The organism is Enterococcus sp. PF1-24, from assembly GCF_029893325.1.
Classification (GTDB): Bacteria; Bacillota; Bacilli; order Lactobacillales; family Enterococcaceae; genus HY326.
The window spans coordinates 1-57,671 of the sequence record NZ_JARXWL010000003.1 but is presented as its reverse complement, the minus strand read 5'-3'; the positions used below and the strand labels follow the sequence as shown (position 1 = coordinate 57,671).

General features: G+C 37.6%; 50 protein-coding genes, 1 pseudogene and 2 other annotated features (1 of these 53 running past the window's edge). Of the genes and pseudogenes, 14 read left to right on the top strand and 37 right to left on the bottom strand.

The features are described from left to right. From M2139_RS02090 to M2139_RS02070, 5 genes and pseudogenes are all read right to left on the bottom strand, one after another. Positions 1–188 (bottom strand): annotated as a pseudogene (locus tag M2139_RS02090) (cation-translocating P-type ATPase); it reaches 2,438 nt to the left of the window's first position. 770 nt (positions 189–958) lie between these two features. Next, complete coding sequence (locus M2139_RS02085) at positions 959–1,987, bottom strand: Gfo/Idh/MocA family oxidoreductase (RefSeq protein ID WP_280737139.1); 1,029 nt, start codon at positions 1,985–1,987, stop codon at positions 959–961. A 39-nt stretch (positions 1,988–2,026) separates the two neighbouring features. Continuing rightward, positions 2,027–2,995, bottom strand: coding sequence for a sugar phosphate isomerase/epimerase (locus M2139_RS02080; protein WP_280737138.1), 969 nt, complete (start codon positions 2,993–2,995; stop codon positions 2,027–2,029). 2 nt (positions 2,996–2,997) lie between these two features. After that, positions 2,998–3,720, bottom strand: coding sequence for a ThuA domain-containing protein (locus M2139_RS02075; protein WP_280737137.1), 723 nt, complete (start codon positions 3,718–3,720; stop codon positions 2,998–3,000). A 16-nt stretch (positions 3,721–3,736) separates the two neighbouring features. After that, positions 3,737–4,816, bottom strand: a complete 1,080-nt coding sequence (locus M2139_RS02070; protein ID WP_280737136.1) for a Gfo/Idh/MocA family oxidoreductase — start codon at positions 4,814–4,816, stop codon at positions 3,737–3,739. Between the two features lie 180 nt (positions 4,817–4,996). On the opposite strand from M2139_RS02070, the gene M2139_RS02065 reads away from it, so the two are divergent. Further along, entirely contained in the window at positions 4,997–5,869 is an 873-nt protein-coding gene (locus tag M2139_RS02065; RefSeq protein ID WP_280737135.1) for an AraC family transcriptional regulator, read from the top strand. Between the two features lie 52 nt (positions 5,870–5,921). Here the strand turns inward: M2139_RS02065 and queA are convergent, their stop codons facing one another. Together queA and M2139_RS02055 are read right to left on the bottom strand one after the other, a co-directional pair. Continuing rightward, entirely contained in the window at positions 5,922–6,953 is a 1,032-nt protein-coding gene (queA, locus tag M2139_RS02060) for a tRNA preQ1(34) S-adenosylmethionine ribosyltransferase-isomerase QueA (protein ID WP_280737134.1), read from the bottom strand. A 332-nt stretch (positions 6,954–7,285) separates the two neighbouring features. Next, on the bottom strand, positions 7,286–8,938 hold the full coding sequence (locus tag M2139_RS02055; protein ID WP_280737133.1) for a DNA mismatch repair protein MutS: 1,653 nt from the start codon (positions 8,936–8,938) through the stop codon (positions 7,286–7,288). 309 nt (positions 8,939–9,247) lie between these two features. Between M2139_RS02055 and M2139_RS02050 the strand changes: the two genes are divergently transcribed. The 5 genes from M2139_RS02050 (at position 9,248) to M2139_RS02030 (ending at position 12,918) form a co-directional block, all read left to right on the top strand. After that, positions 9,248–10,261: an inorganic phosphate transporter gene (locus M2139_RS02050; RefSeq protein WP_280737132.1), complete on the top strand. Its 1,014-nt coding sequence runs from the start codon at positions 9,248–9,250 to the stop codon at positions 10,259–10,261. A gap of 83 nt (positions 10,262–10,344) precedes the next feature. After that, complete coding sequence (locus M2139_RS02045) at positions 10,345–10,968, top strand: DUF47 family protein (protein WP_280737131.1); 624 nt, start codon at positions 10,345–10,347, stop codon at positions 10,966–10,968. 124 nt (positions 10,969–11,092) lie between these two features. Beyond that, positions 11,093–11,614 carry a hypothetical protein gene (locus M2139_RS02040; protein ID WP_280737130.1) on the top strand — a complete coding sequence of 174 codons (522 nt, stop codon included), beginning with the start codon at positions 11,093–11,095 and terminating at the stop codon, positions 11,612–11,614. Positions 11,615–11,648: 34 nt separating this feature from the next. Then, entirely contained in the window at positions 11,649–12,134 is a 486-nt protein-coding gene (locus M2139_RS02035) for a sigma-70 family RNA polymerase sigma factor (protein WP_280737129.1), read from the top strand. Beyond that, the gene (locus M2139_RS02030; protein WP_280737128.1) at positions 12,124–12,918 is read left to right on the top strand and encodes a hypothetical protein; all 795 of its coding nucleotides are present in this window, start codon (positions 12,124–12,126) and stop codon (positions 12,916–12,918) included. Before M2139_RS02035 ends, M2139_RS02030 begins: the two co-directional genes overlap by 11 nt. Positions 12,919–12,977: 59 nt before the next feature. On the opposite strand, the gene M2139_RS02025 is transcribed toward M2139_RS02030, so the two are convergent. The 4 genes from M2139_RS02025 to M2139_RS02010 all read right to left on the bottom strand — a co-directional run bounded on the left by M2139_RS02025 (position 12,978) and on the right by M2139_RS02010 (position 17,307). Then, positions 12,978–13,805, bottom strand: a complete 828-nt coding sequence (locus tag M2139_RS02025; RefSeq protein ID WP_280737127.1) for a carbohydrate ABC transporter permease — start codon at positions 13,803–13,805, stop codon at positions 12,978–12,980. Beyond that, positions 13,798–14,661 carry a sugar ABC transporter permease gene (locus tag M2139_RS02020; RefSeq protein WP_280737126.1) on the bottom strand — a complete coding sequence of 288 codons (864 nt, stop codon included), beginning with the start codon at positions 14,659–14,661 and terminating at the stop codon, positions 13,798–13,800. Before M2139_RS02020 ends, M2139_RS02025 begins: the two co-directional genes overlap by 8 nt. A gap of 104 nt (positions 14,662–14,765) precedes the next feature. Then, positions 14,766–16,094: an extracellular solute-binding protein gene (locus tag M2139_RS02015; RefSeq protein WP_280737125.1), complete on the bottom strand. Its 1,329-nt coding sequence runs from the start codon at positions 16,092–16,094 to the stop codon at positions 14,766–14,768. 73 nt (positions 16,095–16,167) lie between these two features. Beyond that, entirely contained in the window at positions 16,168–17,307 is a 1,140-nt protein-coding gene (locus M2139_RS02010; RefSeq protein WP_280737124.1) for a glycoside hydrolase family 88 protein, read from the bottom strand. Between the two features lie 221 nt (positions 17,308–17,528). Between M2139_RS02010 and M2139_RS02005 the strand changes: the two genes are divergently transcribed. Further along, entirely contained in the window at positions 17,529–18,506 is a 978-nt protein-coding gene (locus tag M2139_RS02005; RefSeq protein ID WP_280737123.1) for a LacI family DNA-binding transcriptional regulator, read from the top strand. A gap of 77 nt (positions 18,507–18,583) precedes the next feature. Here M2139_RS02005 and M2139_RS02000 read toward each other — a convergent pair whose 3' ends face one another. Next, positions 18,584–22,102, bottom strand: coding sequence for a 5'-nucleotidase C-terminal domain-containing protein (locus tag M2139_RS02000; RefSeq protein ID WP_280737122.1), 3,519 nt, complete (start codon positions 22,100–22,102; stop codon positions 18,584–18,586). 345 nt (positions 22,103–22,447) lie between these two features. Here M2139_RS02000 and M2139_RS01995 point away from each other — a divergent pair, with 345 nt between their 5' ends. After that, positions 22,448–23,962: a glucosyltransferase domain-containing protein gene (locus M2139_RS01995; RefSeq protein WP_280737121.1), complete on the top strand. Its 1,515-nt coding sequence runs from the start codon at positions 22,448–22,450 to the stop codon at positions 23,960–23,962. Positions 23,963–24,008: 46 nt separating this feature from the next. Here M2139_RS01995 and M2139_RS01990 read toward each other — a convergent pair whose 3' ends face one another. The 17 genes from M2139_RS01990 to infC all read right to left on the bottom strand — a co-directional run bounded on the left by M2139_RS01990 (position 24,009) and on the right by infC (position 39,541). Next, positions 24,009–24,923, bottom strand: a complete 915-nt coding sequence (locus M2139_RS01990) for a MucBP domain-containing protein (protein ID WP_280737220.1) — start codon at positions 24,921–24,923, stop codon at positions 24,009–24,011. Positions 24,924–25,125: 202 nt separating this feature from the next. After that, entirely contained in the window at positions 25,126–25,620 is a 495-nt protein-coding gene (locus M2139_RS01985; protein ID WP_280737120.1) for a hypothetical protein, read from the bottom strand. Positions 25,621–25,869: 249 nt separating this feature from the next. Next, positions 25,870–27,549 carry an adhesive domain-containing protein gene (locus M2139_RS01980; RefSeq protein WP_280737119.1) on the bottom strand — a complete coding sequence of 560 codons (1,680 nt, stop codon included), beginning with the start codon at positions 27,547–27,549 and terminating at the stop codon, positions 25,870–25,872. A gap of 810 nt (positions 27,550–28,359) precedes the next feature. After that, on the bottom strand, positions 28,360–29,367 hold the full coding sequence (locus tag M2139_RS01975; RefSeq protein ID WP_280737118.1) for a sugar kinase: 1,008 nt from the start codon (positions 29,365–29,367) through the stop codon (positions 28,360–28,362). A 39-nt stretch (positions 29,368–29,406) separates the two neighbouring features. After that, positions 29,407–30,150, bottom strand: a complete 744-nt coding sequence (locus tag M2139_RS01970) for a KDGP aldolase family protein (RefSeq protein ID WP_280737117.1) — start codon at positions 30,148–30,150, stop codon at positions 29,407–29,409. Positions 30,151–30,215: 65 nt separating this feature from the next. After that, positions 30,216–31,316: a DgaE family pyridoxal phosphate-dependent ammonia lyase gene (locus tag M2139_RS01965; protein ID WP_280737116.1), complete on the bottom strand. Its 1,101-nt coding sequence runs from the start codon at positions 31,314–31,316 to the stop codon at positions 30,216–30,218. After that, entirely contained in the window at positions 31,306–32,412 is a 1,107-nt protein-coding gene (locus tag M2139_RS01960) for an amidohydrolase/deacetylase family metallohydrolase (protein WP_280737115.1), read from the bottom strand. Before M2139_RS01960 ends, M2139_RS01965 begins: the two co-directional genes overlap by 11 nt. 42 nt (positions 32,413–32,454) lie before the next feature. Beyond that, positions 32,455–33,540 (bottom strand): MupG family TIM beta-alpha barrel fold protein, encoded by a 1,086-nt coding sequence (locus M2139_RS01955; RefSeq protein WP_280737114.1) that lies wholly within the window; start codon positions 33,538–33,540, stop codon positions 32,455–32,457. Next, positions 33,537–33,845 carry a hypothetical protein gene (locus M2139_RS01950; RefSeq protein WP_280737113.1) on the bottom strand — a complete coding sequence of 103 codons (309 nt, stop codon included), beginning with the start codon at positions 33,843–33,845 and terminating at the stop codon, positions 33,537–33,539. The genes M2139_RS01955 and M2139_RS01950 overlap by 4 nt, the downstream gene beginning before the upstream one ends. 65 nt (positions 33,846–33,910) lie before the next feature. Continuing rightward, positions 33,911–35,203 carry a PTS sugar transporter subunit IIC gene (locus M2139_RS01945; protein ID WP_280737218.1) on the bottom strand — a complete coding sequence of 431 codons (1,293 nt, stop codon included), beginning with the start codon at positions 35,201–35,203 and terminating at the stop codon, positions 33,911–33,913. Positions 35,204–35,451: 248 nt separating this feature from the next. After that, positions 35,452–36,153, bottom strand: a complete 702-nt coding sequence (locus tag M2139_RS01940; protein ID WP_280737112.1) for a GntR family transcriptional regulator — start codon at positions 36,151–36,153, stop codon at positions 35,452–35,454. 199 nt (positions 36,154–36,352) lie between these two features. Then, a complete protein-coding gene (locus tag M2139_RS01935; protein ID WP_280737111.1) occupies positions 36,353–36,952 on the bottom strand; it encodes a Type 1 glutamine amidotransferase-like domain-containing protein in 600 nt (199 codons plus the stop codon). After that, positions 36,940–37,794: a hypothetical protein gene (locus tag M2139_RS01930; protein WP_280737110.1), complete on the bottom strand. Its 855-nt coding sequence runs from the start codon at positions 37,792–37,794 to the stop codon at positions 36,940–36,942. Before M2139_RS01930 ends, M2139_RS01935 begins: the two co-directional genes overlap by 13 nt. Positions 37,795–37,797: 3 nt before the next feature. Then, positions 37,798–38,127, bottom strand: coding sequence for a helix-turn-helix transcriptional regulator (locus tag M2139_RS01925; RefSeq protein WP_280737109.1), 330 nt, complete (start codon positions 38,125–38,127; stop codon positions 37,798–37,800). 223 nt (positions 38,128–38,350) lie between these two features. Beyond that, positions 38,351–38,710: a 50S ribosomal protein L20 gene (rplT, locus tag M2139_RS01920; RefSeq protein WP_280737108.1), complete on the bottom strand. Its 360-nt coding sequence runs from the start codon at positions 38,708–38,710 to the stop codon at positions 38,351–38,353. Positions 38,711–38,771: 61 nt separating this feature from the next. Continuing rightward, complete coding sequence (gene rpmI / locus M2139_RS01915; protein WP_280737107.1) at positions 38,772–38,972, bottom strand: 50S ribosomal protein L35; 201 nt, start codon at positions 38,970–38,972, stop codon at positions 38,772–38,774. 47 nt (positions 38,973–39,019) lie between these two features. Beyond that, on the bottom strand, positions 39,020–39,541 hold the full coding sequence (gene infC, locus M2139_RS01910; RefSeq protein ID WP_280737106.1) for a translation initiation factor IF-3: 522 nt from the start codon (positions 39,539–39,541) through the stop codon (positions 39,020–39,022). A 35-nt stretch (positions 39,542–39,576) separates the two neighbouring features. Further along, positions 39,577–39,712, bottom strand: a sequence feature (ribosomal protein L20 leader region). A 168-nt stretch (positions 39,713–39,880) separates the two neighbouring features. Between infC and M2139_RS01905 the strand changes: the two genes are divergently transcribed. Beyond that, positions 39,881–40,513, top strand: a complete 633-nt coding sequence (locus M2139_RS01905) for a pentapeptide repeat-containing protein (protein ID WP_280737105.1) — start codon at positions 39,881–39,883, stop codon at positions 40,511–40,513. Positions 40,514–40,563: 50 nt separating this feature from the next. On the opposite strand, the gene M2139_RS01900 is transcribed toward M2139_RS01905, so the two are convergent. From M2139_RS01900 to M2139_RS01890, 3 genes are all read right to left on the bottom strand, one after another. Beyond that, complete coding sequence (locus M2139_RS01900) at positions 40,564–41,331, bottom strand: M23 family peptidase (protein ID WP_280737104.1); 768 nt, start codon at positions 41,329–41,331, stop codon at positions 40,564–40,566. Positions 41,332–41,472: 141 nt separating this feature from the next. Then, on the bottom strand, positions 41,473–42,495 hold the full coding sequence (locus tag M2139_RS01895) for a sensor histidine kinase (RefSeq protein WP_280737103.1): 1,023 nt from the start codon (positions 42,493–42,495) through the stop codon (positions 41,473–41,475). Further along, positions 42,488–43,180: a response regulator transcription factor gene (locus M2139_RS01890; RefSeq protein ID WP_280737102.1), complete on the bottom strand. Its 693-nt coding sequence runs from the start codon at positions 43,178–43,180 to the stop codon at positions 42,488–42,490. The genes M2139_RS01895 and M2139_RS01890 overlap by 8 nt, the downstream gene beginning before the upstream one ends. Before the next feature lie 250 nt (positions 43,181–43,430). On the opposite strand from M2139_RS01890, the gene M2139_RS01885 reads away from it, so the two are divergent. Further along, a complete protein-coding gene (locus M2139_RS01885) occupies positions 43,431–44,786 on the top strand; it encodes an MATE family efflux transporter (RefSeq protein WP_280737101.1) in 1,356 nt (451 codons plus the stop codon). Positions 44,787–44,826: 40 nt separating this feature from the next. Here the strand turns inward: M2139_RS01885 and M2139_RS01880 are convergent, their stop codons facing one another. The 3 genes from M2139_RS01880 to M2139_RS01870 all read right to left on the bottom strand — a co-directional run bounded on the left by M2139_RS01880 (position 44,827) and on the right by M2139_RS01870 (position 49,595). Next, positions 44,827–46,821 carry a KUP/HAK/KT family potassium transporter gene (locus M2139_RS01880; RefSeq protein ID WP_280737100.1) on the bottom strand — a complete coding sequence of 665 codons (1,995 nt, stop codon included), beginning with the start codon at positions 46,819–46,821 and terminating at the stop codon, positions 44,827–44,829. A 352-nt stretch (positions 46,822–47,173) separates the two neighbouring features. After that, positions 47,174–47,896 carry a pseudouridine synthase gene (locus tag M2139_RS01875; RefSeq protein WP_280737099.1) on the bottom strand — a complete coding sequence of 241 codons (723 nt, stop codon included), beginning with the start codon at positions 47,894–47,896 and terminating at the stop codon, positions 47,174–47,176. A gap of 61 nt (positions 47,897–47,957) precedes the next feature. After that, positions 47,958–49,595 (bottom strand): polysaccharide biosynthesis protein, encoded by a 1,638-nt coding sequence (locus M2139_RS01870; protein ID WP_280737098.1) that lies wholly within the window; start codon positions 49,593–49,595, stop codon positions 47,958–47,960. A 298-nt stretch (positions 49,596–49,893) separates the two neighbouring features. On the opposite strand from M2139_RS01870, the gene M2139_RS01865 reads away from it, so the two are divergent. Beyond that, the gene (locus M2139_RS01865) at positions 49,894–50,274 is read left to right on the top strand and encodes a hypothetical protein (protein ID WP_280739525.1); all 381 of its coding nucleotides are present in this window, start codon (positions 49,894–49,896) and stop codon (positions 50,272–50,274) included. Between the two features lie 74 nt (positions 50,275–50,348). Here M2139_RS01865 and leuS read toward each other — a convergent pair whose 3' ends face one another. After that, positions 50,349–52,862 (bottom strand): leucine--tRNA ligase, encoded by a 2,514-nt coding sequence (gene leuS / locus M2139_RS01860; RefSeq protein WP_280737096.1) that lies wholly within the window; start codon positions 52,860–52,862, stop codon positions 50,349–50,351. 71 nt (positions 52,863–52,933) lie between these two features. Then, positions 52,934–53,135 (bottom strand) — a binding site (T-box leader). Positions 53,136–53,263: 128 nt separating this feature from the next. Then, positions 53,264–55,048 (bottom strand): LysM peptidoglycan-binding domain-containing protein, encoded by a 1,785-nt coding sequence (locus tag M2139_RS01855; RefSeq protein ID WP_280737095.1) that lies wholly within the window; start codon positions 55,046–55,048, stop codon positions 53,264–53,266. Between the two features lie 317 nt (positions 55,049–55,365). Between M2139_RS01855 and M2139_RS01850 the strand changes: the two genes are divergently transcribed. The 3 genes from M2139_RS01850 to M2139_RS01840 are packed head-to-tail and all read left to right on the top strand — an operon-like array spanning position 55,366 to position 57,557. Then, positions 55,366–56,016, top strand: coding sequence for a phosphatase PAP2 family protein (locus M2139_RS01850; RefSeq protein ID WP_280737094.1), 651 nt, complete (start codon positions 55,366–55,368; stop codon positions 56,014–56,016). Between the two features lie 26 nt (positions 56,017–56,042). After that, entirely contained in the window at positions 56,043–56,969 is a 927-nt protein-coding gene (locus M2139_RS01845; protein WP_280737093.1) for a TIGR01212 family radical SAM protein, read from the top strand. A gap of 21 nt (positions 56,970–56,990) precedes the next feature. Beyond that, positions 56,991–57,557: a class I SAM-dependent methyltransferase gene (locus M2139_RS01840; RefSeq protein WP_280737092.1), complete on the top strand. Its 567-nt coding sequence runs from the start codon at positions 56,991–56,993 to the stop codon at positions 57,555–57,557. Positions 57,558–57,671: the final 114 nt, after the last annotated feature.

Below are 57,671 nucleotides of genomic sequence, written 5' to 3'. Positions count from 1 at the left end.
ATAATCGTCGTAAAATCCCCTAGGCTATGAAGAAACTTTTTGACAAAAGAACTTTTCCGCTCTTCTTCGAAACGATTCAAGCCAAATTCTTCATGACGCCTTTTAACTTCTGCTGGCGAAAGCCCCACGTCAAAATCCACCTGGCTTTCCTGTTGCAATAATTCAACTTTTTTCTGATATGCTTCCATAAATAGCCTCCATTTCTAGCGAAAACTCCTTAAATATTACTTATTTTAAAAGCAATTTTTGCAAGAAGCTCCCTCTACTTTTTTACTGTTTATAAAATAACCATAATGCCTATCTTAAAATTCGTTAAACTTCTTCAAAAAAATATTTTTTCTTCCTATTAAAAATGTACCATGCTTGAATTAATTTTGACAAACCATTCGCCTTATAACTTTTTTAAAACAAATCATAAAAAATCAAACCGCCGACTTGCAAACGCTTTCTTTCTGTGCTATAATAAAAACATAAGGAAGGAGGATTAATCAGTAGCGTTGAAGAATTTCTCGATTAAGTAGAACCTGTAAACAATAAAGTTGTTCAAGCAAATTAAGATTCACCAAAGCATTGTACTTGTGAAGTAGCCAAGCACGACAACCTAATTAAAATTGATATGTGAACAAGTGAATAGTTACAATATTCAACAAAGTGATTTGTCAAATAAGACTTAGGAAAGTTTAAAGTAAAACAATTAATATAAATAGTTTGATCTTAAACGTAAAATGTGTGTTAATCTTTTAAAGTAAAACAAGATTTTTTGTTAACAATTACCGAAGAAATTCAACAATACTTTACATGTATAATGAGAGTAATCAACCATTCAGCGATACTGATTCCTTCCGAAAGCTTAACGAAGCCGGGTTTATCGAGAGCCCGGCTTTTTTGTGTGGAATTATAGATAAAAACAGCCAGCTTCTCAGCTGACTGTTTTCATTTTCATTCCTGTTATTCATTATTACCCTTGATTTAAAATATCTTCCATCACTTGTAGCACTTTGCGAACTTCACTATTTTTAATCAGTGGTTCGGCATTTTCTCGCACCACTTGGTAAAAATTACCGTAAAAAGACGGATATTCCGCTTTAGCTTCAGGAAAAGCAATTCGTTCCATCGCTTCTTCAGATGGCGGTGCCATCGTTTTCGTTAAACCAACGCCGGCTTGAATTGGCACTGGTGCTTGAGCAGCGGTATTACCAGTTGCCCGAATAATTTCTCCAGATAAATCCCAATCATCAATTTTGGCGGTACCTTCATAACCTTTCACATACCAGCGGGGCAGTTGCGTATAATTGGTGGTTCCTACTTCAATCAAAGCCCGTAAGCCATTTTCAAAGAGAATTGAAGTAAAGAAACCGTCGTCCACTTCATCCCCTAAAACATAGCTTAAATCCGTGTGAATTTCTTTAATCGGGCTATCGACTAGCCAAAGTATCTGGTCAAATAAATGAACGCCCCAATCCAGCAACATACCGCCACCCTGGGCTTTTAAATGACGCCAGTCGCCAGGAATGCCGTTAGCGCCGTGAACGCGAGACTCGATTTGAAACAATTCACCGATTTGGCGTTTTTGATATAAATCACGAATAATCAGAAAATCTGGGTCCCAACGACGATTTTGATGAACCATAAAGACTCTTTCGTGAGCTTGGGCTACCGCTAAAATCTCATCTAATTCCGCCACATTCATCGCTACCGGTTTTTCACTAATCACATGTTTCCCGGCTTTTAAGGCGGCTACCGCTAAATCTTTATGGGCATCATTAGGGGTTGCGATTAAAATAGCTTCAACTTGTGGATCCTGCAAAACCGCTTCAAAGCTTGCATAAGCTTTCAATCCTTGCGCCGCCGCAGCTTGCTGCCGCTCAGTTTTAATATCAAAAGTACCGATTACTTGAATTTTATCTTGCTCTGCAGGCATTAACTCAGCCACATGATAAGACCCCATACCACCGTAGCCCACCACTACAAAATTAATTGCTTTCATTGCGTTTTCCTTTCCAACGAACCATTGTTCAAAATTATTTTACGCCCACCACATACCAGAAGGCTGTTCTTTAATCATCAATGATTTCAAATTAACCACCGCTCGATTCAGCCCTTCTTCAATGGACATAATTGGGTCTTCATGCTCGATACTCAAAACATAATCATAGCCATAAATTCGCAAGGCTGAAATAATATCTGACCAAACTTTCAAATCATGACCGCAACCAACTGAACGGAAGGTCCACGCCCGTGTTTTGACATTTTCATAAGGCTGCATATCGGTTAAGCCGTGCATATTGATATTATCTTGATCTAAATAAGTATCTTTGGCGTGGAAATGATGGATCGCACCAGCTTCTCCTAAAATTTTGATTGCCGCCACTGGATCAATCCCTTGCCACCATAAATGGCTTGGATCTAAATTACAACCAATTGCTTTGCCGGTCGCTTCCCGTAAACGCAACATCGTATAAGGGGTGTGGGCTAAAAAGCCACCATGCAGCTCGATACCAATTTTTACACCCGCGGTTTCTGCCGCTTGATTGATGCCTTGCCAATAAGGAATTAACACTTTTTCCCATTGATATTCATAGTTATCACTGTATTCTGTCGGCCAAGGTAAAACCGGCCAGTTCACTTGTGTATCGGTAGGATTACCGCCGCCAACGCCAGAAAAGCCATTAACAACTGGCACATTCATTAAGCTCGCTAATTTAATCGTTTTTCGCAATAATTCATCGGCTTCTTGCGCTACATTTTTCAATGGTGAAATTGGATTGTTATGGCAACTTAAAGCGGAAATCGTTAAACCTTTATCTGTCAATTTCGCCAAATATTCTTGGCGGGTTTCGCTGCTAGCTAATAATTTATCAATATCTAAATGGGCATTCCCTGGCGAACCGCCGGTGCCGATTTCAACGGCCTCCAAACCGTAGCTGGCAACTTTTTCAATCATTTCTTCAAAGCTCAAATTATTATAAAGAGGTGTAAAAACGCCTAATTTCATAGTTATCTTCCTTCCAAATTTTTTTCTAACGCTTGAAAATGACCGTATTTAGGGTAGCTGGCTTTCGTTGGTGCGCACCATTTTACCGCATTTTTAATAATTTTTTGTACATTTTCATCATAGTAGCTAGGGTACGTTTCATGACCTGGTTGGAAATAGAAAATTTTGCCATTGCCCCGACGATACGTACAACCGCTACGGAAAACTTCGCCACCAGGAAACCAGCTAACAAAAATTAATTCATCTGGTTGCGGAATATCAAAGTGTTCCCCATACATTTCTTCTTTTTCCAACTCAAAATAGTCTTCAATCCCCGTGGCAATCGGATGACCGGGATTAATATTCCACACGCGGCAATGTTTTTCATCTTCCCGCCATTTTAAATCGCAAGAAGTCCCCATTAATTTTTTAAATATTTTTGAAAAATGACCAGAGTGCAATACGATTAAGCCCATGCCTTCCAGCACCCGTTGATAAACCCGCTCAACGATTTCATCCGCCACTTCCTCGTGGGCGACATGACCCCACCATAACAAAACATCGGTTTCGGCTAAAACTTCGGAAGAAAGTCCATGTTCTGCTTCATCTAGCGTCGCTGTTTGAACGACGGTTTCTTCATCAGCTATAAACTTAGCCAACTGGCCGTGAATTCCCGCGGGATACATTTCGTTGACGGCTTCGTCAATTTTTTCGTGTCGATATTCATTCCATACAGTAACTTTCATTTTATTCTCCTGTGTCTTATTTATTCAAATAAACTGGTTGATTGGTTTTAGATGATTCATAAATCGCTGCTAAGATTTCCGTAACTACCAATGCTTCTTCCGGTTTCACAACAGGTTCAGTATCATTTAAAATTGCTGAAATCCATGATTTCGCTTCAATTAAAGAAGGATCATCACCCGCACCGTCATAAAAATCAACACCACCGGTTTCTAATTCCACTTGTTTTTCATACAACAAGCTGTGATCTTCCCCATTGATTCTCAGGCCGTCATTCATATCAGCGCCGGCTTTAGTGCCGCATAAAGAAGTTTTTGCTTCCTTAACATCTAAGGTATTCAAAGCCCAACTAGACTCCAAGAAAATTGTGGCTCCGTTTTCCATCGTGACAAAGCCAAAAGCGGAATCTTCCACTGTGAATTTTTCTGGATCCCAAGGGCCCCAAGCATTAGCAGCATTTTTAGTTTCAGCTAACTCACGGTAAGTTTTCCCTACTACAAATTTCGGTTGATAATTATTCATCATCCATAAAGTTAAATCTAAAGCGTGGGTGCCGATATCAATCAATGGCCCACCGCCTTGGGCTTCTTCATCCAAAAAGACACCCCAAGTCGGTACCGCCCGGCGACGAATCGCATGGGCTTTACCGAAATAAATATCTCCTAACGCTCCTTCTTGACAAACTTCATGTAAGTAAAGAGAATCTTTTCGGAAACGATTTTGATAGCCAATTGTTAATTTTTTCCCAGTGCGTTTGGCAGCGACCACCATTTGACGTGCTTCCTCAGGTGTTTTCGCCATTGGTTTTTCACACATGACATGGCAATCCGCCTCTAAGGCCGCAATTGAAATTGGTGCGTGGGCATTATTTGGTGTACAAACATGTACCACATCCAATTGTGATTCCGCTAACATTTGTTGGTAATCAGTATAGACTTTTGCATCCTCTGTGCCATACTTTTCTTTTGCAGCGACTGCTCTTTCTTCAATAATATCACAAAAAGCCACCATTGCGACTTCTTCAACTTGCGCTAGCGCCGGCATATGCTTGCCATTGGCGATACCGCCACAGCCGATTACTCCAATTTTTAAAACCATTATAAAATCCTCCTCTTGCTTATCTGCTTAAAAGTAAATGCTTTTACTAATTTCCGCCTTCATTATAACCAATTGAGCAGCTGCATTCTTCCCTCATCTTTTTCAAAAAGTTCCCGATTTTTGTCCTGTTATTTGAATTTTTACAGTATAATAAGAAAAACAGCTTAATTGGAGGTTATCATGAGTTTATACTTAGAGATTCCCGACTTAAATCCGCTTTTTCCTTTTCGCACCTTTATTTGTCAAGGTTGGGAAATTACATATCCTCATTGGCATAAGGAAATCGAGTTTATTTATTGTTTAAAAGGCAGCGTCAATTTAGGCACCAACGACCGCATTATTCAGTTGCAAGAAGGGGAAATTTATTTTTTCTATAGTGGCGAACCGCAATTTTTCTTGGCTTCTCCTGATAGCGAACGTATTGTTTATCAATTTGATTTAAAAATGTTTCACGAAAACGCCAATTTGCAAGAAACTGACCGCAATTTATACCAGCTTTTTCTTGAAGTTTTAAATCACAGCGCTGCTTGGCCCACTGAAATGACAGCCGAAATCAAGAAACTACTCTTAGAAATTTTTGAAATCAGCCAACAAGCGATTGAAGGGCAACAATACGCCATTACCGGCAAACTTTATCAAATTATCAGTCTTTTTTACCGTTTGCCAATTAAAGAAACCCAGCAACAGTTGCAATCAGCTAAGAAAATTTATCCAACGGAAGCTTTGGAACAATTGAATTTGATTTTTGAATATGTGGAAGCTCATTTTGAAAACACGATTACTTTAGATGAAGTGGCTAGTCATATTGGGTTTAGTTCTAGCTATTTTTCTCGCTTTTTCAAAAAAAATGTCGGTTTAACTTTTTCCCGCTACTTAATGGAATATCGCATCAATCATGCCAAATACATTTTAGGCACTGAAAATATTCCTATGACTGAAGTCGCCTCCCGTTCCGGATTTGCCAGCATCAAAACTTTCCACCACGTTTTCAAAGCCGCCGTGGGTATGGCACCTTTTCAATTTCAGAAGAAATATTTACTACAAGAAGATTAAAAAAACGAGAGAACAGCTACAAAACTAGCTGTTCTCTCGTTTTTCAATTATTTTATTTGACAAACATTGCATCGCCAAAACTAAAGAAGCGATATTTTTCGGCTATGGCATGTTGATAAGCCGCTAAAGTATTTTCCCTGCCAGCAAAAGCGCTGACTAACATCACTAAAGTGGATTTTGGCAAATGGAAATTAGTCAAGAAAGCTTCCACCACTTTAAATTGATATCCCGGTGTGATAAAAATATCCGTCCAACCACTATCGGCTTTAATTTCACCGGCGAATTTAGTACCGATGGTTTCTAACGTGCGAATGGAAGTGGTGCCGACTGCGACGATTTTTCCACCATTTGCTCGCACTTGATTCAGTTGAGCCGCGGCTTCTTCCGTTAAACGATAAAATTCGCTGTGCATTTGATGCTCTGCCAAATTATCGACACTGACTGGTCGGAAAGTTCCTAAGCCAACATGTAAAGTCAAATAAACCAATTGCACGCCTTTTGCTTCCAACTGTTTTAACACGGCTGGCGTAAAATGCAGACCAGCTGTCGGGGCAGCGGCTGAACCACTTTCTTTGGCGTAAACGGTTTGATAACGTTCGGAATCTTCCAAGCGCTCTTTAATATAAGGTGGCAAAGGCATTTCCCCTAAAATTTCAATAATCTCTAAGAAAATCCCTTCATATTTAAAAGTGATGATTCGTCCGCCGTGGTCCAACTCTTTTTCAACAACAGCTTTTAAGCGACCATCGCCGAAAACTATTTCCGTACCAACTTTTGCTCGTTTAGCTGGTTTAATTAACGTTTCCCAAGTGTCGCCGGCCGTATTGGTTAAAAGCAAGACTTCTAAATGGCCGCCAGTTTCCGGTTTCTCCCCGTATAAGCGGGCGGGTAAAACGCGGGTATCATTCATCACTAAGGCATCGCCGGCTTGCAACTCCTCGATGATATCTGTAAAAGTGCCATCTTTAACCGCGCCGGTTTCTTTTTCTAAAACTAATAAGCGAGAGCTGGCACGGTCTTTCAAAGGGGTTTGGGCGATTAATTCTTCTGGCAAATCAAAATCAAAATCATTTGTTGTTAACATTTTATTTCCTCAAATCTTTCCGATATTATCCTTGGTTATTCTATCACGATTTTCAGCTGATGGCGAATTAAAATCATTTGTTTCTTTCCAAAGAATCTATAGAAATGCGAAGCTTTAACGTTTTTAGTCAACTAATAAAAAAATTTTCATTTATTTATACTTTTTTGCTTTTCTTCACAAAAAACACACAATCGTTTTGTATAATGTAATTACCAACAAACAACCAACACTTTTTCATTTTTACTCCTAGCCTGCTAGATTTTACTAGTAGGTCTTTTTTTGTCTAAAAACAAGAAAATCAAGCTCAAAAATGAACTTGATTCCTTTTTATTTTAAAGTTGACGCCATTGTCGTTGTGCATCAAAACTTTCCGCCTCCGCAAAAGCCTCATCTACAATCGCCTGCGGGTAATCTAAAATCTTCAATAGCTGAATGGCATTGCGGGAAACTGCTGGCCCTTTACGCAGCCGATAATCAAAGGCAATACCTTCTTCCTCGGTAACTTGCTCTTCAAAATGCAAATTATCACAGCTATCTTTTAAAATTTCCGTTAACTCAATATCATGAGTCGCCACAAAAGCTAAAACATTTTTATCTTTCAGCCAATTGACAATACTAGCCGAAGCGGAAATTCGCTCAATCGTATTGGTACCCTTCAAAATTTCATCAATAAAACAATAGCAGCACTCTCCGCTAGCGACTTGTTGCAATACTCGCTTCACCGATTTAATTTCCGCTACAAAATAACTATCGCCAGCAAAAATATTATCTTCCACCGCCATTGAAGTTAGCACATGTCCCGCCGGCATCGTAAAAGATTCCGCCAGCGTCGTATAAATCGTTTGCGATAAAATTGCATTAATGGCGATTGCTTTTACATAAGTTGATTTACCGGAAGCGTTTGAGCCTGTCACTAAAGTATTTTTCTGCCAAGCAACCGGATTAGCAACTGCATTATCCACTAAAGGATGGTAAACAGCTTCCCCGATAATTCCGCCAGTTTCAGTAAAAGTCGGCCGACAATTTAGTGGCACAATTTTACGATAATTTAAAATTGCGTAGGCCACTTCCAGCTTACCTAATAATTGCCAAACTTGAATCGCTGCGGCATTTTCTTTTTCCAAACGAGCTAAAATGAAATGATAAGTAATCAAAGGTAGCATAAACATCATATTAATGTAGTCAAAAAACATATCCATTTCCGTATTGGTTTTTACCCGAAAAGAAAAAGAGAATTTCAAAATGCTCTCTAACGGCTTAACCGCCTTAGTTAAAGCCGCCTGATTCGGCAAAGGTAGTTTACGGATTTTTTTCGCTGCACTAATCATTTGCACAAGATAAGCCATACTATTTAATTCCCGCTCAACCGTCTGCTTTTTCCCCATGTAATAAAAAAGATTAAAACAAAGGGCAGCTAGCGCTACTAACATAAATTGCGGAATAAAAAGTCCAGTAATCACACAGGAAATCGGCAATAGCCCTAATAAAACATGAAATTTAATGTTGGCTAACTGCTGTTTTTTACCGTCCGCTAAATAGCTAGCGACAAAATTTTTATCTTTTTTCCCTAAACTAGCAAAAATAAATTCGGTATCTTCTCGCATTTGCGGATTTTCATCAAAATATTGAATTAAGGCTTCTAGCTCCCCTTCTTCTTGACTAGTAAAATCAAAGCCCCGTATACGCTGATACAGCTGCTCAGAGCCAATGCTGGAATAGGTGTGATTAATCTGCTGAAAAACTTCAAACAAATCCAAATCATACCAAGTGATATCATCCACGTAGCTGTCTTTAGTAGTAAAAGCTGCTGCATTTTGATAAGCTTGTTGCAGACTTTCCTCTTTATCAAAGCGGGGTTCATAAGGCAGTTTCTGCCAATTATTACGGACTTTTCGCCGCAACTTCCAACTATCGTAAATACTAAATCCAATTACCGCTACTACAATCACCAAAATAACGCTTATAATTACGATTTGCCAAGTCATCTTCCAGCCGCCTTTTTATCACGCATTTTTTCTTTCAGTATACCACAGTTTTTTGTAAGAATAATCAGCCTAAAGTAGCAATAAATAAAGCCTGTTTTCTTTATTTTATGACGTTTAATTTCCTATTAAATAGCCTTCTTTTCCACCCTAAAAAAGAAGTTCTGAGTTTTTTTCAAAAAAGTACTTGCGCGTTCGTTAAATATAAGGGATACTAGCTTTGTCTGAAGATTATTTTTTTACTATTAAGCGGGAGAAATTTGCAGAATTTATGCTGCTAATTTCTGTTGCAACATTATTTTGAGGTGAATCATGAGTATTGCATTTTTTGTGACAATTATACTGGTTTTAGGCGTAATCTTTGTTAATGGGTGGACCGATGCTCCTAATGCCATCGCAACAGCCGTTTCAACCCGCGTTTTAAAACCCCGGACAGCCATTTGGTTGGCGGTCGCCATGAACTTCTGTGGCGCTTTAGTAATGACTTACTTCAATTCACAGGTTGCTGAAACCATCAGTAATATCGTTAGTTTTGACGGCCAAGGGAACGCTTCACAGGTTGCTTTAGCGGCTTCCTTATTTTCAATTGTCGTTTGGTCAGTAGCCGCTTGGTATTTCGGAATTCCTACCAGTGAATCTCACGCTTTAATTGCTGGCTTAACCGGCTCAGCTATGGCTTTAGGTGGCATAGGCGCAGTTAACGGCGGTGAGTGGCTGAAAGTTTTAATCGGACTGGTCATGTCGACAGTGCTTGGTTTTGGTGGAGGTTATTTATTCACTAAGTTATTGGTAGTTTTATTTGCCAATGTTTCCCGGCGCAAAGCGAATCGCTTCTTTACTACCGGTCAAGGAATTGCCGCAGCGGCAAATGCCTTTTTACACGGGGCGCAAGATGGTCAAAAATTTATGGGGGTTTTCATGTTAGGCCTCTACTACAACAATTTAGCAGAAAAAACCGGTAACGGCTTTACCATTCCACTTTGGGTGATGGCCTTATGTTCATTGACAATGGGCTTTGGAACTTCCGTTGGTGGCATGCGAATTATTAAATCTGTTGGGATGGACATGGTAAAATTAGAACGTTATCAAGGCTTTTCAGCCGATTTTAGCGCAGCAATTTGCTTGTTCTTAGCTTCCGTTTTCGGGATTCCCGTTTCAACAACACATACAAAAACAACTGCCATCATGGGTGTCGGCGCTTCTCGCCGTTTATCCAGTGTCGATTGGCAAATCGTTAAAGAAATGCTCATCGCCTGGATTTTAACTTTCCCAGGCTGCGGCGCTATTGCCTTTATCATGGCCAAATTATTTATGATGTTATTTTAGAAAGCAGAAAGGGCTCGTTCAGCTCACGAGCAAAGCTTAATTATACAAACTGATTTAAAAGAAAAATTATGGGGTGTAAAAACATGGCTAGAAAAAAACAATATAATTATTTTGATTCTTTAGTAAAATTAGCACAATGGACGGCTGAAGCAGCGACTCATTTAGATACTTTAGTTAAGAATTACGGAGTCGAAAACTTAGCAACCACTTCTGAAAAAATTCATGATTTAGAGCACCAAGCGGATGAAATCGTTTCGGAAGTAATGGCTGAGCTATATGATTCTTTTATTACACCAATCGACCGCGAAGATATTGTTGAAATTACGGAACGTTTAGATGATGTTATTGACGGCATCAACAGTACAACTTATTTATTTGAAAACTTAGCAGTTACTGAAATACGACCAAATACCGACGCTTTAGTGGAATGTATCGCTACTGCAACTTCAGGTTTATTAGTGGCTACTAAAGAATTTTCAAAATTTAAAAATTCTAAAAAACTAGCACAAATGATTAAAGAAGTTAGCGCCGCAGAAACGCAAGCGGACGAACTATATAGCAGCTTAACTAAAGTTTTATTCACAACTGACGTGCCTGTTATCGAAGTCATTAAATGGAAAGACATCTTCGATCAATTAGAAAACGTCGTTAACGTTTGTGAGCAAATCGTTGATTTAATCGCTCGTGTTGTCATTAAAAACATGTAATTTTTCAACCTCTCAGGTCATTTATCTGAGAGGTTTCATTATTTTTTAATTTTTTTGAAAGGATTTCCCTGCTTGAATCGTATTATAAGTGTACGGTAAAAAAATAGTGAAAGCAGGGAATTACATGAATCATTTAATCATCACTTTAACAGCTAGTTTATTTTTAGGAAACGCTAGTCTTTCAACTGCGGCGTTAAACAATCAACCAAAACCCAATTTAGCAACAATTACAGTCGAAGAATTGGCAGCACGCCAGCCGCAAAGCTGTAATCAAGAAAACTGCACTTCCAACGGGTTTCATCAACATCAAGGAATTGGTTATTTTCCTAAAAAGCAAAGCAATTGTCCTGTTGAAAATTGCCTAGAAGTTAGCGACCATCAGCACAACAACTGGAGCGACAACACAGAGTCAGCTACTTTTTATAATTGTGGTATAGCGACTTGCGAAGAGAACGGTTTTCATCAACACCAAGAAACGGCCCAACAAGAAACTAACTTTACTTATAATTGCGGCGTGGATAATTGTGGCAAAACCGGCGTTCACCAACACCAGCAGCAAACGGCGCCAGATACCACTTGGAGTGGGAATCACGGTCAACAAGAACAACATAGGAAACAACACAATAATGGCGGAAATCATCATTAATCGAAAGCTTTTATAGAAATGTAGGGATTAAAACGTGGCTAGTGAAGCAGCCGTAGCGGCAGCAATGGATAAATACGCTGACATGATTCAACGGATTTGTTTTATCCAATTAAAAAATGTTCAAGATACGGAAGACGTCTTTCAGGAAGTATTTTTAAAATACTTCCTGCGGACGGAACCCTTTCAAAGCGATGCTCACGAAAAGGCATGGCTTATTCGGGTTGCTATCAACACTAGCAAAGATAATTTAAAGAATTTTTTCAAGCGAAATGTTATTCCGTTAGAGCAATTAGTCGCTGAACCTGCTACCTTACCACAAGAAAACCAAGAAATCTTAACCGCCATGACCCGCTTACCTAAAAATTATCGTCAAGTCATCTATCTTTTTTACATAGAAGGTTATTCAGCAGTTGAAATTGCGGATATTTTAAAGAAGAAAAGCAATACCATTTACACTTGGCTAGCACGGGGACGAGAGCAGCTACAAAAAGAATTGGGGGCGGATTATTTTGAAGGATAAATTGAATACAGCATTTCAATCAATCACAGCAACTGACGAATTGAAACAAAAAACGCTAGCCAATCTCCCTTTACGTCAACAAAAAAAGCGCAAGCCAGCAACCAAAATAATTTACGGTATCGCTTGTGCCTTCGCTTGCTTATTATTCATCGCCTATTCCACTTATTACAGCAAAGCGGCCTATGTGGATATTGATGTTAATCCCAGCTTGGAATTAACCGTCAATCCGTTCCAGCGAATCATTGACGTGAAAGCTTATAATGCAGATGGAGAAGAAATTTTAACTAAGCTTTCTTTGAAAAATAAATCTTATCAACAAGCAGTCAACCTGTTAGTTGCTGAATTTTCTCAAGAAGAATTGCTGACCCCTGATGCTCAATTAGCAATTTCTGTTCAAACAAAAAAAAAAAATGCTGAAAAATGGCAAAAAAACTTAGAAAAGCAAGTAACCACCAGCTTAGCTCACCATCAACAAACAGTTAACTATCAAGTTTTTGAAATTGACGAAGCTACCAAAACGGCAGCCACAATCGAAGCCGTCACTCCTGCTAGATACTTAGCAATTAAAGAACTGCAAGAGCTAGACGAAACTGCTTCTTTTGAAACTTGTCGTCACCATTCGCTATCAGAAATTTATCAAGAAATTGATAACTGTCATCAGAAGCGTCAACGAAAACAAAATGGAAACGGTAAGCAACATAAAGAAAAAACAACTGATTCCGCTACTGAATCAAAAACCAATAACACTAGCAATAACGAACATCACCGAGAACAACATCATTAAGCGCAAAATAAAAAAATCTCTTTACCACAAATCGCGGCTGGCAAAGAGATTTTTTTCACTTATTTAATTCCAACAGAAGCATTAGTTTGCTTAAATTTCGATTGAACCCAAGTATATAAAATAATGACTGGAATAACCGACGTTGCCAAAGCAGTCATCATTGCACCATAATTCAAATCATCTTGTGATGCTTGCGTTATATTTCTGATGACTAGCGGAACAGTATACATTTCTGAATCAGATATCATTACTAACGGGAACAAATACGAGTTCCAATAGCCCATAAAAATCAATAATGCAGAAGTTATAATGTTAGGTTTTAATAACGGTACCGCAATTCGATAAAAAATCGTCCATTCAGAAGCACTATCAATTCTTGCTGCTTCAATCAATTCATAGGGAAATGAATCAGCATACTGTTTCATAATAAAAACTGCATTAGCTGAAGCGACCAACGGCAGAATAACACCGGCATACGAATTAGTTAACCCAAATTTACTGAATAGTAAAAAAGTCGGGATCAATACCGCAAAACCAGGAATCATCCGCGATAACATAATCAAACTAAAAATGAACTTATTACCTAAAAATCTATACTTAGCTAATGTATAACCCGCTAGCGTTGTCACAAAAGTCGATACAAGCGTTCCAATTACAGTCACAAATAAACTGTTCCAGACAACTTTGATATACTGATAGTTATCCAGTAAATACTTGATATTATCGCCGAAAAAGCCTCCGATATTTAAATTCAGCGTTTTACTCAAAATCATTCCGTTATTTTGCGTTGATGCTATTAGCATATAAACATAAGGCACTAGAAAAATAATACCACCAAAAACTAAACAGACATACATCAATACTGTGATTAATCTTTTTTTATTCATACTTCTTCCCTACCTTAAATTGTACTAGAGAAATAATAGCTGCTACAAAAACCATACTCCAAGCAATCGCTGAAGCTTTCCCAAAATCAATCATTTCGAAACTGATTTTATATAAATTCACGCCCACCGTCTGGGCAATCCCCCCTGGCCCAAAAGTATTGCCATATAGAATATTAGGAATTTCAAAAGTGTTTAAGCCGTTAATCGTCGCTAAGACCGTACTAAGCAAGACAATCGGTTTTAACATCGGTACAGTAATATAAAAGAATCGGACAAAAGGTGAAGCACCATCCATATCGGCACTTTCATAAACTTCAGACGGTATCCCTTGCAAACCACCAAGAAATAGAATGGTATAGTAACCAACATTTTGCCAAATTATCACAATAAACATTGCGATTCTTCCCCAAAACGGATCAGACAACCAAGGAATCGGATCAATATTAATCATACCTAATAATGTATTTAAGATCCCTAACGGATTGTAAAAAGTCATAAATACCGAAGCAACAGCCACTAACGAAGTAACTGCTGGCAAATAATAAACCGTTCTAAAAATTCCTTTTCCTTTAATCGTCGGATTATTCAATAATACTGCAAATAACAATGCCAACAAAATAAAAAAAGGAATTGTACCAATCATAATGATTAAAACATTGACATATGATTTTAAAAACATCGGATCATTAAACAATGCCTTAAAATTATCTAAACCAACAAAAGTGAAACTTTCACCTCTAATATCCATAAAGCTAAAAGCTAAAGATATTACGATTGGAACCAAAATGGTTAATCCAAATAAAACTAAAAATGGACTTAAGAAAATATAGGGTGCCCTTTTTATTTGCTTTTCCACAATAACATTCCTCCATTTAGTCAATACTCGTTAACTTAAAACAAAAGGAGATACAAGGATTTTTTCTTTAATTATGAAAAACTTGTATCCCCTTGTTTACGCTATTAGTTGTTTACTTCAATCGCATATTTTTGGGCGAACTGTTCTGCTTGTGTTTGTAAAGATTTATCCATATCACCTTTTTGCCAGTAATCATAAACCGCCATTTTCAAATAACTATTTGCATCAGCAGCATAAGGGTAGTGGAATAATTCGATGGCATTGTTACCGGCTTTTTTAACTTCATCATATATTTTTTGGTCCCCAAAGTAAGGATACCCTGCTTGACCAGCTTCACTTTCGTAAGAAGACATCACAGCCGAAGCACTACCACGATTTAGCAAATCATCTTGTGAAACACTATCTTGAATAGCAAATTCCATCAATTGTAAAGCAGCGATTTTATTTTCTGCATTTGCTCCAATATACCAAGAAGAACCGCCACTCACTGGATTCTTTCCTTGTTCAGAACTACTATAGCCAACGATTGGCGCCACTCGCCACAAACCTGTTTGTTCAGGATAATTATTAGTCATATTCCCCGCTAACCAAGTTCCTTCAATAATAACCGCACAATCTTGAAAAGTAGTATAACGATCTTTATCACTTGAATAATAAGCAACTACATCTGATTCTTTTAACTTATCAATGATTTTCAAAGCATTTTTTGCAGCCTCTGTATTCATATTGGTATTGCCATCTTTATCAACGATTGGAACATCTTGTTGTTGCATAATATAAAGCATCAAAGATGTTTCCCCGTTAGCATCTAACGCTAATAAATTCTTGCCAGTAGCGGCTTTAATTTTCTTACCCGCTTCAATTAAGGCATCCCAGTCAGTTAGCTCAGTTGCATCTACAGCTGCTTCTTCAAAGATATCCGCTCGATAAAACATCATCACCATGCCTAAATCCTGAGGAACACCGAATAAATCATTATTAGGTGCAGTTGCTTTTAAAGTAGCAATTTTAGCTGGATAAATACTGTCAGCAAAATCTGCTTCCAAACCAATCCCGCTAATATTTTCAAAAGATTTAGGGAATTTTTCTAACAAGCCAGTAATATCCGAATCTTGAATATAAGCAAGTTCCGGCAGAGTTTCATTACCAATTAAAAGAGGTGTCATTTTTTGAGTAATCGCCGGGGGAGCTACATCTGTTGCTTTAATCGTAATTTCTGTATTATATTTTTCGTTATAGCGTTCAGCGACATCGTTTAACCAATCCGTATTTTTACCTTTAGGGGCATATACTTTAAGCTCAGCTTTTTCAACCCGTTCTGCTTGCGAAAAATCTTGCTCGTCAGCTTTTTCCGCTTTTTTTCCACAACCAGCCAGCAGTACGCTAAAACAAGCGACAACACCTAACATCTTAATTAATTTTTTCTTTTCCATTTCCATCTTTCCTCTCTAAACATTTCAAAATATTTATTTTTTTAATTTCATTTATCTCAGAAAATTTTAAATGCTACCAATAGCTATTCCAGGCTGTCGAAGCACTAACCAAAGCTTCAAAATAAAAATAATCTCCCCACAAGCAGCATTCATCAACTCCTAAATCATGGGGAATTGAGTACACCGAATGTAGTAGTACACCATTTGATTTTTCTTGTTTGACAGTATAGTTTTCACCTAAAGAATACAGAATAGCCAAAGCCACTTGTTCGTATTTTTTTCTGTCTTTGTTGGTCACAGGTAAAACTTTTACTAATTCTAACAGACCACAGACTAAAATCGCACCGGCAGATGCATCGCGATATTGCTTTCCTTCCGTAAAAATCAAATCCCAGTAAGGTACATAATCTTCAGGTAAATACTCAATAAAATAATCTGCTGTTTTCATTGCCGTTTCAAGTAAGCTCAAATCTCCTGTATATTGATAATTTAAAGCAAAACCATAAACAGCCCACGCTTGTCCCCGGGCCCAACAAGATTGGTCAGAATAGCCTTGGGCAGTAGTTCCTCTCAAAGGCTTGCCACTATTCACATCAAAAAAATAAGTATGATAAGTCGAATAATCATCTCTCACAAGATACTGTTGGGCTTTTTTTATATGACCATAAGCAATATCATAGTATTTTTGATTACCAGTTAAATAAAAAGCTTTGTATAGTAAGAAAAGATTCATGTTGCAATCAATGATCATCCGGCCTTGTTCACTCGGATCATCAATCGCTCCCCAAGCTTGAAGAATTTTCGAATGCGGTTCATATCGTTCTAAAAGCTTATCTGCTGCTGAAATAATTGTTTGACGACTTGCACTTCGCTGCAATTTTTCATAAGCAGGAATATGAGAAAGCGAAAAATAGAAACCTACATCGTGATTGTCCATTTCGATATTATTTCGCAAACGCTCATCAAAACTATCTAAATGCTTTTCAATAATTGTCAAAAATTTTTCATCAGCCGTCAACTCATAAGCAAGAAATTGCATTCCCGTCCAAAACGACGGTGTCCATTGACGATTCTCACCAAAATAGTATTGCAAATTTTTAGAAGCTGGTTCTGGAAATAACGCACCATAGCGTTCATTATTTTTTACAATTGTAGCAATTACTTGGTTTTGCATGGTTTCTAGCCATTTTTTATCTACATCTTTACCCATCATTACACGTTTTTCACCTTTCTTAAACGTTTAAGTAAAACTCAAAAAATATAATTTAACAGCCACTAGTATTTGTTATGAGCTTAGTATAAATTGAAAAATTCTCCTTGTCAACGTTTTCTTTATTAAAAAAATTATCTTTTTTTGAAAATAAAAACCTTTTACTTAATCGTTAAAGTGTAGTAAATTAGAGATAGGAAATAATCAAGGAAAGAGTGAACTCTATGGAAAAGGCAAGTTTAAAAGATATCGCCCGAATCGCTAACGTCTCAGTCGCGACTGTTTCTTACGCTTTAAATAATAGCTCTCAAGTAAGCGAGGTCACTAGAGCTAAGATTAAGAAAATCGCCAATGAATTAAATTATATCCCTAATCTCTCTGCTCAAAATCTCAGAACCAATAACTCTAATTTGATTTGCGCCATCGTCAACACTTATCAAGGCAACTTCAATGGTGATGTTTTACAAGAAATTCAAGATATTCTTGAACGCAAAGGATTTCAGTTACTAGCATTTAGTGGCTCCATTCCTGATATCGTCAAAACAGATATTATTGATGGTGTCTTAATGCTGAATTATCGCGCCGACTCAACTGAACTGCAACAATTCACTAACACCCTAAATAAACCAATTGTCTTTATGACAAATGAAATTAATACAGCAAATTCTGCCAGCGTAGTTATTGATAACAGATTAGGCATCAAATATTTATTTGATGTCCTGAAAAAATCAAAAAACGAAAGAATTTGCTTCATTACTGGTGATGATAATTCCTTCAACAGCGAGCAACGATACAATGCCGCCAAAGAATTTTATACGAAATCATTCAAGAAAAATGATTTTTCTCAGCATGTTTATTCAGGCCAGTACGATCCTATCGTAACTTATCAACTAGGGAAACGTTTTTTAGAAAATGATCAATATGATGCTTTTTTATGTTTTAATGATGACATGGCTTTAGGAATTTATCACGCTGCTAGCGATTTAAATATTAAAGTCGGCAAAGATATTAGTATTGTCGGCTTCGATGATAGTTATGTTTCCAGCGTGGTCTCACCAGGGTTAACAACGGTCCAAGTAGATAAAAAAGAATGGGCCGAAGAAGTAGTTAATCAATACCTAGAATTGAAAGCCAGCAAATCCACCAACAAAGTTGTCAAGCTTAGCCCCAAATTAATTTTACGTGGTTCAGTTAATCAATAAAATAAAAAAACTATGAAATAACAGAGTTTTTCACCTCTGAATTTCATAGTTTTTTTGCTTTATATCATTACTTAAACTTAGCTAGCTTTCGCCATTTTTGGTTCAGCTAATTTTTTAAAGTCTGCTTCAGAAATTGAAACAATCCGACTATTTGGAAATTCTGCTTCGTATTGTGCTAAATCAATATTTGTTTTAGCATCGTAAACGCGTAATTGACTAGCAGCTTGTAAATACTCAATTAAAACAGTATCTAGAGAAGGTCCTTCTTCACGTTCACCACCAAGCATATCGTAACCATCGCCACCAGCAGCTAAGAAATCATTAGTTGCCATGCGATATTCTTTTTCAGGATTTAAAGCTTCGAATTCGCCAGTTTCACGATTTTGAATTTCAATCGCTAATACACGTTCACCAACGATACTCTTGCCCGTTTCATTGCCTTTGTCGTTAGCTAAAAGGCTACCGGCTTTAGTTGAATCATAATACACACGAATGCTGCTTGATACGTGTAAGAAGCCACCGTTAGCCCCTAATTTTGGCTGACCGAAGTCATCAAAAACAATCGCACCACTTTCATCAGTTTGTGCCATTGAACGTAAAGACATTTCAAACATTTCTTGCACTTGGGCACCAGTTACTTTAATTTGAGAAATGCTATTACCAAATGGTAAAACCGCAATTATATCCCCTAGAGTTACTTCGCCGGCTTCGATGTTAGCGCGAATGCCGCCACCGTTAGTCATGGCGAAATCAGTTGCGCCATTTTCAAAACCAGTTTGACCATAGTAATACATGGCATCACCGATTAAATTACCTAAGTTAGTTTCACGAGTCCGGACATTATCTCTTTCCCCGTTTAATAAATAAGGATTGTTGTCAATAACTGTGGTTGCGCCCCACTCTTCAAAAGTCGCTTTCGCTTGATCGACTAATTTTTTCACAGCTGGTTCTTCCACTAAAGTTTGCAAGTTAGCCGCTTTGACTAAATGAGCGCTTTTAGCAGCTGGATCTTCAATGCTAGCTGTTACCATCCCCACATTATTTAAATAGTTACCTGTTTGGCTGTATAAAACATTACCAAATTGTAAACCACCATCAACTTCAGTATGAGAATGACCATCTAAAACAACGATATTTTCTTTAGCGTAAGCTTTGCTTAATTCTTCTGCTAAAGTATCACCACGCCAAGCTTTTGGTGTTGTTTCATCAACGCCTAAGTGAGCCGCCACAACATATAAATCAATCTCTTGATCAGCTAATTCAGCCATGACTTTTTTCGCTTCATCAAGCGGTTCAGCAAAAGTTACCCCTTCAATATTTTTCGGATGGGTTTTAGTAGCTGTTTCTGGTGTTGTTAAACCGATAACCGCATATTTATAACCATCTTTTTCAACAATTGTATAAGCATCAAAAATGCGTTCGCCATCTTTATAAGTGTTAGCAGATAAAATTGGGAAATTTAATTTTTCTGCATAAGCTGCCGCTGTTTCAATCCCGAAATCAAATTCATGATTACCCACGATCATCGCATCATAACCAATGGCATTCATAACCGCTGCCATATCAGCACCTTCAGAGTAGTTAGAAATTGGTAGCCCTTGGAAAGCATCCCCCATATCTAACATTAAAGTTGGCTTTAATTGCTCTTTGTAAGTTTTCAAACGAGCCATACCTAAAACATCATTGCTATTGCCTTCTAAACGACCGTGAATATCGTTAGTATGCATAATTGAAGCAATTGGTGAGCCCCCTGCTTTAATCACGTCTTCTTTAGTAATCGCTTTGACATTTGGTGTTCTGCCATCAAATGAAGGTTCAATCGTTAATTTTTCGTCTTTAACTAATTGAATCGCTGCATTGCGCCACATTGTATCGAATTCATAACCGATAACTTCCCAGTTGTTTTCGATTTCTTCAGCGGGTACTAACGTTTCTTTTTCACGAATATAATCAGTGATTAAGCCCCGCAAAGTTTCTGGGTCAGTCGTTACGATTGGTTCACCAGTTACGATTCCTTGGCTTAACAAGCCTTCATAACGGTAATTGTTCATAGCAATTGTATAAGTTCCTGCTAAATCAACAGCTTCCCCATCAATCGTCGGATTAACAATCCGGTTGCCGACAGGTTTTGAAATATCAATTTTATAATCAATCCCAGAGAAAATATCATAGTTGTAAACGCGAATATTTTCGTTAAAAGCAATTGTTAAATCGTCAGCTTGTGGTGTTTGGTAGTAAGCTGCTTGATTTTCCATGTATTCCAATAATTTTTCACCAGTGATTTCAACACTGACTAAAGTATTTGGATATTTGTAAATATCAAAAACATTTGAATAAGTTAAATCGCCCGCTGGAAATTCGCTGTCAGCTTTAAATAGCGCAGAAGCAGCTAATTGCGCGCCAGTTACTTCTCTTTGGACATTGTTGATTAAAGAAATCATTGCTGTTGGGCGTAATTGCGCTTCAGGAATACCAGGCACTTCTTGTGGTGGTAAGAAATCAGCGGTTGCTTCACCAATTTTAGCCGCGATAAATTCACGGGTAGTTTCGTGATATTCTTTAGTTAATTCTTTTAATTCTTCATCCGCAGCAACTTCAGTGGTGCTGACAATTTCCACGCCACTTTCAACAACTTGCCATTGATCATTTTTCTTTTCAACATCTAAATCAATGCGAATCATTTCAGTGCCGGTATCTTTAGGGCCAGCAACTGGTACTTCACCATTTGGTCCTTCAACTTTTAAAGCATATGAGCTATGGTCATGACCTAAAATATAAGCATCAATGCCCGCTACGTTTTCAATCACTTCGTTAGCGCTAGCGGCTGGATCTTTATCTTCACGGCCGGCATGAATTGAAGCTACGATAATATCAGCATCTTGGGCTTTTAATTCAGCCACTGATTTTTCAGCTTCTTCTTTTAAGGCATTGAAAGTTAAGCTTTCAACTTTGGCGCCGTCCCAATGTGGAATATGGGGTGTTACTAAACCTAAAATCCCGACTGTTAAATCGCTGTCGCCATCGCCATCTAAGTCCATTTCTTTAGTAGTGGTTGATTGAACAAAACGTTCGCCACCATCTTTTTGATAAACGTTACCGGCTAAAATTGGAAACTCAGCTTCGGTTTGAATTTTTTTAATTAAATCCAAGCCAAAGTTAAATTCATGATTACCTAGAGTCATTGAATCATAACCCATGTAATTCATAGCCGCAATCATTGGATTGGCATCTTCAGTTTTAGTTTTGTTGTAAATATCATCAGTCATGATGGTGCCTTGCGTGATATCCCCATTATCAATTAAAACTGTGCCCCGTGGATTTTCGGCCCGGGTTTCTTTAACTACTGTGCTGATTTGTGATAAACCAACTGGTGTTTCTTTGTCATCTTCATAAGACCAATTCCACAATTGACCATGAACATCTGAAGTTCCTAAAATCGTCAATTCCCCTTCAGTAACTTCCGTTTTAGCTGGCATATTTTTGTTAGCCGTGGTTTTTGCTTCTGTCGCTAATGCGGTAGGCGCAAATAAGGATACCGCTAACGCACTAGCAACTATCCCTCGCAACCCCTTTTTCAAATAGTTTTTCCCTGACATGTGTAAAGCCTCCCTAAAATATTACAATCTACTTTTTCAAAAACTTGTTCCAACAAACTCTTTCACTTCTATCATACCAAGAAAATTGCGATTAAGAAACACCTATTTTTTAATTTTTAGCAATAAAAACGCAAGTTTCTACGCCCTGAAAATTTTCAAGAGAATTTATCGTGACCACCAATTTTTCCGGGAAAACTCAGGGACTTTTTCAGGCTTCCTTTTGCTTTAATAAATAAAATGGTACAATGAAATGAAAGCAATTTTGCCCGCTTTAGCCAACAACCAAACAGTTTACTTTGTTTAGGATTGATTAAGCAGGCAACTTCATGCGAAGGAGTAAAAGTAGTGACCTTTAAACGCGAGTGGCAGGAAATTAAAAATTTTGTCACAAAAAATAAATTTTTAATCGGCTATACTTATTTATTAATTGTGCTGTGTTACGGAGCGAAATTAATATTCTATAATTTTTCGGTAGATACCGAAGAATTTATTATGCTCTCCCCTGTTAACCAATTTGTTCAGTGGGCGCAGATGGGGCGTTACGGCCTGTATTATTTCAAAAAAATTTTTACCGGCTATCATATCAATCCTTATTTAATTAACTTTGGGACTTATTTTATGTTAGGCTTGATGACCAATTATTTGTGCTTTATTTTTTATCGGATTTATCAGAAGAAAAAAGGCTTGCTGATTATCCCTTCTCTGTTTGTAACTTCCGCGATTTTGCTGGAGCAATACAATTTTATTTTGCAAAGCTTTGAAGTAGTAACCGCCAATTTTTTAGTGGTGATTTCCGTCTTTATGGTTCATTTATTTACCCATTATAAAAAAAGCTATTTTCTGCTTTTCAGTGTCATTTTAGGGATTATCGGCTTTTCTGTTTATCCCTCTAACTATATTTTATTTATTTTATTAACGATTGCGATTTTGATTGCCAAAATTAACCAAAGTGAAAATAAATTATCTTGGCAGCAACTAGCCGCTAAGATAACGCCTTTTTTACTGACTTTTTTGATTACTTATCTCGGGAACCAATTGGCTTATAACGCCACCATGAAAGCTTTAGATGTTAAAAAAATCAATTATATTGGCGCCAGTATCCCCTGGGGCAATACTTCTGTCGGGAAGATTTTTGGCCGCATTGGCAAAACCTTAACTACGATTTATTCCGGCAATCAGTCGATTTTCTTTAGTTACGCTGTCCCCATTGCGATTCTCTTAGGGGTCGCAGCTGTTTTCCTTAGCAAAAACAATCGTGGCAGCTTAGCTTTTCTCTATGTTTCTTTATTTTTAGCAATGAATTTGGAATTTTTCCTACTAGGTTCTATCGGCCCGATTCGCGCTTTAGCGCCTTTCTTCCCATTAGGCGTCGCATTTATTTATTATTTTGCTTATCGCAATTTCAGCAATAAATATTTACGAATGAGCTTAGCCTTAGCGATTTGCCTGATTACTTTTAACCAAGGGAAAATTACCGCTAATTTCGCCATTCAAGAGCATCAGATTTACAAAGCCCAACAAGATTTTACCAAAGACTTATTAAGCGCCATTCACGACGAAGGGGTAGACGATTTATATTATTATAAACTGGCTGTTTATGGTAATAAAAATTTCGCCAAAACCACCGGTGACGTTTTAGGCCATAGTTTTTATGACTGGGATACTAACAGCGCGGTGCAAAGTAGTTACCGCATCTCTAATTTCTTTGAAATGATGGATAATCCGCAACAGCGAATTCCCTTTAAAGATTATTTATCGGTCTTTGCTCAACTTGAAGAAATGCCAATTTTCCCAGCGGAAGGTTCGGTGAAAGTTCAAGATGATATCATTTTAATTAAACTCAGCGAAAAACCTAAATAAAAAAACGGTAAGAAGTAGCCTGATAAGCTAATTCCTACCGTTTTTCTTATTCTATTTTCTCGTAAACAAAAGTTACTGACTGATCAGATTTAATATTACTTAAAATCCGTTGTTCCTCACCTTGCAAACGATAGCCTTCAATATTCACCGCTTTTACTACATAAGAATTATTTTCTTCCACTTTAAAAACATCGGTGTTCTTAATCGTTTTATTATAAATATCTTTATAATTAATTCTCACTTGTAAAAGTTTTACATCAATTTTTTCATAAACAAAACGAATCGTTTGATCACGTTTGGTAAAAGTTACATTTTGAAAATCCGCACCTTTGACGCGATAACCCGCAATTTTCGGTGCTGTATATTTCGAAACAGTATCTACTGCTTGTTTATCCACTAACGCGGCTTTAATACTATTACCGGTTTCGTCATAATATCCCACCGTCACCGTCGATTTAGCCACATAAGGCGTATCGCTATCGCCACAAGCATACCAAGCAATGCCTTCATCTTCCCAGCCAACTGAAACTAAGTTATTTTGCTCAATTTCTTTAGTGGTATAGTTATGGGTACCTGTTTTAGCATTGGGATTATAAGCCCGATAAAGCGGCAATTCCTTCTCTACCGAAGAATACCAACCTAAGCCCTCATCTTCCCAACCATTAGCGATTAAAAGATTCTTTTCCGCTTCGTTTAACGTATAATGATGGTCGCCAGCATTGGGATTATAAAGCCGATAAACCTCATCACCCTTATCAGGTGCCAGCCACCCCAAACCTTCATCTTCCCAGCCAACGCTGATTAAACTAGCTTTTTCATTGGTATCCGCTGTATAAAAATGTTCCCCTGAATTAGGATTATATAAACGATACATTTCTTTCGTGTTCGTGGCAGCCTCAGCTTTCAGACCAAACCCAGCAAGCCCCATTAAAATAAATAGACTGCTACCAACAATTTTCACTTTTTTCAAAAAGGTTCACCAACTCTCTTTTTCACGATAAAAATTTGCCTAATTATTACTCCATTTTTAGCATAACATAATTTTTCAATAAAATCTGTAAAGGAAAGGTAAAGATTTTTATAACAATTAAAAAATGCGTTAATAACTTCATAAAAAAAGCCGATAAACAAGAAATTACTCTCATTTATTGGCTTAAATTTTTTTACTCTTCTGTGATTACTGAAAGGTTTCCTAATTCTTGCATTTTAGCATGAAAATCTTCGTTCTTTTGAGTAACGCTATCGAAATCTTTTTTGTCAGCGTCACTAATTTCACTTTTTTCATCTTCAACAGCTAGCATTAGTTCACTATATTTAATAACAGCCGGACTTGATTTTTCATTAAGTGCTTGTAGATTAGTCATTGTATAAGTTGAAGGATCAGCAAGGAAACCTTCTGCTGTTTTAATTAACTCATCATAGTCACCAGATAATTCTTTCACTTGATCTTTAAACTCTTGATCCCCAAAGCTATCGGCAATTGCGTTAGCGTCATAAGTTGATTTTGTCCGTCCTGGTAATGAATCCTCAGCACTAGAATCTTGAACCTCAGATGATTTATCTGTCGGGCTCACTAAGTCATCATTATCTTGATTTTTACAGCTAGCTAAAACAAAACCACTTAATAATGTTACAGCTAATAATGTTACTTTTTTCATTGTATATGCTCCTTACTTAAATCTTTGATAATACTAGAATATACTGAAAAGCTTGAACTAGCAAGCTTATTCACAGTTTTATCTTATTTTTTTAATAAAAATTTCACTTTAGCTCCTGTCAAAAAAATTGAAAAGGCTTTATTGGAATTTCTCCAAAGAAAAAGAGCTAGTGAAAAATCACTAGCTCTTTTTTTCGACAAGATCGTAGCAAACTAAATCAATTTCTGATTTTCGTAATTATACTACAAATTATTCAGCAACAGCCATTCCGTAGAATGCAACAGCTTCGTCAGTCCAACCAAGGTCAACTAAACCGTCACGTTCTTCACCGTATACAGTGTAATGGTGAGAACCAGGTCCTTGTGCGTTTGGATTGAAGACACGGAAGATTTCAACTTCTTCTTCTTCATTAGAGAAGAATGTGCTACCTTCTTTTTTCCAACCAGCTTCAGCTACTTCTTCATATTCTTTTTCAGAAAGTGTGTAGAAATGTTCGCCTGAATTTGGATTGTATAGACGGTAAACTGTGTTACCACGAGATGTAGCGTACCATGCAGTACCTTCATCATCCCAACCAGCAGCGATTACTTCACCCATTTCTTTTTCAGAAGGAGTGTATAAATGTTCGCCTGAGTTAGGGTTGTAAGCACGGAAGATTTCAACTGGTTCTACTTTATCGCCTAATTGAGCGATAGCTGCGTCACTTTCGTTACCAGCAGCATCAGTAGCAGTTACGTCACAATCAGTACCTTCTTTAACAGCATCGCCCTTAACTGTAACAGTTACGTCAGCTTGAGTTTTGCCATCAGCAGTTCCAGGAACTACAGCAGTACCAATAACGTTTCCTTCAGGATCTTTAACGTTTACAGTTGATCCAGCTTCAGCAGTAACTAATAAAGTGTAACCAGTATCTTTATCGCCAGCGATTTCTTTAATAACTGGAGTAACTGGTTTAACGATATCAGCAAATACTACTGGAGATACGTTATCATTGTTTTCTTTTTCGAAGAATTCAAATTCTAAGATTCCTGGTTCAACAATTGTTCCTAAGAAGTTAACAGTTAAACCGTTAGGAGCAAATTCTTCAAACCATTCCATTGGTAAGTCCATTGCAGTTGGGAATGTCACTGTAGATTCTTTAAACATCGTAGCAGCACCAAAGAATTTAGTGATATCAGCAAAACCGTTAGCAATGCATGGAACAACTTCTAATAAAGCGTTGATGATAGCTTTAACTGGTACTAAAGCAACATCAATTAAGCCAGCAACAGCTGAACTAATAACGCCAGTTCCGCTTAATTCAAACGCCAAGATAGCAGCTTGTAAGTTATCTACAGCTTCACTAATTTTGTTAGCAATAAAACGCATAGTAGCATCGTCAAATTGAACTTGCATGTATTCGCCACCGTCTAACACAGTGATTTGGCTAGAAGTTACGCTTACGTTTAAGTTTCTTAAGTAATCAAAAGCTTTTAACGCTTCGTTTACTTCTTGGAAATTAGTTTTCAAACCGAAAAGACTTTGAGAGTCGATTAAGTAAGCTAAAGTTCCAACAGCTGTTTCAGCAGCAGTTAATAATTGGTCAACTAAACTGATTTCAGTTAAGTCGATAGTAAAACCAACTTGAACTTCAGCATCGCCATCAGGATTAATTTTACCAACTAATTCTTCAGGAACTTTAAGTGTAGCTAATTTGTCACCTTTTAAGATAATTTGTAATTCTGCAAGAGCACCTGCAGTAAGAGCAAAATTACCTTTAGTTTCACCTGTTTGATTTACTACTGGGTAGTCATTATCTAAACTAGTGTATTTACCGATTTCAACATCAATAACTGCAGCTTGTGCAACTGGTGCTGCAACAGTAGATGCAACTAATGCACTAGCAAAGAATAAAGAACCCATTGCTACGCGAGAAAATTTCTTTTTCATTACGCTTTAAAACCTCCATATTTCCTTATTATTAATTCCTATTTTACCTTCCAACAAGATGATTCTTTTGTTAATACTATTGATTCCTTCAATACTCAGCAGCTAGTTAATTGAAAGAAGTAGTAACAATTGTTAACTATTGGCTGTTGGCACCAATACTTAGCAAACTGCTCTGGGAATTCTAACCAACCATAAATTGTTTTGCTTGTTGTAACTTACGTATTCAAATAAAAGTAATTTGTATAACTCGACCTTGTCATTTTCGATTTTAGTCACAACAAAACAACAACTACATGGACGTTGTTAAAAAACGTAGTGTATCATCAAGAATACCTACTATAAACAATTTTAACTCATATTTTTGACCTGTCAAGCAATATTCGAAAATTTTGAAAATTAAAGTAAGCTTATGAAAACTTAAAAGCGCAAGCTTTTGATATTTTTTAAGCGGAAATTTCTTAACAAAAAAATCAAATTTGAATTTTCTGTAAAATCAAAGCAAGCCTAATATCTTGATAATTCGCAATTTCAAACCACCTAATTACAATTCAAGAAAAATCAACCTTAGCAAAACAACTAAAATAACCTTAGCAAAAATCTTTTTATCTTGTTATATAATTTTATAATTTTTTTCAAAAAATTTTTCCCAGCCTAAAAAATCATCAGCATTAATCACGTTTTTTTATTGTTTTTCAACAAAATAAGCTTCTCAAACTCGTTACGTTTTATCATTTTATTAGTTCTTTTTTTCAAAAAACGAGAAAAACTTTTTTGTCGCCACAAAGCAAAAGGATGAGCTTTTTGATTGCTTTAACGTAATAAATCAACGCTTGGATGCTCTAAATAGTGATTGACCATTTTTTCCGTAACCAAAGGTACATCGCCGTGCATTGTATGAGCCAAAATAGCACTGGCTGTGGCGAACTCCACAGTTTTTGCTAACGGCCATTTTTCAGCGATACCATAAATCACACTTGCTGCAAAGGAATCCCCCGCACCAATCCGATCTAATACTTGCAACTGATGCTCTTTAGAAATGAAAACCTCTTTAGGCGTATAAATTTTACCTGTTAAACTTTGCGCACCCTCATAATAACGACGATTAGTGCCCGCAAACCACTGAATTTCAAACTCCTCCATAAATTGTTGAATCAAAGTCGTGGCGGCTGCCTTATCTTGCGGTTGCGGACCATAACCTAACAACTCCACTAAATCCCGCACGGAACCAAAAAGTAAATCACAATAAGGAATCATCTTTTCATAACGTTGCTTCATTAATTCTCGTTGTCCTGGTTGATCATTTAAACTTGGTCTAAAATTGAAATCAAAACAAACAATCTTCCCTTGAGCCTTGGCTTCTTCTGCAAGTTTTTGCGCCGTTTCCGCCGTAGTATCCGTTAAGCTCAAAGAAATCCCGCAAATATGCACCAAATCAACTTCCGCTAAAAAAGCCATCAAATCATAATCAGCCAACTGACTATTACAAAACGAACTATTCCGACGATTTTGATAAGTCACTTGCGTCGCCCGCGGGCCATAACCCATTTCAGCGAAATAGCTACCAATGTGACTATCTTTTTGACCGACAAAAACCGTTTCAATCGCCAATTTGTTCAAATTAGCAATCGCCGCCTCGCCAATCCGATTTTCAGGAACCATTGTCATTAAATAAGATTTTTTACCTAAATGGGCTAAATTACTTAACAAATTAACGCCACTACCAGTAAAAGACATCAGCAAGGTATTGGTTTGCTCTAATAAAAAGTATTCTGGCGGATTTAAACGTAGCATGACTTCCCCAAAAGCGCCAATTTTCATCAACTGTTCCCTCCTTTTGTGCTTTTCACTTATTGATAGTTACTTTTTCAAAGTATTTTTAGCCATCGCTAATAACGTCGCCACATCTTCCGGACGCGTGTCACCAGTTGCTGAATCAATAATTGAGCTGTAAACATGGGGAATAATTTTCTTCACGCCAGCATACACGGCAATTTGAACAATTTCTTCAAAATTCTCTAAATCAATTCCGCCCGTTGGTTCTAAATAGAAATCATATTTCGCACAAGCCGCTGCTACCGCTTTATATTCTTCAATATGGGCTAAGCCTTTCATTGGGAAATATTTAATTGAGCTACCGCCCATATCTTGCAACAACTTAATTGCTGTTTCAATCGGTACAATGCATTCTGCTCCTTGTGAGCTTAAAGGACCAGTTGCGATATTCACATAACCAACTTTGCCAGTTGGTGAAACTAAACCGTTAATCACCGTGTCGCTTTGACCTAATAAAGCTCTTGAAGTCCCTACGCCAGTAAATACTTGATTCACGTGTTGTGGTTGTAAAACGCCAGAAATCCGTGAAACCATTTGACTTTGATTAGGGTCGCCGGCACCTAAGCCGACAGATAACGCATTGTTAGTAGCTGCTTGATATTTTTTCATATCTTCAATGGCTGCTTCATCAGTTGCGTAATTTTTTGATAATACTCCTAAAACCACATGGCCTTCCGCCGCTTCATAACAAGCTTCAGCGTTTGCTACTGAGTTTGCTAAAACATTTAAACAAATTCGATTTTCTAAATAATTAGGTGTTAATGACATAAAAGATTCCTCCGTTTTAAAAAAATTAATTTTTTTCCTACTATTATAATAGTAAGCTATCGTGTTTATTTCTCAAGCATAATTTCTTGTAGGCGTTTGACGATTTTTTCCATTTCACTTGCGTTAACAGAGCGAATATCAAATTCAATAATGCCGTTGTTGGCTTGATATTCCCGGGTATAGACCGCTGGATTTTCAGCTTTCAGCTCAGCAATTACTTCTTTAGCAGATTTTTCGCCGGCAACAAGGACACTGCCCCGATAAATATCACGACCAGCACCATCTTGAACAATTTTTGCTGATAAGCCGTTGATTTCGTTAACTTTCGTGATAAATAGCGTTAAGCGAGCTTGCATTGACGCGCCGTCTTCACTACCCTTTTGCAAATAATCTTCAATCGCTTGAGTGAAGCCTAAAATATTGTCTTTGCCGATTTTCATCGCCCGACCAACCCCTTTACCTTGCAGGCGTAGCCACTGGATATATTCTTTTTTACCGATTACTAAACCAGCACTTGGGCCTTCAATCGCTTTTGCGCCAGAATAAATCACTAAATCGCCGCCAGCTTCCACATATTTGAATAAATCTTCTTCCGCCGCCGCATCGACAATTAATGGTAAATTGTGTTTATGAGCAACTTCCGCTGCTTCCGCGACACTTAACATACTTTTTTGAACGGTATGATGACTTTTTATATATAAAATAGCGGCTGTTTTTTTCGTAATCATCATTTCAACGTGTTCAGGGCTACACATATTAGCGTAACCAGCTTCCACCACTTCACCGCCACCTTGCGCAACCATCACTTCAACTGGCGTACCATAGTCAACATTATGGCCTTTTGGTAAAATGATTTCTCTTTTAACAATTCTATCAGTGTAAGGATGATACGCGTGATAGCTATCTCCTTCACCAATTAAGGCCGCCACACTTTGCGCGATACCCGCTGATGCGGAAGAAACGATTTGGGCATCTTCAACTTTTAACAATTTCGCTAAATAGGCTCCGGTTTTTTCGCTTAAATCCGCCATTTCAAAAAAATGTTCGCCGCCAAAACGTTGGGCTGCCATCACATTTTCTGAAACTTTAGATACGCCGAGAATCGTCATTCTGCCTGATGCATTGATGACCTCTTTCAAATCAAATTTTTCATAACTAACAGTCATAAACCTTGCCTCCAATAATTGCTTTCACCGGTTGAATCAATTCTTTGGTTGTTCGTTGATTTCCATTTGAATCTGTTAAAACTTTTTCCCCTTGTGCTAATTCAAAAATTGTAAAATCACCGTCAAAGCCAGCCGCCAAACGACCTTTTGTTGTTAAATTGAATTTTTCTGCCGGAACTTCCGTGATTTTTTCAATGATTTCTTCCCAAGAATAGCCGATTAAATGTAATTTTTCAAGCGTTGTCGCTAAATCATACACCGGACCGTTAGTGCGATTGCGAATATAAATATCAGTACTAATTGAATGAGCCTTCATGCCTTCTGCCAACGCCACTTCTGCCACATGAAAATTAAAACTGTCTGTGCCGTGACCGATATCAAAGACAACGCCTTTATCATAAGCTTCCCACACAAAATCTTTAATTTTATCAGTAGCTTGATCTAAAATCCCGTTTGGTTTACCGTTGAAACAATGGGTCAAAACATCGCCCGCCGTCATCGTTGTTAAAATATCAACTAACTCTGGCGGATTTGAACCGATATGCACCATCAATGGTAAATCAGCATTTTCTTTTTGAATTTCCTTAGCTAAAATCAGCGGTTGCATTCCGTTGTCGCCAATTACCGTTTTACTCATGCGGGCTTTAATCCCGATAATAAAATCAGGATATTCTTTTAAAGCTTTTGTAATTAAATCCGCCCGAACTTTTGAAAGATCAGCTAATTCATCTTGCTCCACAATTCCGGTTTTAGAAATATTGACTAAGGCATAAACATTGGTTTTTGCCGCCACTGCGTATTTATAAAAAATACCAACATTTTCAGCGCCAGTCGTACCGGCATCAATAACTGTCGTTACGCCTTTTTCTACACCGATTTCATCGGGATAATCGTAATACAATTCCATTTCTTCAAAACAATGAACATGGTCATCAATCCAGCCAGCCGATAAATATTGTCCATCAGCTAAAGTTAAAACTTCAGTCGCCTCTGCTGTGATTTCTGGCGCTACTTCAACAATTTTACCTGCTGTTACCGCTACTTCAACTTTTTCACCAGTGATTGTGCGAGCATTTTTTATTAGTAAATCAAACATTTCATCATCCTTTTCTGTACGTTATACTTTAAACATTTACTTTCATACTGAAAATAAATACTTGCTCCAAGGTTTAATAAATGGTAATAATATCAATTCTTCCTTGGCGATTTGTCCCACTTTATTTTTCCGACTATCTTTATGAGGGACTAAAACAATTTGCAACTCATTTTTATATTTGCCAAAACCATCGTTTCCAATTACAACATCGCCAGGTTGAAATTCTTGATCATTATCATGAGGAGTGTTAGCCACTTGACTATATTTTTTGCGAACTTGCGTAGAGCGCACCACTTGTTCAGTAATATCGCCACGACGAAAATGTTGTTCATTTAAAACTATTTCTTTTTCCACTGGATTAATCCCTTTTACGAATTCAATCGTGAATTTCGCTTGATAGCGATTGACATTTGCCATAGCAGCTAGTTCAGCTTCTGAAGCATAGGCATTACCAATAATCACATCATCAATTAATCCTGTAGCAAATAAATGCTTAGTAGCAACTTCAATCGGCAAGTGTCGATGCATTTCCAAAGTTGGCAGCCCATCATTAATGTCCCAAGGACCAATTTCAGCAACTTGCGAAGTTACAAAAGCAGCCGTGCGAATCCCTTGTTGTTTAAAACGCAAACTACATTTTTCAAAGAAATCATAAGGCAACGCCGTACCTTCTTGTGGATAAAAATTATGACAGCCATACAAAAATGGTTTATTGGCTTGATAGGTTAAAATATTATCCAAATAAGCAACATCGTTACTCATATTCAACTCAATAATGACCTCTTGTGGATTATAGGTTAACATCGCCTCTTTATTACCGTCAAAGCCAGCATCTAAACGAATCCCGTCTGCACCTAACTCGTGGAAAAAAGTCATATCATCATAACTAATTCCTAAATCGTCAAAAATTCCTGGTACCACATCTAAAATTGTTTCATATCCCAAATCTTTAGCGAAATGAATTAAATTTTTAAACTTAGCAACCACTACCTCTTCGCCTTCACTAACTTCTAACATACTCATAAAGATACGAGTAAAACCATATTTTTTTGCTAATTTTAAGTACTCCTGATCAGCCTTCAAATCACTATGATCTGGATAAAGCGAAATTCCCAATCGTCGTTTCATACGTTTTTCCCCTGTTCCATTTCAGAATATTTTTCACGATACTTATAAGTAATAACCGCACTTGTCAAAATAGTGACGGTTGCTGCTAAAGGCCCAGCAATATGTAACCACGTTCCTACAATAATGCTCAACGCAATTAATAGCAACGAAACTAATAAAATATAACGTAGCTTCACTGTTGCTATTTTTTTAGGTAAACCTCTTTTTTCTACAATCGCTTGACTTAAAATCACTAAAAAAACATAATAAACAATCATTTCAATCACCAAAAGGCTAACCGTCTCTTGCAAATCAGGGATATTCACCCAAAATCCAAGAGAACTTATGTTAGCCTTCTTCCTTCCAAAATAGAAATCAGTAAATAATTAAATTATTCAGCTGCATTCAATTCTTTTTCAACTTGTTGTTTTTCAAAAACTTTAAAGAAAGGATAATAAATTGCCAAAGCAATTAAAAAGTTAATGATAACTAATATCCCCGCCATAACACTCCAGTTAGTACTCATCCATGCGGCAATCGGTGCTGGCATAGCGAATCCTAAACGAGCTGCCATTCTTGGAACAACATTTGAAATTGTCAAAAAGTACGATAAAGTCGTTGTAACTAACGGTGCAACAATAAACGGAATCGCTAAAACAGGATTCATAACAATCGGTGCCCCAAAAATCACAGGCTCATTAATATTAAAGATACCTGGTAAAAATGATAATCGACCTAAACTACGCAAATATTTTGATTTAGAAAACATAAATAGCACTACTAAAGCTAAAGTCGTTCCAGCACCACCAATCCAAACAAACCATTGTAAGAATTGTTCCGTAAAAATATTAGGTAAAGCATTGGCACTTACACCGTCAGTAAAAGCTTCAACATTTTCCGCAATTGACATATCCCAGAAAGGACGAATAACCGGGCCTAAAATTGCTGGTCCATGAATTCCTAAAACCCAGAAGAAACAGATTAGAAAAACTGTTAATAAACCGCCAAACAAACTATTTCCAGCTAAAATATCTTTAAAAGGCATTAACAAATCACTTAACAGACCATTAATGTCAAAACCAAACATATGACGAATTACCCAGAATAAAATTAAAATAACTGCACCCGGAATCATAGCCATAAATGAATTAGTAACTTCTGGCGGTACCCCTTCAGGCATTTTAATCGTAATGTTTTTCTCTAAAAAGAAGCGATAAATTTCAACAGAAACAATTGCTGTTAAAATCGCTCCAACCAAAGAACCCGATCCTAAGTTAGCAATGTTAATATACCGCCCAGCATCAATTACACCTTCCACACTTTCAAAAACTCGTAAAGGTGGTGCCGCAGTAACTAAAAAGGCCATTGTTGCTAAAATACCAGCCGTTAAAGAATCCAATTTATAAGAACGTGCTAGTGAAGCAGCAATTCCAAAAGTTGCATACAAAGCTAATAAACCAACTGTATAACGAAACGGCACATCAAGAACCGCTCGATATGGTTCAATTTTTGCTGCCAGTGAATCAATTGGAATATTAAGTAAAATCGTGAAAAAAGACCCGACAATTGTTAGTGGCATCGTTGCAATAATCCCTTTTCTAATTGCAATCATGTGCCGCTGATTACCAATTTTGTTTGCAAAAGGCATAATTTTTTGTTCAATTACAGCGTTAAACCCATTTATGTTTCATCCTCCTAATTTTTAGAGCGATAAGAACTTTAGCAATATTGGAATAATAAGAATAATTTCAAGTTCTGATAACTCTAATTCTCAAAAATGCATAACATTATAATGTTTGCACTTGTACTATACCATGGCTTTTATAAAATGTAAACGATTTTTCTTTGTTTGAATAAATAAATTTTTTCAATAGATATCCCTTGACGTCAACACGAAAAAAGCCACTACATTTAAACATAGTGACTTGCCTTTTACGTTTCATATTCAATATGATAAGGATGCTTCGCCGTATCGTAAATCGCTTGCGAATATTCAACCACGCTGCCATCTTCTGCAAAAGAACGGCGCACACGACGAATACCAATCATTTCTTCTGCCGCTAAAATCTCTTGTTCCTCAGCCGTTAATTGAACCGCTAAAAAATCATCTTCAAAAAAAGCAATCTCGTAACCATGAATTTTCAGCAAACGATATAAAGATTCTTCCGCAAATTCCTTCAAAGCCAACTTAGCCAAAGCCACCGGCAAATAGTGACTAAAATAAATATAAGGCACTCCTTCCAATAAATAAATCCGTCGAAAACGCAACACTCGCGCCCCAAAATGCTCCCGCAACTTATCATCAGCCGGCAAATTGATGATCTCTAAGTCCAACACTTGCTTTTCTAATTTCAAATTTGATTTTTGTAAAACTTGTGAAAAACTGGCGGCTTTCGATAATTTATTATACGGGCGGTCGCTTAAAACTGTCGTGCCTTTACCGCTTTTTTTGGCGACGTATTCATCACTAGCTAACAGCTCAATCGCTTTTCGCACCGTAATTTTACTTACACCAAACATTTCTTCAAATTCTTTTTCAGTTGGCAAAAAACTCCCCACAGGATATCTGCCAGAAATAATATCATTTTTTATTTTTTCAACAATTTCAAGATATAAAATTCGTGCCCGCTTCATTATAAACCCCTTATTAAATATTTATGTCTATCATCAACTCGTTGGCTGCAAATGATAAATCCAACACACTCTCTATTGACATCATAGCATAATCAAAGTTCCTTTTGATATCAAAATAAATATTTTCACTAAAAAATCATTAAGCTTTAACAAAAAAGAGCAGGGCATTTCGCCCTGCTTCCCATAACGATTAAATATATTAACTTTTCAGCAAAAACACTTTACCGAAGAAAGTCATTTGCTGATTATCGTGAATTAGGCCCGCACCATCCGTTAATAAAAACAGATCTTTTTCTATTTCAGCATAGACTTTAGTATCTTTCAACTCATGCGCTACATGAACATCGATCAAAAAATCATAGCGACCAATGCCTTTCGCCCCAGTCGTCAATTCTTCTTGATGATCTGGATTGATAAAAATTGTTTCCCCTAAATTTAAAGCCCCTGCACTAAAGCCAATTAACGGAATTTCGGTCTTTTTCAGAAAAGCCGTTAGCTCAGAATCATTGTGCAACAATTCATTTTGGTTAGTTAACGAACCACCCATCAAAAATACGCAACTGAAACTGGTAAAATCTAACTTTTCATCAGTATTATCATATAAAACAGCTTCTTCAAAAAAGATATTAGCCGCTTGAAAAGCATTCATTGTTTTCTCCAGATACTTCATTGACTGTTGAACATCTTTGCTTGTTGGAATAAATAATACCCGATTCCTCACCGCAAGAATTTCCGCTAAAGCTTCAACAAATAATTGATCTTCCATACTTTTAAAAAAATCACTAACTAAAATCTCCATCTCTTACCTCCTTTAGCTGAATAAATTTTATTATAATTTATATAATAAACATAAAATATAGCCAGCGTAGCAAAAGTAAACAACATCATAATCAACACAAAAACAAAAGGCTGTTCTATCATATTGCGAATCCCTTTAAAAAATGAATTTGCAATTACATTATTTTGACTTTGAATAACCATCTGATTTAAATAGTTTTTTACTTCCCTCATCGTCGGACTGTTTCCCATCGAAATTCCAAACTTACCAGAAGAAATGTTTCCTAACGCAAATCGGCCACCGACAACATTTCCAAAAGTAGCATAGCCCCACAAAATATTCCCCAAAGTCAATACGCCAACAGCCAACGTTCCGATAGAAACACCACCTAAAGCTAAAAGACCAGCAGCAAAAATCCCTAAAGAAAATCCCCCCACAGATATTAACCCTGCGCTAACTAACCCTAAGCTAATGACACCTTGTGAAACCAAGCCAACTGAAACAATTCCTTGGGAAAAGTGGCCAAAAGCAAAAACTCCTCTGGCAACAGGCGCTTTAGCCGTTGAACTATTTTTTCGATTGCTTCTATTTTTCAAAACAATATGAACTAGCGGAAAATCACTATCTCGGTTAGATTTATATTCAAAATAATCAACTTGTGTTGTAGCAAAATAGGTTTCATTCATTTCTTGCGCTAGCGCTTCTGGCGAACCCATTTTAGCTAATATCAGTGCTAATTCAACGCCTTCACTTTCTTCATCTTCAATCCGCACCAACAAATCATTCATGACTTCCACACATTTATCTGGTGCCAACGCCAAATATCTTTCTACTTCTTCTAAATAACGATATTTTTCTGACATCTGCTACTCTCCTCCTAAAAAACTAGTTACTTCCTGAGAAAAGCTAGACCATTCAGCAACCATTATTTCTAACTCTTTTTTTCCTAACTCGGTAATACAATAATATTTTTTGGGTTTACCATTATCGGAAGCCATTAACCATTTACTTTCAATTAACCCGTCTTCTTCCAATCGATATAAAATCGGATATAAACTCCCTTCCTTAATCGATAAATTTTCGTAGGCCGCCAAACTTTTAACAATTTTATAGCCATAGGTATCTTCTTGGGAAATAAGTTTTAAAATAATAATTTCCAGCACGCCTTTTTTTAACTGTTGCCTTATATTTTTCATCACAGCACCTTTCCTTTAGGTTCTATTAATTATTTACTAAATATCTTTTTTATTTTTATAAAGCTATTATACGAAATATACTTTGTAATAACAAGTATATTTTTATAAAATGTATAATTACCAAACTTTTATACTTTATTTTAAAAATAAAAAGCTTTTTCCAGATAGAAAAGCCAAAAAAATCCCTTGCTAAAATAGCAAGGGATTAGTCTTTAAAATTTAATTATTTAGCTAAAGCTGTTTTAGCTTGGTCAGCAAGAGCTGTAAATGCAGCTGCATCGTTAACTGCTAAATCAGCCAACATTTTGCGGTTGATGTCGATTTCAGCTAATTTCAAGCCGTGCATTAATTTTGAATAGCTTAAGCCATTCATACGAGCTGCAGCGTTGATACGTGCAATCCATAATTTGCGGAAGTCGCGTTTTTTCTGACGACGATCGCGATATGCGTAGCTGTATGATTTCATTACTTGTTCTTTAGCTGTTTTATATAACGTATGTTTAGAACCGTAGTATCCTTTTGCTAATTTAAGGATTTTTTTACGACGTTTACGAGTTACTGTTCCACCTTTAACACGTGCCATGGTTTAATTCCTCCTAATGATTACTCTCTTTTAAGTTTCTGTATTTCGCCTAATTGGCAGTTTATTTCATTCTTGCTAATTGTTGACGAATACGTTTGTAATCGCCACGACTTACCATGCTAGCTTTACGCAATTGACGGCGTTGCTTTTTAGTTTTCCCGTGGAAACGGTGGCTTGTAAAAGCACGGAATCTTTTCAATCCGCCTTTACCAGTACGCTTAACGCGTTTTGCTAAACCGCGGTGTGTTTTTTGTTTTGGCATGACTATTTCCTCCTCAAAAATCTTTCGTAAGTTTCTCAATTAGAATGTTACTTCTCGTTTTTCGGTGCCAGCGTTAAGAACATGCTGCGTCCGTCCATTTTCGCTTTTTGCTCTACTGTGGCAATATCTGCCGTTTCAGCTGCTAAACGATCTAGAACCTTTTGACCAATTTCTTTGTGGGTAATGGCACGGCCTTTGAAGCGGATTGAAGCTTTCACTTTATCGCCTTTTTCCAAGAATTTCCGTGCATTACGAAGTTTTGTATTAAAGTCATTTACATCAATTGTAGGACTTAAACGAACTTCTTTCACGCTGATCACTTTTTGTTTCTTACGAGCTTCACGTTCTTTTTTCTGTTGTTCAAAACGGAATTTCCCGTAGTCCATAATCCGAGCAACTGGTGGTTTAGCTGTTGGTGCCACTAAAACTAAATCTAAGTTTGCTCGCTCAGCAATTGCTAATGCTTCTACTTTTGACTTAACACCTAACTGCTCACCATCAGAACCGATCAAACGTAATTCTCTTGCACGAATGCCGTCGTTCACCATCATATCCTTTGCTATGGTCATTCACCTCCAAATAATTTAGAGAGTAAAAGCAATCCCAGGCAACAAAAAAACGAGTTCTTGTAAGAACCCGCGCCTATTCAATCTCACTAAGTAAATTAGTAAGGGAATAATATCTAGCCCAGCGACTAAATCGTCAACTAAGGCGAGAAGCGGGAGCCTCTGCTTTTATTTCTCAACTTTTATAGTTTAACGGTTTGCAGGTCAATTGTCAATCGATTCCTGCAAAATATTTTTATTCTTTTAGGACTTTAACTTTCGCCAACTATCTATTACTATTAAAGCAAGAGTAGGCTAATTGCACTTCAATTGCTTAAAAATAAATAAGGTCGTGAACAGATTATGAAAAAAGTTACGCCAATTTCACCAATTTTGCCAAAATTAACAGAAAACTTTTTAGATGTTGAAGAAGAAATGCTTTTTGATGGTAATTTATTTTTCCAACAAGATGTTAGTTATGCTTCTGGTAGCAACATTATTTTCCGCGGTTGCCAGTTAGATCATGTTACGCTGCGCAATAGTCGCTTCGAGCGTTTTGAATGTAGTAATGTGGTTTTTGATCATTGTGATTTATCTAATGCAGAATGGCTAGCTGCCAGCTTTCATCAAGTCGTTTTTAAAAATTGCAAATTAATCGGCACTAATTTTGCAGAAAGTTATTTGCGGGATTGTCAATTTATTGATTGCTTAGGCGAGTTCACTTCCTTTAGTCACGGAAATTTAAAAGTAGTTACTTTTGAAAACTGTCAGTTATCTCGCAGTGAATTTTTCGAGGTAGATTGGAAAAATTTATTGCTGAAAAACTGTAATTTAGATGATTCTAGTTGGTTCCACACTAAATTGCAAGGTTTAGATTTCCGCAGTAATCACTTTCAGTGGATTGCGCTTTCCCTTGAGTTATTGCGCGGCTTGCAAGTTAATCAAGAGCAAGCGATTGTCATCGCAACGGGGTTAGGGTTAGTGATTGAGGATTAAAAAAACAGGCGGTTATCAACGCAAATTGATAATCGCCTGTTTTATTTTTATTATTTATCGTAAGTAACGCCGTTAAATACGATGCCTTTTTTGGCAACTTCTACCGTAAATGGTTGAGTGTTAGTAACGGTTGTACTGTAACGTTCTTCAAAATCATCAACGTCCCAGCTAATAACCCATTCGCCGCCTTGATATTTAGCTTCAGTCGCTTTGTAGGCTTTGCCTTTATAGATGACTTCATTTTTCGTTAAGCCTACGCGGATTTTTGATTTATCAGAAGCGCTACGGCCTTCGAAGTTCCCTCTGATTTCAGCTGGAATCACTTCTTTAGAAACATCGGTAGAATAAACATACCAACCGATTCCTTCGTCTTGCCAACCAGCTTTAATCAATTGTTTCACTTCAGCCATATTAACTGTATAGTGATGGCTACCAATTTCCGCTTGTGGATTATAAACACGGTAGACTGGCACGGTTGTATTTAGAGATGAATAACCTGTTATCCCTTCATTATTCCAGCCATTTTTTTCCAAATGAGTTACTTCGTAGCCATTAATTGTATAATGGTGGTCACCAGTATTTGGATTGTACAGACGATGAATCGCATGACCGCCAGCATGAACTGGATAGGTCCACGCAACACCTTCATAATCCCAACCGTCTACAAACAAGCTGTCTCGCTCAAACATATTCCAAGTATATAAATGTTCGCCACTATTTGAATTATACATGCGATACATATCAACTGCCTGAGCTTCCTTACTAAAGAATAAAACACTACCTAATACTGCAACTAGACCAAAAAATATTTTTTTCATTAAAATAAAGCTCCTTTCATTTTATGTTGCAATTAAATTATACTACTTTTTGATAAAAAGCGAGCGTTTTCTTTTAAATCATCTTAAATGCACTTCAAAAAATCTTTATTTTATTAAGAATTTAGCTCAATTTTTTTCGGTTTATCGTTCCTTTTTCCATTCTTTTTGCCAGCCTTGTTGACTGACTAGAACAACTTCCGTGCCAATACCAATTTCTGAAGTTAAAGAAATTTCAATTCCTAGCTGTTGCGCAATTTCACGACTCATAAACAGCCCTAAGCCACTAGCTTTTTGATTTTCCCGACCATTAAAACCGGTATAGCCTTTTTCAAAAACCCGCGGGACATCTTCAGCTAAAATCCCTTGGCCGGTATCTTTAATATGCAACGCACCTGCTGAATCAGCTGGTGAAAAAATCGTAATCCCGCCAGTTTTTGTGTATTTAATCGCATTGAAAATCACTTGCTCTAAAATAAAGCAAAACCATTTTTCATCAGTAGTGATTTTCCCAGTTAAATTGTCCAATTGAACTTCTAAATCTTTATAGATGAAGAAACTCGCATATTTTTTAATGACTTTTTTCACCAATTCTTCTAAGGTAAAGGTTTCAAAGCGGAAATCATTATGAATCGACTGCAAGCGTAAATATTGCAACATCATATCTAAATACTGCTGAATTTTGAAAAGTTCATCTTTCATTTCTTTATTTATTGGCGGTTGGGTTTGCTGCACCATTAAATCCAAAGCCGCTAAAGGAGTTTTTATTTGATGAGTCCACAAACCATAATAGTCCATTAATTCTTTTTCCTGAATCTCCGCTTCAGAATTTAATCGCTGAATTTGTTGCGACACTTTTTGTAAAAGTTGTCGATAATCCCGTTCCAACAAGCCGCCTTTAACAAAATCCTCTTCTAACAACTGAAACCAGGGCTGTTTTTGCAACTTCACTAAAAATTGATGTTGCCGCCATAAGCGCCAACCACGATAACACAGAAAAATCCCTAGTACCGGCAAAGTAAAAAATAAAGCATCGCTATAAACAGCAAAAGCCACATCATGTAAATAAAAAGTACTAACAAACAAAGCCACTACCACTAAATAAATACTGATAAAAGCAAGATTTTCTTTCAATACTTCCCCGATAAAACTAACAATTTTACGCATCTTTTTTCACCAACATGTAGCCCATGCCTTTTATGGTATGAATCAAAGTCGGAAACCCATTAGCGTTGAGCTTTTTCCGCAAGCGCGTCATATTCACCGTCAAAGTATTTTTGCTAATAAATTCTTCGCTTTCCCACAATTTTTCCATAATCGCTTCTTTCGTTACGGTTTTTTCTGCGTTAGCAAATAATAAAGCGACAATTTTAGTTTCTGTCGGAGTTAAGTTGACGCGTTTTTCCCCTAAGCGCAATTCTCCTTCCAAAACATTTAACACCGCTTCTTGATAAACTAATTCCTGGTCATTTTCAATAAAAGTATAGTTCCGACGAAAAACTGCCTGCAACTTTGCTACTAATAAATCTAAATCGACAGGTTTACCGATAAAATCGTCGCCACCCATGTTCATCGCCATCAACTGATTCATCTTGTCATTAGCTGAAGATAAAAACAAAATCGGCACCGTCGATACTTTGCGAATTTCTTGACACCAATGGTAACCATTAAAATAAGGCAACGAAATATCTAACAAAACTAAATCCGGCTGAAATTCTTGAAATTCCGCCAAAACCTTTTGAAAGTCACTAACCACCGCCACATCATAGGCCCATTTCTCTAATTCATCATGCAGAATCTGACAAATTTTTTCATCATCTTCCACTAAAAAAATCTTATTATGTTGTTGCATCAACTCACCTGCTTTCTCGTTTTTTCACTTAAAATTATCTTATTAGAAAAAGCGGAGGAATGCAAGTTGGCACTTAGTGCAGTAGCAAAATCCATGCACAATTTAAAACAGTAAGCCTTTTCTATAGCAGAAAAAACAAAATATACCCATTTTTGTAATGATTTTATCCATTGCAAAGCAACGAGTTTATGCTAAGATAACTTATTAGCATAAACTTTTTAATTTTTATTTAGATAGATGGAGGGAAACAGTGCGTGATTTAACAACAGGAAGTCCAATTAAACTCATCTTCCTTTTTACCATTCCTTTATTAATTGGGAATATTTTTCAACAATTTTATAACATGGTGGATATGATTATCGTCGGGCAGACCCTAGGGAAAAACGCTTTGGCGGCGGTGGGAGCTACCGGCAGTATCACCTTTTTAATTCTGGGTTTTGCTCAAGGGTTAACGTCGGGGTTGTCGATTTTAACGGCGCAGCGCTTTGGGGCGCAAGATTATAAAGGGGTGAAACGCAGTTTTGCCACTAGTATAATTATTTGTATGGGCGTGACCGTTGTTTTAACAGCTTTAAGCTTACTATTAGTAGGGCCAATGCTGACTTTAATGCAAACGCCAGCCGAAATTTTCGATTTGGCTAAAAGTTTTATTTCGGTGATTTTAGCTGGGATTTTTGCTTCGGTTTCTTACAATTTACTTTCAAATATGATTCGGGCTCTGGGAGATAGTCGGACGCCGCTGCTCTTTTTAACGATTGCCGTGATTGTTAATGTGGGGTTGGATTTAACTTTTATCGTCATTTTCCATTTGGGGGTTGCTGGTGCAGCTTATGCAACGATTTTGGCGCAGCTAGCTTCCAGTATCGCTTGTATTATTTTTATTAAGTTCAAAGTGCCTAATTTACAACTACGTAAAAGTGATTTTGTCATTGATAAAAAAGAAATCCGCGACCATTTAAATATCGCTTTACCGATGGCTTTTCAAACTTCAATTATCGCGATTGGCGCGGTGATTTTACAAAGTGCTTTAAACAGTTTAGGAACCGATGAAGTTGCCGCTCAAGCAGCAGCTGGACGGATTGACCAATTTGCTACGCAGCCGATGATGTCATTTGGCGTTGCCATGGGAACCTTTACCGCTCAAAACTATGGTGCTAAAAAATATGGACGGATTTTAACTGGCGTTAAACAATCGCTGTTATTAAGCTGTGGTTTTAGTATTATCGCCGGCGTAACCGTCATCACTTTTGGCCATAATTTAGTGCAGCTCTTTGTGAATCAGTCAGAAACCAGAGTCTTTCAATTGGCGCAAATTTATTTCAATATTAACGGCTCAATGTATTGGATTTTAGCGATTTTATTTATTATTCGCTATACTTTACAAGGTTTAGGGCAGAGTGTGATTCCGACGATTGCCGGCATTATGGAATTGATTATGCGTTCTTTAGCGGCGATTTTCTTAACGGGGATTTTCGGTTATGCCGGAGCTGCTAGCGCTTCTCCGTTAGCGTGGATTGGCTCAGTGGTGGTGCTTTTGTATTCTTACTTTAAAGCAGTCAAACAATTGCAAGGGCTGGAGAAAGAGCAGGAATTACTTAGGGAATAAAAAATGGCGTGTCAGCTAATCGGTGCTGGCACGCCATTTTTTAATTGATTGAACGTTTTTTCAAAACCGTATGAGCGGGACTACCGATAAATAGCGGCACCGTTTCATAAGTAACATCACTATAACTTAAACCAAACCAATGCTCTGGCGAAGTTGTCCATCGTTTTAAAGCCAATTTCGCTTGTAAAATTTGGCGTTTGCCTTTGCTTAAATCGGTAATATTTGATAATTCTTCGTTGATTAAAACAAAGCGGAAATCCCCCACTTCTCGACCATGAGTTAAACTGTATCTTTGGGGTTGTTTCGGTAAATCGCCGTTTGCCATCAACTCTTGAATTACTTGTCGTAAATAAATATTGATATTTTGTGAAATCCGGAAACCAAGATATAATTTTAAACCGACGATAAAATCGGTATCTAACATATCCACTTCATACTCTTGCGTGAAGGGCTCGTCCGTCACTTGAACATTGACAAACCAGTAAGCCATCGCACGTTTAGGACGTTTATCCAAAATAGAATAGACAAAGCGTTTATCAATCACATCTTCTTCCATTTCTGGCACTAGGAAAACCACATTCGTTTGATATACTGGCACATCTTTATCCGCTCGTAAAGCTGCTAGCTGGGGAACATATTCCTTCAAAGAAACTTCATCCACCGCACTTTTTTGAATCTTGGTGCCTTCTTCCCAAATAAACATGATTGATAAAATTACCAAAGCAATCCCCACCGCTACGAAACCACCGTGGAAAAATTTAGTGATACTAGAGATAAAGAAGATGCTTTCCACTGCTGCAAAAAAGAGCGTAATTACATGGGCTAACCAACGCGCCGTTCCTTTTTGGATTAAATAGAAATACAATAAGAAAGTTGTCATTAACATTGTTACCGTAATGGATAGTCCATAAGCAGCTTCCATATGGGTTGATGTTCTAAAAGTAATAACAATTAGCGAACAAGACAACCATAATAATAAATTTACCGCCGGAATATACATTTGCCCGATACTGCTACCAGGATAAATAATTTTTAATCTCGGTAAAAGTTTTAATTTAATCGCTTCTGAAACTAAAGTAAAAGAACCAGAAATCAAGGCTTGTGAAGCAATAATCGCTGCCACTGCCGCAAAGCCCACCCCGAACCAGCGAATTTCTTGCGGCAACATTTGGAAGAAAGGGTTTAGGCTGTCAATTTTTTGCACCGCCACGTCATCTTTCACTTGTAGTAGCCAAGCCGCTTGTCCGAAATAATTTAACACCAAACAAATTTTTACATAAGGCCAACTGACACGAATATTTTTCTTGCCGACATGCCCTAAATCAGAATACAACGCTTCTGCTCCGGTAGTTGCTAAAAAGACATTACCTAAGATAAAAAGGCCTTTTTTATTTTCTTCACTTAATAACAACTTCACAGCATACATAGGATTTAGCGCCCGAATCACACTTAAATCTTCACTAAAGTGCATCAAGCCAATCACGCCTAAAAAAGTGAACCATAAAAACATAATCGGCCCAAACGCTTTCCCCACAAATTCCGTGCCGAAACGTTGCAGAATAAATAAAACCGAAATAATAATTAGCGTAATTACAACAATTATCTGTTGGTCATAACCAAAGCGCTCTAAAAAGCTGGGGATTCCTCGCAATCCTTCAATCGCTGTCGTCACTGTTACCGCCGGCGTCAAAACACCATCTGCCAACAGCGCTGCCCCACCAATCATCGCGGGGATAATCAAATACTTACTTTTCTTCCGCACCAAAGTATAAAGAGAGAAAATCCCACCTTCCCCATGATTATCGGCGTTTAAAGCAATCATCACATATTTCACCGTTGTTAATAAAGTCAGCGTCCAAAAAATTAGTGAAATCGCACCAATAATGAAATCCTCACTAATGCTGGCCAATCCGCCATTATCACCAACAATCGCCTTCATTACATAAAGGGGACTGGTCCCAATATCGCCATAAACAACCCCCATCGCTACTAAAAGTCCCGCAGCTGATAACTTTTGTTTATTTCCCTTTTTCATTAAAAACACCACTTTCTCCCTGAAAAGCAGAAATCACTAAGCAATTAAAAACTTAGCGTTTCCCACTAATCCATAGACAATTAATTGTGCTACTTTAAAAAATATCTTACCTCGTCTTAATTGTCAGTCGAAAGGCTTTGAAAGTCAATTGATACGCACTTTTTAAAGGAATGTGGCGAAAAAATTGCAGGAAGACAAAAAACTCCGTAAATTGCGGAGTTAAATCAGTATTTATGTTGCTTGTTGTGGTTGTTTTATTTTTTCATAAACTATTAATTACCACTCTGTCTCTATTTCTACTTTTCCTAAATCTTCAAGTGAATACGCACTTGGGTAGATAGCAAGCTATTTCTCAAAAACCGCTACCTTGCTTCAACCCCTTCACTTCTTCTTCCGTCAACTCACGGTATTCCCCTAAAGCTAAAGCTTCATCTAAAACCAAGCTCCCCATTCGCAAGCGTTTCAGATAAGTAACTTCTTTCCCTACCGCGTGAACCATCCGTTTAACTTGATGAAATTTTCCTTCATGGATAATCAGCGTAATTTCAGAAATTTCAGCAGCTTCATCCACTTTTAAAATTTTTAAATCAGCTGGTTGCAACAGGACTTCTGATAATTCAATGCCAGCTGCGAAAGTTGCCACGTCTTCTGCGGTCATAACGCCAGCGACGCGGGCGTAATATTCTTTTTCAACGTGTTTTTTGGGAGATAGTAACTGATGAGCTAGCTCACCATCGTTGGTAATCAGCAGCAAGCCTTCGGTATCTTTATCTAAGCGCCCCACGGGAAATAAACCTTCCCGCCACACTTCAGGTAATAAATCCATCACCGTTTGTTGCTGGGCGTCCTTAGTTGCGGTGATAACCCCGGCTGGTTTATGCAATAAATAATAGAAAAATGCTTGATATTGCAAAAGTTCTCCTTCATATTTTATTACATCATTCGTTTCAGAGACTTGAAATTTATCGCTAGTCACGATTTTTTCATTGACTGTTACGCATTTTTTCTTAATCAATTGTTTGACTTCTTTTCGGCTGCCTAAGCCAACTTCAGCTAAAAATTTATCTAAGCGCATGAAAATCCTCTTTTCAATTTTTTGAAAAAAGCTGAGCCTTGTTAAAGGTCTCAGCTCTTAATTATTTCATTCGTAATTTACTTTTTACTCGGTTAACCATGGATTCACCTAATAATTTTTCGGCTAATCCGGTTTGTAGTGCTAAATAGCCATAAACTGCGATACCAACCGCTGCCACTAGCAAGATAATGATAAAGGACTGCATGCGGCTATTTGGGTCAAGAACTAAGTAAGCAACTTGACGTGTCAACAAAGCCGCCACCCCCATCACCAATGTTAAAATGAAGATTAACAAGCAACGTTTCAAGGTGAATGTCAAACCAAAACGAGTTACATGATAAATTTTGCGAATGATTAAGTAGCAAGTTACTGCTAAACCAATAATTGTTGCGATTAATGGGCCGTAAACTTCAGCTAAACGAATCGCTGGTATTTGAACGGCAATTTTTACCATTAAGCCAATTAATAAATATTGGACGGTTGCGATATTTTCAAACAAGCCTTGTAGCATAGTGGAAACCAACGTGTACAAGCCTAAAAACAAACCGGCAAAGCAGGCTTCAATCAAGACTAGACTACCCAATTTATCTGGTTGATAGAACAAAGTATTTAAAGGATAAGCCAAGACAATCATCCCGATGGTTGCGGGTAAAATCACAAAGGCAAACAGTTGGAAATTGTCACAAATCATTTTCGCTAATTCTTTACGCTTGTTTAAAGCAAAACTTTCGGTAATTAACGGTAAGCTGGTTAACGCCAGCGAAGTTCCTAGGGAAATAACCACCATCGTTAATTTATCAGGATTCGCATTAAAAGTGGCGTACAATTCAACCACTTGATTATGTGAAAAATCAGTGATGCTTTCCATGTAACGCACAAAGGTTACTTGGTCAACAATTTTGAATAAAGTAATCCCTGCCCCGACAATAATGAAAGGCACAGCTTCTTTTAACGTCTGAATCAATAAATCCGTAGCAGATACCTCTAACTGATTAGCACTGTGAGCCACTCTGTCATCCAGAACCGCTCTTTGCTTTTGGAAATAGTAAACTAAAACTATTAAACTCCCAATCATTCCGATAAAAGCTGCTAAAGTTGAATGAGTAACTGCCGCTAAGTAATCGCCTTTCATCACTTTCATAATGATAAAAGTCGCCATTAGCATATAAAATACGCGCGCCGCTTGCTCAACAATTTGCGATAAAGCATAAGGCATCATATCTTGATTTCCTTGGAAATAACCGCGGATGACCGCCATTACTGGGAAAACTAAAACCGCAACACTTAAAGACCGCATTGAAGGAATCAATTCTGCCCCGCCACCGGAAGCCTCAGCTAACCAGGAAGCCCCAAAGAACATCACCACCGCCGAGACGGCTCCTAAAATCCCCATAATTTGTAAGGCTTTTACAAATAATTTTTGGCTGACGCCATATTCATTTTTTGAATTATAGTAAGCCATTTGTTTGGCAATAGCTGAAGGAATCCCCGCAGTTGAAATTGTCAAAAACAGCGAATAAATGGTATAACTCATATTAAACAGCCCGTTAGCCGTTTTCGCATTTGCACCAAGCCAAGCATACCAAGGAATAATGTAAATTACTCCTAATAAACGGGAAGTAATATTACTAATCATCATCCAAGCTGAGCCTTGTGCCATTTTTTCTTGACTTGTTAACTCTCTTTTTGTTTTTTCCATAAAAAAGGGTCCCAACTTTCCACAAAACATTACTTCTATTTTAATTGTAAACGATAGAACTAGCAATCTATTTTCGCAAATCTTTAAAGAGTTTTTCCTATTTTTTTTATAACTCAGGAAAAATCAGAAAAAAAGTCAGATTATCTGAAAATTTTCCGGAAATTTACGCATATTTGTTCAGAATAATAGTCTGTTACTTCAGAAATAACCTAGTCTTTTGATTTTTTCATAAAAAATCGCCTATTCCCCATCTTCTAAGCCTTTAGTCCAATATATTTCATTAAGAAAAAGCGTTATAATGAAAACGGATGCACAGACTGTATTTTCTACTTCAAGCAACAGGCAGATTTTCTATAAATTAGGAATGGAGTTGTTCTTAAAAGTGAGTAGTTATTTAAACAAATTTAAAGATGCTTGGACTAAAAAAGGCTTTTCGATTGAGCCGCAAGACGATTTTCCTGAAAAAGCTACTGAACCGCAAATTGTCGCTGAAATTATTCACTATGCTGAAAAAAACGAAAGTGTTCCGCTAAAATTTGTCTCCAAACAAAAACCAATTCGCTTTTATTTAGGGGAAACACTCTATGAAGCTACTGTCACTAAGCCTCAATTACAAACCTTTGTCATAGGATATCCCCGACTCCCCGTTGGTCCCTATATCGCTTGCCGAGAAATTTAAAATAGGAAAAAAGGGAATGTCCCGCTGGCTAAACTTAGCGCAAAGCTAGTTTTTCCAGCCGGGACATTCTTTTTTTAATTTGCTACAATATTTACTAATTTATTTGGTACAACAATGATTTTGCGGATAGTTTTGCCAGCAATTTGTTCTTTGATAGCTGCATTTTCCATCGCAGCAGCTTCTAAATCAGCTTTGCTTAAATCACGGGCAACATTTTCTTTTGCTCGCAATTTACCGTTAACTTGGAAAACAACTTCAACTTTGTCTTCCACCAATTGGCTTTCGTCATAAGTCGGCCAAGAAACATAAGAAATACCATCTTGGTTGCCTAAGATTTCCCATAATTCTTCCCCTAAATGCGGAGCGATTGGCGCTAATAACTGGACAAAGCCTTCAACGTATTCATAAGGTAAGACTTCAGATTTATATGCTTCATTCACAAAGACCATTAATTGTGAAATCGCGGTATTAAAGTGTAGACTTTGATAATCTTCGGTAACTTTTTTAACTGTTTGATGATAAACTTTAGTTAATTTACCATCGTTAAAGGTGCTGATGCGATCTCGCATTTTGCCGTTTTCATCGACTATTAAGCGCCATACCCGCTCTAAGAATTTACGGCTACCTTCCAGACCGTTTTCGCTCCAAGCGATTGAAGCATCTAAAGGTCCCATGAACATTTCGTACATTCTTAGCGTATCCGCGCCGTAATGTTCCACCACATCATCAGGGTTGACAACGTTTTTCAGCGATTTACTCATTTTAGCTGGTGCTTCTTCTAAAGCTTCCCCGTTTTCGATATTCACCCATTGACCATCGCGTTTTTCTACCATGTTAGTTGGTACCAACGCGCCACGGCTATCACGATAGCTAGTTCCTAAAATCATACCTTGGTTATATAATTTTTGGAAAGGTTCTGAAGTTGGCACTACGCCGATATCATACAAGAATTTATGCCAGAAACGCACATATAATAAATGTAAAACCGCGTGCTCAGCGCCACCAATATAAATATCTACTGGCAACCAACGCTCTAATTTTTCATAATTAGCTAATTCTTTTTTATTATGTGGGTCAATATAGCGTAAATAATACCATGAGCTACCTGCCCATTGTGGCATAGTGTTAGTTTCTCGACGACCTTTTTTACCAGTTACGGGGTCAACCACGTTCACCCACTCAGTAATGTTAGCTAAAGGTGATTCGCCCGTACCGCTTGGTTTAATATCATCGGTTTTCGGCAAACGTAATGGTAATTCTTCTTCAGGAATCGTTGTGGTTGTGCCGTCTTCCCAATGAATCACGGGAATTGGTTCACCCCAATAACGTTGACGAGAGAACAACCAATCCCGCAAACGATAGCTAACTTCTTTTTTACCAACGCCTTGTTCTTCCAGCCAGTGGTTCATTTTTTCAATGGCATCAGCTTTGTTTAAGCCATCAAGGAAGCCAGAGTTAATGTGAAGACCATCGCCAACGAAAGCTTCATTCGTCACATCGCCACCTGCCAAAACAGGAATAATTTCTAAATCGAAAGTTTTAGCAAATTCGTAATCTCGCTCATCGTGGGCTGGCACCGCCATAATCGCCCCAGTTCCGTAAGAAGCTAAAACGTAATCGGCAATCCAAATTGGAATTTGTTGATTATTGACAGGATTAATGGCATAAGCACCGGTAAAGACGCCGGTTTTTTCTTTCGCTAAATCCGTCCGGTTTAAATCAGATTTTTTAGCCGCTTCTTCAATATAAGCTGCTACCGCTGCTTGTTGCTCAGGGGTCGTGATTTTTTGAACTAAAGCCAATTCTGGTGCTAAAACTGCATAAGTTGCCCCAAATAAAGTATCAGGTCGTGTGGTGAAAACGGTGAAGTCTTCTTGGCTATCAGCAATTTTAAAGGTAACATTGGCCCCAACTGAGCGACCAATCCAGTTCCGTTGCATTTCTTTGATGCTTTCAGGCCAATCAACCGTTTCTAAATCATCTAATAAACGATCAGCGTAAGCAGTAATTTTTAACATCCATTGACGCATTGGTTTGCGGACAACATCGTAGCCGCCACGTTCACTTTTTCCGTCAATGACTTCTTCATTAGCGATAACTGTACCCAATTCTGGCACCCAGTTAACCGCCACTTCAGCTTCATAAGCCAAGCCTTTTTCATATAATTTAGTGAAAATCCATTGGGTCCATTTGTAATATTCAGGATCGGTAGTATTCAATTCACGATTCCAGTCATAACTAAAGCCCAAAGAGTTAATTTGACGTTTAAAAGTTTCGATATTTTTCTTAGTAAATTCAGCCGGATCATTCCCAGTATCTAAAGCGTATTGCTCTGCTGGTAAACCAAAGGCATCCCAACCCATTGGATGCAAGACGTTGTATCCTTGGCTGCGTTTCATACGAGATAACGCATCAGTTGCCGTATAACCTTCCGGATGCCCAACGTGCAAACCTTGCCCTGACGGATAAGGAAACATATCTAAAGCATAAAATTTCGGTTTATCCCCTTCATCGTGGGTATTGAAAACATTATTTTTCGCCCAATATTTTTGCCATTTTTTCTCAATGACCTTATGATTAAAACTCATTACCTATTTCTCCTTTGAAAGTTTATTTAATTGGAAATAATAAAAAGCCCTATAAAAAAAGTTGCCTTCTTTTATAGGACGTAAATTACGTGGTACCACCTATTTTCATCTATATTTGCATATAGACCTCTTGCTTTTAACGCAGCTTTGCGTCCCTATTTTTTAGGAAAATAGCTAAAAGGTAAGTTCAAACCGCCAATCTATGCATTCCCACCAACCATGCACTCTCTAACAAAATCATCAGTTTTACTACTCCTCTATCAAAGCCAAACTATTCAATTTAGCTTTATACTAGCAAATTTTATAAGATTAAGCAAATTTTTTATCAAAAAGCGGAGAAGCTTGTTCTGCACCTCTCACAACAAAAAAATAAACCTCCAAAACTGGAGGTTTATCAATTTTTATTCTTTAACTTTCAATTCTTGATCAATTTGAATGTCATCAGAAGTTAAATTGTTCAGCTCTTTCAATTTATCAACTGTTAAGTCATGTTTTTTAGCGATTGAGTACAAAGTATCGCCAGATTTAACTTTATATTTTTCTTCACCGTTAACGCTTGTACCGCCGCCATTACCAGAAACTGTTAACTCTTGACCCACATAAACGGAATCATCAGAGATGTTGTTCCAAGCTTTTAATTGATCGACGCTAATATTGTGATTTAAAGCAATGCGGTATAAATTATCACCTGATTGTACAACGTATTTTGCGCCATTGCTTGGTGCTGGTGTACTTGGTGCGGCTGGAGCAACGGGAGCTGGTGCCCCTGCGCTAGAGCCAGAAAGCGCTAATTGTTGGCCAATGCTAATATTATCACTAGTTAAACCGTTCCAGCCTTTCAAATCAGCAACGCTGACGCCATTTTTCAAAGCAATCCGATATAAATTATCGCCGGCTTGTACGGTATAAACGCCGCCAGGATTATTAGCTGGTGCTGATGAAGCGGGTGGTGTTGCTGCCCCACTACCAACATTTAATTGTTGACCGACATAAATCGTATCACTAGTTAAATTGTTCCAACTTTTCAGATTAGCAAGGCTCACTTGATTGTTTAAAGCAATGCGATATAAGGTATCGCCAGATTGCACGGTATAAGTGCCACCTGCGCCACCATTATTAGTACTTTCAGCAGGTGCGGCTGCCCCGCCACCATTTGCAGAAACAACTAATTGTTGGCCGACTTGGATACCGTCGCCAGCTAAACCATTCCAGCCTTTAATTTCATCAACACTTACGTTATTGTTTAACGCAATTCGGTATAAAGTATCGCCAGACTGAACAGTGTAAGTTGCGCCGTTACTTGGTGCTGTCGTGGTGTTAGTTGGTGCGCTTTCGCCGCCACCTTGACCAATCACTAATTGTTGGCCAGCTTGAATTCTATCACTACTTAAACCGTTCCAAGCTTTCAAATCAGAAACTGTAACATTATGATTTAAAGCAATGCGATATAAAGTATCACCAGATTGTACAGTATAAGTTTGACCGTTAGCGCTTGGTGTTGCACTTGTGCTACCACCTGAGCTAATTCCGCCACCGATACCGCCGCCTGCGCCACCTGTATCATATTGAGTTAAATTATAAGTAGTAATAATATTGTTTAATTTAGTTGAATAGTTAGGATCCGTTGCATAACGGCCAGTTAACCAAGCAGTTGCATCGCGGTAAGAAGAAGTATTGCTCTTCCAAGCACCAGAATAGTAATAAGTGCCGCCACCAAAAGATTGGTTTTTCAATAAATAAGCATTATCTGCAAATGACTCTGCATAAGATGGATATTTACGGAAACTATCCGTAATAGTGACCCACTGACCGTTTAAATATTCTCCAGTAGGCATCGCTACGCTTTGTCCGTTATAATTGCCTTTAATCCCAAATAAGTTATAATTTGGTGCTGATGCTAAAGCACTAGTTCCCCAACCACTTTCGACAATCGCTTGAGCCATCATAACTGAAGCGTATAAATCGTTAGCTGCTGCAATACCGCTAGCATAGCTGCCAATTTCTCTAATAAAAGCTGATGGATCGACATTTGCTGTATTAGTCGCTTCCGCTTGAATAGTTGGTGTAAGTGGTAATAAAGCTGTACATGAAATCATAGCCGTCCCTAAAATGGCCATGCTCTTTTCAGTTTTTTTACGATTATCGATACGTTTATTGTACCGAGATATCTCACGTTGATTACGCATTTCTTTGACTTCCCTCCGTCTACCTAGAATTCATTTTGTAAATAAAAATCATGCTTTACTTAATTGTCCATTATCAATTATATATAAAATAAACGGGTGTGAAAAGCGATTCAGCCGAATTTAATATTGCGTAAACACTTTGTAATATGAATCAAATACTTACTGTAATATTTGTTTTCTTACTTGTTTAAGAAACTTTTAGAAAACTTTTAAAAAGTTGTAACCGCCACTTTTTATCAGTATAATGGACAAGCATAGTATCTGAAATGATTTCAATTACTAATTATAATAGAAGAAAATTACTCGAGGTTCTGATTATGAAAAATAAACTTTACTATCAATTTTTTAGCAGCTGCTGCTTGTTAGTCTGCTTTTTTTTAGGCTATGTGGTTCGTTTCCACGAAGGTTGGTTGCGCTCTTTTGATGATATTTTAACCAATGCTATTCGTTTCAGCTATCCTAATGGTCATGGCTTTTTTATGTGGATTACTAAATTCGCTAATCCGTTAAGCATTGTTTTATTGGTGGCGGCTTGTGCTTTACTACTATTAAAAGGCAAACGCTACATAGAAAGTTTATGGCTGGTTAGCAATTTAGCGATTGTTTCTGGGGTGTTTAATCCTTTGTTGAAATTAGTTTTCCAAAGAAACCGGCCAACACTAGAGCATTTGGTGGTTGAGCATAGTTATAGTTTCCCTAGCGGTCACGCGGCGGCTAGTATGATTTTTTACGGCACTTTGATTGTTTTATTGGGAATTTTTATCAGCAATCAAAAAGTGCGCTTAGCTAGTCAAATTTTATTAGGTTTGCTGATTTTATTAATTGGTTGCAGCCGAGTTTACTTAGGGGTGCATTTCCCTAGCGATATTATCGGCGGCTATTTGGTGGGTCTGACTTGGTTAACTTTCACTTATCCCTTCTTCGACCAGCTACGTTTCACTTGGCGCTTCAAGGGCAAGCAAGCATAAAAACAACGACAAAAGGAAGCTATTTAATGGAGAAAAAAAGATATTACACTTGGAATGATGCCTTACAAGAAAAGTTTGGCGGAAAAATTTTTAAAGTGCCGATTGATGCTGGCTTTGACTGCCCTAATCGTGATGGCACCGTGGCTTTTGGCGGTTGTACGTTTTGTAGCGTCTCTGGCTCTGGGGATACCATGGTAGCGCCTGAAGCCCCGATTCCGCAGCAATTTCATGAAGAAGTGGCTTTTATGCATCAGAAATGGCCAGAAGTCAATCAGTACATTGTTTATTTTCAAAATTTCACCAATACTCACGCCCCCGTGGCTGTGATTCGCGAACGTTTTGAACAGGTGGTTAATTTACCCGGTGTGGTGGGGATTGCCATTGGGACCCGACCTGATTGTTTGCCGCCAGATGTGGTAGATTATTTAGCAGAATTAAATCAACGCTTGTATTTATGGGTGGAATTAGGTTTGCAAACGACTTTTGAAGAAACCAGCCGCTTAATTAATCGCGCTCACGATTATGCCACTTACGTTGATGCGGTAGCTCGTTTACGCAAACATCAGATTAATGTTTGCACCCATTTAATTAATGGCTTACCAGGAGAATCTTTAGAGATGATGCGGGAAAATTTACGCCGCACGATTCTTGATTCCGATATTCAAGGGATTAAACTGCATCTGATGCACTTAATGAAAAACACCCGCATGTTGCGGGATTACCACGAAGGTCGCCTGCAATTAATGTCAAAAAAAGATTATATTTCCGTGATTTGTGACCAATTAGAAATGATTCCTGCTAATATCGTGATTCATCGCTTAACTGGCGATGCCCCTTGGGATTCGTTAATCGGTCCTATGTGGAGCTTGAAGAAATGGGAAGTTTTAAACGGCATTGACGATGAACTCAGCCGCCGTGATTCTTACCAAGGAAAATTTGCGCTTGTTCGTTAGAGACTTAAAAGGAGAGATTTCATGTTAGCGACGGCTTTACATTATAGCCATACTTTATTAAAAGAAGTCGTGGAAGCTGGCGACACCGTGGTAGATGCCACAATGGGGAACGGTAACGATACTTTATTATTAGCGCAACTAGTTGGCGAAAACGGCAAAGTTTACAGCTTTGACGTGCAAGCCAGCGCTGTCGCCAACACGCAAGCACGTTTAGCAAAAGAAAATTTGTTAAGCCAAAGCGAGTTGTTGCTGCAAGGCCACGAAACTTTAGCGGCGGTCTTACCAGCGGAAACGACGATTAAAGCTTGTATTTTTAATTTAGGTTATTTACCAAAAAGCGATAAGCAAATTATCACTTTACCAGCTACTACCAAGCAAGCTTTAGATGCAGCTTTAACTTTTTTAGCACCTAAGGGTCGGGTGATTATCGTGGCTTATTACGGTCACGACGGTGGGGCAGCTGAACTTTCCATGGTGGAAGAATATTGTCAAACTTTACCGCAAGAAGCTTACAGCGTTTTACGTTATCAATTTATTAACCAACGGAACTCGCCGCCGATTTTATTTTGCATTGAGAAAAAAGCCTAAAAAAAGCCACTCAGTTAAGTGTACCGACCCCCAAAAGTTAGACCAAAAATCTAACATTTGGAGGTCGGTATTTTTATGGCTAAATATAGTTTTGAACTCAAATTGAAAATAGTT

Excerpts from the sequence above, each read along its gene's own strand:
- M2139_RS01955 (WP_280737114.1), bottom strand. The coding sequence starts at position 33,540 with ATGAAACGACGATTGGGAATTTCGCTTTATCCAGATCATAGTGATTTG.
- M2139_RS01890 (WP_280737102.1), bottom strand. The coding sequence starts at position 43,180 with ATGCAACAACATAATAAGATTTTTTTAGTGGAAGATGATGAAAAAATT.
- M2139_RS02050 (WP_280737132.1), top strand. The coding sequence starts at position 9,248 with ATGAGTATTGCATTTTTTGTGACAATTATACTGGTTTTAGGCGTAATC.
- M2139_RS01965 (WP_280737116.1), bottom strand. The coding sequence starts at position 31,316 with ATGACTGTTAGTTATGAAAAATTTGATTTGAAAGAGGTCATCAATGCA.
- M2139_RS01930 (WP_280737110.1), bottom strand. The coding sequence starts at position 37,794 with ATGTCAGAAAAATATCGTTATTTAGAAGAAGTAGAAAGATATTTGGCG.
- M2139_RS02015 (WP_280737125.1), bottom strand. The coding sequence starts at position 16,094 with ATGGAAAAGAAAAAATTAATTAAGATGTTAGGTGTTGTCGCTTGTTTT.
- M2139_RS01940 (WP_280737112.1), bottom strand. The coding sequence starts at position 36,153 with ATGAAGCGGGCACGAATTTTATATCTTGAAATTGTTGAAAAAATAAAA.
- M2139_RS01870 (WP_280737098.1), bottom strand. The coding sequence starts at position 49,595 with ATGGAAAAAACAAAAAGAGAGTTAACAAGTCAAGAAAAAATGGCACAA.
- M2139_RS01960 (WP_280737115.1), bottom strand. The coding sequence starts at position 32,412 with ATGTTTGATTTACTAATAAAAAATGCTCGCACAATCACTGGTGAAAAA.
- M2139_RS02070 (WP_280737136.1), bottom strand. The coding sequence starts at position 4,816 with ATGGTTTTAAAAATTGGAGTAATCGGCTGTGGCGGTATCGCCAATGGC.
- M2139_RS01895 (WP_280737103.1), bottom strand. The coding sequence starts at position 42,495 with ATGCGTAAAATTGTTAGTTTTATCGGGGAAGTATTGAAAGAAAATCTT.
- M2139_RS01900 (WP_280737104.1), bottom strand. The coding sequence starts at position 41,331 with ATGAAAAAAATATTTTTTGGTCTAGTTGCAGTATTAGGTAGTGTTTTA.
- leuS (WP_280737096.1), bottom strand. The coding sequence starts at position 52,862 with ATGAGTTTTAATCATAAGGTCATTGAGAAAAAATGGCAAAAATATTGG.
- queA (WP_280737134.1), bottom strand. The coding sequence starts at position 6,953 with ATGTTAACAACAAATGATTTTGATTTTGATTTGCCAGAAGAATTAATC.
- M2139_RS01925 (WP_280737109.1), bottom strand. The coding sequence starts at position 38,127 with ATGAAAAATATAAGGCAACAGTTAAAAAAAGGCGTGCTGGAAATTATT.
- rpmI (WP_280737107.1), bottom strand. The coding sequence starts at position 38,972 with ATGCCAAAACAAAAAACACACCGCGGTTTAGCAAAACGCGTTAAGCGT.
- M2139_RS02000 (WP_280737122.1), bottom strand. The coding sequence starts at position 22,102 with ATGTCAGGGAAAAACTATTTGAAAAAGGGGTTGCGAGGGATAGTTGCT.
- M2139_RS02040 (WP_280737130.1), top strand. The coding sequence starts at position 11,093 with ATGAATCATTTAATCATCACTTTAACAGCTAGTTTATTTTTAGGAAAC.
- M2139_RS02085 (WP_280737139.1), bottom strand. The coding sequence starts at position 1,987 with ATGAAAGCAATTAATTTTGTAGTGGTGGGCTACGGTGGTATGGGGTCT.
- M2139_RS01970 (WP_280737117.1), bottom strand. The coding sequence starts at position 30,150 with ATGTCATTAACACCTAATTATTTAGAAAATCGAATTTGTTTAAATGTT.
- M2139_RS01850 (WP_280737094.1), top strand. The coding sequence starts at position 55,366 with ATGAAAAATAAACTTTACTATCAATTTTTTAGCAGCTGCTGCTTGTTA.
- M2139_RS01845 (WP_280737093.1), top strand. The coding sequence starts at position 56,043 with ATGGAGAAAAAAAGATATTACACTTGGAATGATGCCTTACAAGAAAAG.
- M2139_RS02045 (WP_280737131.1), top strand. The coding sequence starts at position 10,345 with ATGGCTAGAAAAAAACAATATAATTATTTTGATTCTTTAGTAAAATTA.
- rplT (WP_280737108.1), bottom strand. The coding sequence starts at position 38,710 with ATGGCACGTGTTAAAGGTGGAACAGTAACTCGTAAACGTCGTAAAAAA.
- M2139_RS01985 (WP_280737120.1), bottom strand. The coding sequence starts at position 25,620 with ATGAAAAAAGTAACATTATTAGCTGTAACATTATTAAGTGGTTTTGTT.
- M2139_RS01865 (WP_280739525.1), top strand. The coding sequence starts at position 49,894 with ATGAAAACGGATGCACAGACTGTATTTTCTACTTCAAGCAACAGGCAG.
- M2139_RS01935 (WP_280737111.1), bottom strand. The coding sequence starts at position 36,952 with ATGGAGATTTTAGTTAGTGATTTTTTTAAAAGTATGGAAGATCAATTA.
- M2139_RS02055 (WP_280737133.1), bottom strand. The coding sequence starts at position 8,938 with ATGACTTGGCAAATCGTAATTATAAGCGTTATTTTGGTGATTGTAGTA.
- M2139_RS01880 (WP_280737100.1), bottom strand. The coding sequence starts at position 46,821 with ATGAAAAAGGGAAATAAACAAAAGTTATCAGCTGCGGGACTTTTAGTA.
- M2139_RS02080 (WP_280737138.1), bottom strand. The coding sequence starts at position 2,995 with ATGAAATTAGGCGTTTTTACACCTCTTTATAATAATTTGAGCTTTGAA.
- M2139_RS01975 (WP_280737118.1), bottom strand. The coding sequence starts at position 29,367 with ATGAAAATTGGCGCTTTTGGGGAAGTCATGCTACGTTTAAATCCGCCA.
- M2139_RS01840 (WP_280737092.1), top strand. The coding sequence starts at position 56,991 with ATGTTAGCGACGGCTTTACATTATAGCCATACTTTATTAAAAGAAGTC.
- M2139_RS01905 (WP_280737105.1), top strand. The coding sequence starts at position 39,881 with ATGAAAAAAGTTACGCCAATTTCACCAATTTTGCCAAAATTAACAGAA.
- M2139_RS01875 (WP_280737099.1), bottom strand. The coding sequence starts at position 47,896 with ATGCGCTTAGATAAATTTTTAGCTGAAGTTGGCTTAGGCAGCCGAAAA.
- M2139_RS02025 (WP_280737127.1), bottom strand. The coding sequence starts at position 13,805 with ATGAATAAAAAAAGATTAATCACAGTATTGATGTATGTCTGTTTAGTT.
- M2139_RS01855 (WP_280737095.1), bottom strand. The coding sequence starts at position 55,048 with ATGCGTAATCAACGTGAGATATCTCGGTACAATAAACGTATCGATAAT.
- M2139_RS02065 (WP_280737135.1), top strand. The coding sequence starts at position 4,997 with ATGAGTTTATACTTAGAGATTCCCGACTTAAATCCGCTTTTTCCTTTT.
- M2139_RS02005 (WP_280737123.1), top strand. The coding sequence starts at position 17,529 with ATGGAAAAGGCAAGTTTAAAAGATATCGCCCGAATCGCTAACGTCTCA.
- M2139_RS02075 (WP_280737137.1), bottom strand. The coding sequence starts at position 3,720 with ATGAAAGTTACTGTATGGAATGAATATCGACACGAAAAAATTGACGAA.
- M2139_RS01980 (WP_280737119.1), bottom strand. The coding sequence starts at position 27,549 with ATGAAAAAGAAATTTTCTCGCGTAGCAATGGGTTCTTTATTCTTTGCT.
- infC (WP_280737106.1), bottom strand. The coding sequence starts at position 39,541 with ATGACCATAGCAAAGGATATGATGGTGAACGACGGCATTCGTGCAAGA.
- M2139_RS02010 (WP_280737124.1), bottom strand. The coding sequence starts at position 17,307 with ATGATGGGTAAAGATGTAGATAAAAAATGGCTAGAAACCATGCAAAAC.